Raw genomic sequence first — 57,671 nt, 5'->3', positions numbered from 1 at the left:
CTCCGTAGAACAGGCATCGTCTGATTATTTAAACAACGATTTTCGTTTTTCTGATCATGAATAAAATCCGCATCAATAAATATCTTTCCGAAGTGGGCTACTGTTCCAGAAGAGCAGCAGATAAACTTTTGGAAGAGGGAAAAATAACCGTCAACGGAAAAGTTCCTGAAATGGGAACCAAAGTTTCTGCCGAAGATGAAATTCTGGTGGACGGAAAATCAATTACAAAACCGGAAGAAGAAGAGCATGTTTACATTGCCTTTAACAAACCTGTGGGAATCGTTTGCACTACCGATACTCATCGGGAAAAAGATAATATCATCGATTTTATAGGATATCCCAAAAGAATTTTTCCGATTGGCCGATTGGATAAACCCAGCGAAGGGTTGATTCTCCTGACCTCAGACGGCGATATTGTAAACAAAATTCTTCGCTCCCGGAACAATCATGGAAAAGAATATCTGGTGCGGGTGGATCAACCGATTACACGTGAATTTTTACAGAAAATGCGTAACGGAATTCCGATTCTTAATACAGTGACCAAAAAATGTATCGTGGAAAAAGTGGATGCTCTGTCCTTCAGAATTGTGCTGACACAAGGACTCAACCGACAGATTCGCAGAATGTGCGAATATCTGGATTACAAGGTTTTGAAACTGAAACGCGTCAGGGTTTTAAATATTTACCTCGATATTCCTGTCGGGAAATGGCGTAATCTGACTTCGGAAGAATTGGCAGGATTGAAAGAACTTATCAAAGATTCCAGTAAAACAAGCAATTAATCCTTCAAATACATTCTCATTTTTCGTTCATATTCTGGCTTTGTTTTAATGAATTTCCAAATTTTCTTTTCGTCAGGATTTGAGATTCGGTAATAGATGATTTTATCCGCAGAATAACGGAAATAAGGATGGGTTTTCAACCAGCTTTCCGGCGCATCGGTCAGGGTATGTTTTTCCACAAGTGAGGGATTCAGTGGGCTTATAGAAGCCAGTTTTTCCGCTAAGCTGCGGTCGATATCAAACACTTCAAACACTTGGTTTTTATCCACAAAACCACCGAGTTTTTTTCTGAAGCCGATAAAACTTCCGGCTGCTTTTCCGTCGAAACCAAATTCCAAAAGTTGCTGATAGGTGAGTTCATTAATATCGGTTTTAGAAAAATTGGTGGCCGATGCTTTTGGAGAAATTTTGGGTGTCGCAACGGCAGTATTGTTCAAAGATTCGGTATTAAGAACGATAAAGGGTTTTAATTCTTCAAATTTTTCCGGGGAGATCACAAAACATTTCTGAATGTCCTCCAAGGTGCTGAATTTCCCTTTCAAATTTCTGTTTTTATAGTTGATAATCACAGCAGCTTGTTTTTCTGAAAATCCTAATGCTTTCCAGCCTTCCGCATCCAATTCGTTAGGATCGAAAATGGTGTGGCTTTTAGCGGATTCCTGTTTTATAATCCGTGTTTTCTCTGTAGCATTTTCAGGCTGATATTCAGGAAGAAGCAAATAAGGTGCGAGTGCTTTATACTGTTCATCGCCGATTACAAAACATTCTCTGAATTTTTCTTTGCTTATAAAACTTCCGCCCAGATAATTTTTATATTTCAGAATGGCTGCCGCCTGTTTCTCGCTGAAACCTACGTTTTCCCATTGCTGTTGTGTGTATTGATCCGGATTAAATTTTTCACTGATATTGATTTTGCTTTTGGCAGAAACAGGACTGTAAAATGGACGGTTTTGAGAATAGTTTGGGGAAGAAGCAGTTTCGGGAAGCAGAATGTAAGATTCCAGTTCAGCATATTTTTCATCCGAAACAGCGTAACATTTTTTAAACTGTTCTTTAGATACGAAAGTACCTCCTACCATATTTTTATATTTGAGAATAGTAGCCGTCTGTTTTTCTGAGAAACCCAATACCTGCCATTGTTCGGCATTCAGATCATTGGGATTGAACTTTGTGTACATTTGGGTTTTATCTGCTGAATTTTCAGGAAAATAAACCCCACTTTCCGGAATTTCCGGAGAAGGTTCCGGAGTTTTGGAAAGGAAAATAACCGCGCTTGCTGTCAAAACAGCCAGAATGATGAACCATAACTTACTTTTCAAGTCCATCAGAGGCAAAGTATTTTTCATTATGCATTATTTTCAAACAAAACTAATTGGTTCTCAAGAAAATAACATCAGGAAAAATCCCTTTTTTTATTCGGAAATATTTTATTATATTGGCGGTTCGGCTAAAGAATCTTTCAGTTTTTGCAGTTCGGCCTTCAGGAATTCCAGCCGGTCAATCATAGAAACAGTTTCCGATATCCTGCTGTTGGTGGTGAGCGAAATTCGGGCTCCATCTAAAGTATAGCCTTTTTCTTTCACCAAATGGTAAATAATTTTGAGATTTTTGATGTCTTCAGGAGTGAAATACCGGTTTCCTTTTTTATTCTTCTTCGGCCGCAAAATAGGAAATTCCTGCTCCCAATAGCGGATCAGAGAAGTATTTACGTCGAAAGCTTTGGCCACTTCACCAATAGAATAATATAATTTATCCGGCAGATTAATCTTCATACTGATGATTTTCAGCAAATGTAGGAAAAAATCAGAACTGGAAAAAATGGTACAATACCGCGGCTTACCGTGGTTTTTTGAAACAGTGAAGGCATAAACTTTTGTTCACCTTTTAAAAAAGTAGTAATTTTAATGCCTAAAATAACAGTTTGCAACAGAGTATTATGCATGCATAGTATATTTGTTTACCTTTACAAAAATCTAAACATACGTTAACACATGAAAATATTAGTTTGTATCAGTAGTGTTCCGGATACTACTTCCAAGATCAATTTTACAGCAGATCAATCTGCTTTCGATAAAAACGGTATTCAGTGGGTCATTAATCCATTGGATGAATTTGCTTTAACCAAAGCGATAAAATTACAGGCTACGGGTGCTACGGTTACCGTGCTGAATGTTGGCGGTCCTGAAACAGAACCCGTTATCAGAAAAGCGCTTGCCATTGGAGCCAATGATGCGGTTAGAATTAACACCGAACCCAAAGACAGTTATTCCGCAGCAAAAGAAATCGCGGAAGCAGCGCGCTCCGGAGGATATGATTTAATCCTTTGCGGAAAAGAAAGCATTGATTATAATGGCGGCGCAGTTCCGGGAATGGTAGCTCAGTTGTTAGACTGGCCTTTCGTGAATGCCACTGTAGGATTGGAAATTGATGGTTCCGAAGCGAAAGCAGTTCGGGAAATTGAAGGCGGAAAGGAAACCATTTCTGTCAAACTTCCTGCGGTAATTGCCGGACAGAAAGGATTGGTGGACGAAAAAGAACTAATTATCCCCAACATGAGAGGAATTATGACGGCCAGAACCAAACCACTCAATGTCATGGAAGCTGCTTCTATAGAAGTAAAAGTAGAACCTGTAACATTTGAAAGTGTTCCGACAAGAGCTGCTGTGAAAATGGTAGCGCCGGATCAACTGGACGAGTTGGTAAGATTGCTTCACGAAGAGGCAAAAGTGATCTAATTTTTCATTTTCAATTTTAAATTTACAAAAATGGCAGTATTCGTATACGCAGAAAATATTAACGGAATTTATAAAAAAGCAGCTTTTGAAGCGGTTTCTTATGCCAAAGCTATCGCCGACCAAAAAGGGGAAACGGTAACTGCGGTTTCTTTCAACCCTACAGATTCTTCAGAGCTTCTGTATAAATATGGCGCATCGCAGGTAATTCATGTAAAAGATGAAGGTCTTAAAAACTTCAGTGCGAAAGCTGTAGCAACTGCAATGGGAGAAGTGGCAGAAGGGAACATTATCATATTTCCTCATACTACAGATGCTTCTTCGGTAGCACCAATGTTGGCCGTAATGAAAGATTATGCTTTAATTACCAATGCCGTGGAAGCACCGGAAAGCACGTCGCCTTTTCAGGTGAAAAGAAGGGCTTTTTCAGGAAAAGGTTTCATGCATGCAAAAGCTAATGGAGAAAAAGTGATTGTCACGGTTTCGCAAAACGCTTTTGGAGCAAAGGAAAATCCGGTTTCTGGAACTGAAGAAATTAAAAATCTTTCGATAGCGAATGAAGATACCAAAGTGTTGTCTCATGAACAGTCTTCAGGAAAACTGGATTTGAAAGAAGCAGAAATCGTAGTCTCAGCAGGACGCGGAATGAAAGGCCCTGAAAACTGGGGAATGGTAGAAGAACTGGCAGAGGTTTTAGGCGCTGCGACAGCGTGTTCCAAACCGGTTTCAGACATTGGATGGCGTCCACACAGTGAACACGTGGGGCAAACCGGAAAAGCCATCGCTCCGAATCTGTACATTGCTATCGGGATTTCCGGAGCTATTCAGCATTTGGCCGGAGTGAATTCCTCCAAAACAATTGTAGTCATCAATAATGATGCAGAAGCACCCTTCTTTAAATCTGCTGATTACGGAGTGGTGGGAGATGCATTTCAAATTGTTCCGGAACTGACAAAAAAAATAAAAGCACTGAAGGGATAATTTTTAGTTATTCCGATTCAAAAGCCCGATTTTCGGGCTTTTTGTTTTCCTCAGAAATTATTTTCAATTTCGATTTACAAATATTAAATTTACTATATATTTGCCATTATGGATTATAAAGAACTCGTTATACGCGGAATTTCCTATAGTCAGACGCAGTCAGGAGCTTATGCCCTGCTGCTGGAACATGAAGAGACGAATGTGAAACTCCCCGTTGTTATTGGTAATTTCGAAGCACAATCTATTTCATTAGGACTGGAGAAAGACATTCATCCGCCGCGGCCGCTTACCCATGATCTTTTTACTCAGTTTATTACGGCCACTCATTACTCTATAGTTTCAGTGATTATTTACCAAATTATAGACGGCGTTTTCTTTTCTAATATCAATTTTCTGCATCAGGAAACCGGCGAAACGATGGTGATGGATGCCCGCACATCTGATGCTGTAGCAATGGCGGTGCGTTTTGATGCTCCTATTTATACGACTTCAGATGTGCTGAATGAAGCAGGTATTTTTCTCGAAATTGAAGAAAAAACGATAGAAGACGAAAATCTGGAACAGGAAATTTCAGAAGACAGCTTACAAGCGATGTCACTGGAAGATCTTCAAAAACTTCTGGAAGATGCCGTGAAAGAAGAAGATTTTGATACCGCAATGGAAATTCAGCAGGAAATCAAAAAAAGAAACAAAAAAATAGACTGAAAAGTACCTTATAACCTGAATAGCAAAACACCATGAATTTAAAATTACGACTTACCGTCCTAAGCTTCCTTCAGTTCTTTGTGTGGGGAGCGTGGCTCATTACCATAGGAGTTTATTGGTTTGGGAATAAACAGTGGAGTGGAGCCGAATTTGGAGCAGTATTCTCCACATTAGGTATAGCTTCCATCGTCATGCCGGCCTTGACGGGTATTATTGCCGATCGATGGGTGAATGCTGAAAAACTTTACGGTATTCTCCATATTCTGTATGGTGTTGTGCTGTTTTATCTTCCCCAAGTTACGGATCCCGGACAGTTCTTCTGGGTGATGTTGCTGGCCATGGTTTTCTATATGCCTACAATATCGCTTTCCAATTCCATTGCATATTATATTCTGAAAAATAATAATTATGATGTAGTAAAAGACTTTCCTCCCATTCGTGTTTGGGGGACTTTGGGATTTATTGCAGCGATGTGGGTTACCAACCTGACAGGAAATAAAGCTTCTGAAAATCAGTTTTATATTGCTGCTATTTTTGCTGTATTGCTGGGATTGTATGCGTTTACTTTGCCGAAATGCCCACCGCAGAATACGATTCCAAAGAACGCTACAATTTCCGAAAAACTTGGGCTCAATGCGTTTGCGTTATTCAAGGAATATAAAATGGCCGTGTTTTTTCTTTTTTCAATGTTTCTGGGAGCGGCATTGCAACTTACCAATATGTATGGTGACACTTTTCTTTCAGATTTTGAAAAAAATCCGCAGTATGAAGACAGTTTCGTCGTCCGGTATTCTACAATTATTATGTCTATCTCTCAGATTTCCGAAACCCTGTTCATTCTGGCCATACCCTTCTTTTTGAAACGTTTTGGTATTAAAAAAGTGATGCTTATTTCGATGGCAGCTTGGGTGATGCGTTTTACCTTTTTCGCTTATGGCACTCCCGAAGGATTGGGGCTTGTTCTCATTATTCTTTCGTGTATCGTATATGGAATGGCTTTCGATTTTTTCAATATTTCAGGATCGCTGTTTGTAGAAACCACCACGGACTATAAAATCAGATCTTCAGCTCAGGGATTATTTATGATGATGACCAACGGATTCGGTGCCGTGATCGGAAGTTTAGGGAGCGGCTGGATTATTTCAAAATATTTTGAGGATGCTGCCGGAGATAAAATGTGGCATGAGATCTGGCTGGTGTTTGCGTTGTATGCTCTCGTCGTTACTGTATTATTTGCAATCATGTTTAAACATAAACATCATCCTGAAGAAGTAGCAGAAGTGAGACACTAAATTATCGGAATTTCATCAAATAATATAAGCTGCAATCCTATCCGGAACGCAGCTTTTTGTTTATTTTTGCTAATAAACCTCAGTTGACATCTTCATTAAAATGATTACATTTGCATAGATCCCTATAATTATTTCACGTGAAAGTATCCCGCCTTGCCGCCAATTTGATTGGTTCAGAAATCATAAAAATAGGAAATGAAGTCAACGAGTTGAAAGCAAAAGGTGCAGAAATTGCCAACCTTACCATCGGTGACCTCAATTCAGAATTATATCCCATTCCTGAGCTTTTGAAAAAAGGCATTCAGGAATCGTATCAAAACAATCTTACCAATTATCCTCCTGCCAACGGACTCCTAAGCTTGCGGAAAGCCGTCTCGGAAGATTTGAAAAACCGTTGGAATCTCGATTATTCTGAAAACGAAATTTTGGTTTCAGGAGGCTCAAGGCCTTTAATTTATGCGGCTTACCGTACGATTGTGGATGAGGGCGACAAAGTAGTTTATCCCGTGCCTTCCTGGAACAATAATCATTATACCTATCTTACTTCCGGTGAAAAAATAGAAGTGGAAACTTCTGTAGATCATAATTTCCTGCCCACAGCTGCCGAACTGAAGCCTCATTTGGAAGGTGCCGTTTTGTTGGCATTATGCTCGCCGCTGAATCCGACCGGAACTATGTTTTCACAACAGCAACTTTCTGAAATCTGTGAACTCGTGTTGGAAGAAAACAGAAGACGTTCTCCGGAGGAAAAACCGCTGTACATTTTATACGATCAGATTTATGCAATGCTGACTTTTGATCAGGAACATTTCAATCCGGTTTCTCTGTTTCCGGAGCTGAGAGAATATACGGTTTTTATCGATGGAATTTCAAAATGCTTCGCCGCAACAGGGGTTCGCGTTGGATGGAGTTTTGGGCCGCCGGAAATTATACATCACATGAAATCACTTCTGGGACACGTCGGTGCCTGGGCTCCCAAGCCGGAGCAGGAATCGGTCGCTCAGTTTTTAAATAAAAGTCAGGAAGTGGATCTTTTCGTGAACGATTTTAAACAGAAAATAAAAGAAAGCTTGCAGACCCTTCACCTCGGAATTCAGGAAATGAAATCCAAGGGCTATAAAACCGAAAGTATACAACCAATGGGTGCTTTATATCTCACGATCGCTTTGAATTATATCGGAGCTGTGAAACCCGACGGACAGCAAATCAGCAATTCCTCAGATCTGGTTTTTTATCTGATTCAGGAAGCCGGAGTGGCTCTGGTTCCCTTTTCCGCTTTTGGAAACTCAGAAAATATGGCCTGGTTCAGGGCTTCTGCGGGTGGTCTCAGCAAGAGTGAAATACAGGATCTTTTCCCAAGATTAGAAAAAGCACTTTCCCAACTCGTATAAAATCTTCATTGATGATGAAAATTATTGCCGTCATTCCGGCCCGTTACGAAGCTTCCAGATTTCCGGGAAAACTGATGCAAAAGTTAGGGGAGAAAACCGTGATTTCCACAACCTACGAAAATGTAGTAAAAACGGGGCTTTTCAGTGATGTTTTTGTAGCTACAGATTCTGAAATTATTTTTAACGAAATCCAAAGCAACGGTGGAAAAGCAGTGATGACAGGCCAACATGAAACCGGCAGCGACAGAATCGCCGAAGCGGTGGAAAATATAAACTGCGACATTGTAGTAAATGTTCAAGGTGATGAACCTTTTCTTAAAACCGAACCATTGAAACAATTGATGGAGGTTTTTCAGCAAGATCTCAACAAAAAAATATCTTTGGCTTCTTTAAAAATAAAATTGCAGAATCAGGAAGATATTGAAAATCCGAATCATGTAAAAGTAATCACCGATCTCAATGGTTTTGCTCTTTATTTCAGCCGTTCCGTGATTCCGTATCATCGGGAAAAATCCATAGATGCAGAATATTTCCGTCATATCGGCGTTTATGCTTTCAGAAAGGAAGCACTTTTGAAATTTTCCCGGTTGCCGATGAGTCCTTTGGAGAAGCTGGAAAAAATAGAATGTATCCGATATCTGGAGAATGGCATGAAAATCAAAATGATAGAAACCGATTTTGTAGGTGTGGGTATTGATGTGCCGGAAGATCTGGAGAAAGCCCGGGCGATTCTGAATCAAAAATAAACTGCCCATTACTTCAAGAAAAATTAAATTTACCAAAGTTTAAAAACCATTTATGAAAAAAATACTCAGCATATTCATCCTCTTCATCTCATTGGGTTTCCAAGCGCAAACCGGCAAAGAAATTATTGAAAAAAACATTGAACTTTCCGGAGGGATTACCAACTGGAAACTCCTGAATACCGTCACCATCCACGGGAAAGTGATCCTCGGAATTAATGATGAATATCCGATCAAAATTTATCAGGCAAGGCCTAACCTTACCAAAACCGTGATGGTGGTTAATAAAAAAGAAACACCGATTGCCGGATATGACGGAAAAAGAGGATATGGAATGCACTACGCCAGCAACACGCTTCAGGAATATTCCGACTATATTGCTGAAAGTTTCGATAACGATTTTATTGATTTTGAAAATAAAGGTTTTGTCGCCAGTTATCTGGGAAAAGAAAAAGTCGGCAATTCACAGTGTCATAAAGTAGAACTGGTGAAGAATGTGAATAAGAATATTTATTATTTTGATACCCAGACGTATATGTTGATCAAGGAGGAGAAAAAAGACGAGACGTTGCTGTATACAGATTATAAAAAAGTGGGAAATCTTCTTTTTCCGTTTCGGATAGAAAGTTCAAATCCCGCAAAAGACAGTGAATTTGTGATAATGGTGAACAAAATAGAAACCAACAGAGCGCTTCCTGAAAATACATTTAAATTTAAATAAAATGAAAAAAGTACTGATATTTTTCCTTTCTGCTTTTGCTTTTTTACAAAGTTGTGGACAGAAAAGCGACCAGTCTAAAGCCAAAACAAAACAACTTATGGGAACAACAATTTATGATTACACAGTAGAAAGCCTGGACGGCGGCAAAATAAATTTCGCGGATTTCAAAGGCAAGAAAATTCTCATCGTCAATACGGCTTCCGAATGTGGTTTCACTTCACAGTACGAAGATCTCGAAAAATTACACCAGCAGTATCAAGACCAATTGGTCATTGTAGGTTTTCCGGCAAATAATTTTGGAGGACAGGAACCGGGAAGCAATGAAGAAATCGCAGCGTTCTGCCAGAAAAACTATGGCGTAACGTTTCCGATGGCAGCCAAAGTTTCCGTGAAAGGAGATGATACAGCTGATATTTTTAAATTTCTTACAGAAAAAGAACTGAATGGTGTCAAGAATACGTCTATTCTCTGGAATTTTACCAAGTTCTTATTAGATGAAAACGGAACGTTGATCGACAGTTTTGTAAGCACAACAAAACCGACTGATGAAGCGATAACGAAACATTTGGAGTAATTATAGAAAGGATTTTAATTGTGGACCAGCGAAAGAGCGAAGCTGCAAATGTTAAAAATTCCGGATCTATTTTTAAAACTTTAATTAATATTCAGTCTTCTGAAATTCGTAGCCAGAAACCGTGTGTAGCGCACGGATATGCTGAATGCCGTTGCTCAGGATGATTTCCTTCGCTCCTATTACAGAATTGTAACGGGCCACCTGCTCAAACGTTTTTTCATTCAGCGCAATATGAGGTGCCTTGCATTCTATTAAAATATGCGGTACGGTTTTTTGAGTAATTAAAAGGTCAATTCTTTTGGTAAGGCCGTTCAGAATCAGCTTTTTTTCCGAGATTAATGCCGAGGCGGAATAGCCTTCAGTGGTCATAAAATAATGAATCCAGTGCTGCCGTACCCACTCTTCAGGCGTCAGTAGAAGGTATGATTTCCGGGTGAGGTCATAGATAAATAACTTATCTTTGTCTTTTCTGAAATGAAAATTAAATTGTTCCCGGAAATTCAGTTTTGGCAGTTGCACGTACGATGAAAGATTTAGAATTATTGCTCAAAAATATTAAAAATAAGGAACTTCTCCCGATTTATTTTTTCCACGGAGAGGAACCCTATTTTATGGATGTTGCCGTAAAATGTCTGGAAAATGAAGTGTTGGAGGAAGATGAAAAAGCATTCGGGCAAACCATTGTTTACGGAAAAGATACTACGATGGCTGAAGTGATCGCTTCTGCGCAGCAGTTTCCGATGTTTGGAAATATCAACCTGATTATCGTAAAAGAAGCGCAGGATCTGAAATGGAATGAGGAAGATGTGAAAGTGCTCGAACATTACATCGAAAATCCTGTTCCTACTACAGTGTTGGTTTTTGCCCACAAGCATAAAAAACTGGACAGCCGGAAGAAAGTGTCGAAAATTCTGGATAAGAAGAGATTCCTTTTTCACAGCGAACCTGTGAAAGACTGGAGTCTGGCACAATGGATCAGCGGCGAATGCAAATCAAAAAATATAAAAACTGATCCTGAAATTCCCGTGTTGCTGGCTGAATATCTTGGAAACGATCTTTCCAGAATTGCCAATGAACTCCAGAAACTGAAAATTATTCTGAAAGACGGCGAAGTGCTAAACCACCAACTGGTGGAAACCCACATCGGTATCAGTAAAGATTTCAATGTTTTTGAATTGCAGAAAGCTCTGGGACAAAGAAATGCTGCAAAAGCGATGCACATTGCCCATTACATCGGCAAAAATCCGAAAAGCAACCCTTTTGTAATGATGATCGGAAATCTGTATAATTATTTTTCAAATCTGATTATTTATCACACCATGCCGGGACAAAACTCCTCAGTTATCGCCGGAGCAATGGGAGTTAATCCTTATTTTATAAAAGATTACGCCGAAGCAGCGCGAAACTATCCGCTGAAGCGCGCCACAAGAGTGATTTCTATTCTCCGCGAGATTGATCTGAAAAGTAAAGGACTGGGCGCAAACCAAACCGAAGACAGCGAACTGCTGAAAGAATTGGTATATAAAATCCTGAATGTAGATCAAGTGAAAGTGAAAGCGTGAGGATTGTTTTTATCAGAACTTTACTCAGCTGATTTTTCTTTTTCCTATTTCAAAAATTCTATATTTGTATAAAATTATTTCATGCTCGTAATAGGTATTGCAGGTGGCACCGGAAGCGGAAAAACTACGGTAGTAAATAAAATTCTTCAGCAGTTGAATACGGAAGGCGTCAATGTGCTTTCTCAGGATAATTATTATCATGACAATCAGCATCTTTCGTTGCAGGAAAGGGAAGTGCTGAATTATGACCATCCCAAATCCATCGATTTTGAACTCTTGATGAAGCATGTACGAATGCTGAAAAACGGAGAAAGTATCGAGCAGCCGGTGTACAGTTTTGTTACCCATTCCCGAACGGGTGATCATGTGATGGTAGAACCCCGGAACGTACTGATGGTAGAAGGAATTCTTGTACTCACTCACGCCGAACTTTTGAAGGAATATGACCTAAAAGTCTTCGTCCATGCCGACAGCGACGAACGGCTGATCCGGAGAATCAGAAGAGATACCCAGGAAAGGGGAAGAGATTTGAGTGAAGTGTTGCACCGCTACCAAACTACTTTGAAACCCATGCATCAGGAATTTATAGAACCTTCAAAAAACCATGCAGACCTGATTGTTCCCAATATGCGTCACAACAATGTGGCCATCGATTTCCTGACAACCGTCATCAATAATTCACTAAAAAAATCACCACATGAAAAATTTAATCAAGGATATTAAACCGGTGTCGCCAACGGTGAGATGGCTCAGAAAATATGTCATCAACAAATATGGAATAACCATCGTTGCATTTCTCGTGTGGATGACGCTTTTTGATCAGACTTCTTTTCTGGTCATCAATGGCATGAATCAGGAAATCAGCAAATACGAAGAGCAACTGGACTATTACAAAACTGAATATCAGAAAAATGACAGTTACTATAAAAAGCTGATGAACAATAAGGATGAAAAAGAAAAATTTGCGAGGGAAAATTATTTTATGAAAAAATATGATGAAGAAATTTTCATCCTTGTGGTGGACAGCAGTCGTTTGAAACCACGAAAGTAACTGAATCTGACAGAGTAAATTGCAATATTATGTTAAAAGAAACTTCAGTACAGGATTGGGAAAACCTGGTGAAAAAGCAACTGAAAACAGAAGATATCAATGCAGTTCTTTCTAGGCAAAATCTGGAAGGAATTGAAGTGAAACCCTATTACGGCGAACCTTCATACGTTTTGAAAAACCTTCCCAAAGTGGAAGAAAATACCCATCTCGTTGCGCTTTATCATGAAGAATATGAAGAAGAAGTGCGGGCTTTCCTGCTCAATCAAAATGTGGAAGGCCTGGAAGACAAAACCATTTTCATTAACAACAAAGACCTTGCAGAACACATTAGCCCTGAAGAAACAGACGAATATTTTTCGCTGATTGATGTTTTTGATGAAGACGCAGGATCGCTGGATGAACAATTGGCAAAAGAAATGCTGGCGAAAGATTTCCGCAGAAACCTCTGTATAGATGTGGCTCTTCATCAGAACGCTGGCGCCTCTATTGTTCAGCAACTGGGAATTGCTTTAGCCAAAACAAAAGAACTGACGGAAATTTTCGGTAAAGATATTCTCAGTAAAATTCTTTTTCGAGTGGCTGTAGGCGGGAATTATTTCTTTGAAATAGCTAAAATACGGGCGTTGAAACTTATTTTTCATGAGTTTTCCAAAGAATTTGATACCCAGCTCATTCCGTATATTTTTGCTGAAACCACTTTGCGGAATAAATCAAAACTGGATGAGGAAAACAACCTGATCCGCTCCACTCTGGAATTATCCGCAGCCATGATCGGTGGCGCCGATGCCGTCTTCAGCAATGATTATAAACTGGAAAACCAAACGTTGCTTTCGGAAGAAATTTCTTTCAAACAACAGATTGTCCTCGCTTATGAAAGCATTATCAATGTGTTTGACGATGCTGCCAACGGAAGTTATTTTGTAGAGGATATCACCCGACAGTTTGCAGAAAAATCATGGAAATATTTTCTTGAAATTGAGGAAAAGGGAGGCTATCTCACCATGCTGAAATCCGGGGAAATTCAGAAACACATTTTTCAACACGCGGTTGCTGAACAAAACTGGGTGGAAGAGGGAAAAATAAAACTGACGGGAATCAATCTGTATCCGCAACGTGAAAAAACCAAATCTGTTGAAGAAATGTATTCCGGCAATACAATAAAGCCTGTTCGCCTGGCAGAAATGTTTGAATGAAAAAAGAGTTTAACAAAGATATTCATGCTTTTATCAATGCAAATCTGAAAACGGATTTGCATTCTTTGTTATTGAAAAAATCACCGTTTCCGGAAGTTTCCATGCAGGAAATCGTACAGCAGATTAAGGGAAGAAAGGTTGCGGAAAAGAAATTTCCGTTCTTTTTAAAAGAAGGAATCGTTTTTCCGCCCGGACTTAATATGGAACAGTCGTCATCGCAATCCACCGCCATCTACAAAGCGAAAAATCTCCACGGAAAAACCTTTCTTGATCTCACTTCCGGTTTTGGAATTGACGCTTTTTTCATGTCAGAAAATTTTGAAGAAGTAACGTTGGTCGAAGAAAATTCTGAACTTTTAAAAATTGTGCAGCACAATTGGGAAGTATTGGGGAAATCAGCCACTTTTATTTCAAAAAACGCACTGGATTTTTTACAGGAAAATACGCAAATATATGATGTGGTTTATCTGGATCCCGCCCGCAGAGATGCACAGAGAAATAAGGTTTTTCTTCTGGAAGATCTGTCGCCAAATCTCTTGGAAATTCAGGATATTCTACGGAAATCAGCTCGGGAAATCATCATCAAACTATCTCCGTTGATTGATGTATCGTATCTCCTTTCTGTGTTGAAAGAGGTGTACCGTATTGAAATCATCGCCGTTAAAAACGAAGTGAAAGAAGTGGTGGTATATATTCATCCGGACAGTAAACCTGAGAAGGTGAGTTGTTCCTGTGTGAATCTCGAAACAGAAGAACCGGTTTTTGAATTTGACTGGAATCAGGAAAGTGAAGCTCAGGCAGCATATTCTGTTCCGCTTTCATTTTTATATCTTCCCAATAATACCGTTTTGAAATCCGGTGCTTTTCATCTGATTGCGGAACCGTTCGGATTGAAAAAACTGCATCCCAACACCCATCTTTATACTTCTGACAGACCAATAAATGATTTTCCCGGAAGAGTCTTGGAAGTAGAGACTGTAGACGCGAGAGCCATTAAAAAGAAGGAACAGTTTAATATTATTTCTAAAAACCATCCGCTAAAACCGGAGGAAATCAGGAAAAAATTTCAGCTGAAAGACGGCGGTTTCCGTTATCTTATTTTTACCCGGTCGCTGCAAGGGAAACATATTTTAAAATCAAAATAAAAGTTTTGTGCAACCCCGCAATATTTCTTATTTTTGGGGAATTTTAGAGACCAAGTCTTCTTGAAACATTAGAAATAAAGATTATGAAAAAATTAGGATTAGGAATAGCCATCGCAACTTTGGCCATCAGTTGTAAGAAAGTAACAGAAGGAGGTAACCAGGGTGTCCTGAGAATGCAGGGCGGAATAGACCGTTACGACAATACAGAAACGCGCGGAACAGCAACGCCGGAAGAAGTGGCAATGCCTGCAACGACAGACTCTGTAGCCGGTGCAACTGCAGTAGAAATGAGGCCGGATTCACTGAAGCAGACTCCTTAAAACTTATTTTTTTGAGAATATTCATGATCAAATAATACCATTTTGCCTTGCTTATGCAGGGCATTTTTTTTATTTTTACCGGAACAGTAAATGAGTACTGATCCAATTTCTAATCAAATTAATATTTATAAAAATGCAGGAAACTTTGAATTACATTCAGGAGAACAAACAACGATATATTGATGAGCTTTTTGAATTGCTGAAAATCGCTTCCATCAGTGCAGATCCAGCCTACAAAAACGAAGTGCTGAAGTGTGCAGAAATGTGCGCTCAACACCTGAAAAACGCCGGAGCAGATGCGGTGGAAGTCTGCCAGACCAAAGGTTATCCTATTGTGTACGGCGAGAAAATACTGGACAAAAATCTGCCCACTGTTCTCGTGTACGGACATTACGATGTGCAACCGCCGGATCCGCTGGAATTGTGGAAAAAACCGCCATTCGAACCTTATATCGAGAAAACGGAAATTCATCCTGACGGTGCGATATTTGCCCGCGGATCGGCCGATGACAAAGGCCAGTTCTTCATGCATATCAAAGCTTTTGAAGCCATGATGAAAACCAATACGCTGCCGTGCAACGTGAAATTTATTATTGAAGGCGAAGAGGAAGTAGGCTCGGTAAGTCTGGGCGATTTTGTGAATGAAAACAAAGAAAAACTGTCCTGCGATTGTATTCTCATTTCAGATACCGGTTTATATTCTAAGGATCAGCCAACCGTAACTACCGGTTTGCGCGGCCTCAGTTATATGGAAGTGGAAGTGGAAGGCCCGGGAAGAGATCTGCATTCCGGCCTGTACGGTGGCGCGGTTCCGAATCCGATTCATGTGCTGTCCAGAATGATTGCACAGTTGATTGATGAAAACGGACGCATTGCCATCGATGGTTTTTACGATAATGTTTTAGAACTTTCTGCCGAAGAAAGAGCGGAAATGGCCAAACTGAAAGACGATCAGGAAGAATTTAAAAAATCTATCAGCCTGAAAGGAGTGGAAGGAGAAGAAGGATTTACAACGTTGGAAAGAACCTCCATTCGCCCGACACTCGACTGCAACGGAATTTGGGGTGGTTACACCGGCGAAGGAGCCAAAACCGTGATTCCATCCAAAGCATTTGCTAAAATATCCATGAGATTGGTGCCTTATCAAACTCCGGACGAAATTACCGAAAAGTTCACGAAATATTTCGAGAAAATAGCACCCGATAATGTAAAAATAAAAGTAACACCGCACCATGGCGGAATGCCGTACGTATTGCCGAGCGATACCAAAGAATTCGTAGCGGCTAAAAAAGCGATGGAAACCGCCTTCGGAAAGGAAGTGCTGCCATACAGAAGCGGTGGAAGCATTCCTATCACCGCCATGTTCGAGCAGGTGTTGGGAGCCAAATCTGTACTGATGGGCTTCGGATTGGATTCTGATGCCATCCACTCCCCGAATGAACATTACGGGCTTTTCAATTTCTACAAAGGAATAGAAAGCATCCCGTTATTTTTTGAGAATTATGCGAAGATGTAAATATCATCAATATAGAGTCCCGGTTTAAGTCCGGGTTTTTTGTAAGAGATTCATAATATTTTATAAAAATTTTTCTTGCAGAAATAGAAAGGATCTGCTATCTTTACCGCATCATTTAAAAATTTAAATATTATGAAAAACAACTTACTTTTTTGTATGGCATTAGCTTGTTGCTCTTCTTTTGTACAAGCACAATTGTTAGAATCTGACAATTATGAATCATATACCTTGGGATCTATTGCAACTGCTACAAATGGAACTACTGTAGGTCAAGGCGGAATGTATTTGTATAACGGCGCAGCAACTGATTATCAGATTGTAGCTGGGGATGCAACTCATGGTAAGTATCTGCAGGTTATAACGGGCTCTGATGGAACAGCTGCTTCAAGCCGTTACGTGTTCAAAACCGATAATATAGATACTGGATGGGCAAACAGGACAGCTGGTAATAATATTATTAAAGGATCTTTTGATTTATACACTGGAACATCAACTAATAAGCATAATTCGGGAATGTCTATCTTTGGAGCGACTGCAGGTATAGTTGGGATCAGGTATAATTCTCAGACAAAAACAATAACAGGATTGGCTAATATACTTCCAACGGGTGGAACTGCAGATTTTTATATAATAACAGGTTTAACACCAGATACTTTTCCTGCAAATACATGGATAAAACTTGGATTTAGCTATAATAAAACTACAGGAGCAATTACTTATAGTATAAATGGAGTTAGTCAAACGTTAACAGTTACTGGTGCAGGCCCTGTATCGGGATTGGATCCTGAGGAACTTGATGTATATAGTAATCCTACTCGCTTAAATGCTACTGATCCCGTTAATGTAGGACCTACAACATTTGGTATAGACAACTATAGAGTAGAGGCTTCGGACAACTCAACGCTAGCGACGACTGATGTAATTGTTAAGAATACTGAAAGTCTTATTGCTATTGGACCTAATCCAACTGTAGATTATTTAAATATTCTCACTGCTCAAAAGATCAATAAAGTAGAAGTTCATGATTTGGGAGGTAGAAAAATGAATGTATTTGTTGAAGGTAATAGAATTAACGTAGAAAGATTATCTGCTGGATCGTACCTAATTACTATTCATACTAATAAAGGAATAACCTCTGAAATATTTATTAAGAAATAATCTCATTTAAAAGGAAACTTTTGAAACCGCCTCACACCGAGGCGGTTTTTTTATGGCCTGTTTTTAAACATTGACACTTACCAAGCAAATATACTTTTCTATAATTCCGATCATATTCACCTGAAAATGAGCCAAAAAAAATCTGCCTGTTGTTTTCAGGCAGAGGTAAAATAAATAATCCCAATCAGGAGGAATGTCCTTTTTTCAATTCGTCCCGGATTTCCATCAGTAGAACATCTGTAGAAGAAGGCGGAGCGGGGGTGGCTGCTTCTTCCGGTGCGGTTCGGGTGAGTCTGTTGGCTCCTTTAATCAGCCAGAACAACACCATTGCAATACACAGAAATGAAATCGTTGCAGACAGAAAACTCCCGTATTTCACACCGTTCCAGCTAAGGTCTGCGATTTTGTCTGCATTTACGGCACTCAAAGCAGGATTCAGAAGGAGAGGTGTAATCACATCTTCTACAAGCGATGTCACAATCTGCCCGAAAGCTGCACCAATAATTACCCCCACAGCGAGGTCCATCACATTGCCCTTGAAGGCAAACTGTTTAAATTCCTGAATAATTCCCATAATAAAATATTTAATTTATGATGGAATAAAAGTAAATAAAATATCAGAGAAAATTATAAAATAATAACCCGGATTGCAGTCCGGGTTATCTCATTATATAATGTCTAACATAAATCGTCGGTTATTTCTTTCCGAATAATCCGCCACCCATTCCTGGCATATTCGGCATTCCTTTGCCCATCATCTGCATGAGCTGTTTTCCTTGTGGGCCCTGCATTACTTTCATCATTTTTCCCATTTGGTCAAACTGTTTCATCAGCTGGTTTACATCTTCTATCTTTCTTCCGGCACCTCTGGCGATTCTGTTTTTGCGCTGGGTATTGATAATGGAAGGTTTACGGCGTTCCTCGGGAGTCATAGAATGGATGATGGCTTCGATATGTTTAAAAGAATCATCGCTGATTTCCACATCTTTTATCGCTTTTCCTACACCTGGAATCATGCCCATCAAATCTTTCATATTTCCCATTTTTTTGATCTGATGAATCTGCTTCAGAAAATCATCGAACCCGAATTCATTTTTGGCAATTTTCCTGTGAAGTTTTTTAGCTTCTTCTTCATCAAACTGTTCCTGAGCTCTTTCTACGAGGGAAACAACGTCACCCATTCCCAAAATTCTATCGGCCATCCTTTCGGGATAGAAAAGATCCAGTGCCTCCATTTTTTCGCCGGTAGAAATGAATTTAATCGGTTTTTCCACCACGGAACGAATCGTTAAAGCCGCTCCACCACGAGTATCTCCATCTAATTTGGTAAGGACCACACCATCGAAATTCAAAGCTTCGTTAAAAGCTTTTGCTGTATTCACTGCATCCTGGCCGGTCATGGAATCGACTACAAAAAGGGTTTCGTGAGGTTTGATGAAATAATGCACCGATTTGATTTCGTTCATCATTTGCTCATCAATCGCCAAACGGCCGGCGGTATCCACGATCACAACGTCGTGATGGTTGTCTTTTGCGAATTTTACGGCATTTTCTGCAATCAGAGAAGGATTTACCGAACCTTCTTCGGTATACACAGGTACATTAATCTGTCCGCCTAATACTTTTAGCTGTTCAATAGCTGCAGGACGATAAACGTCGCATGCTACCAATAAGGGTTTTTTACTTCTTTTCTGTTTTAAATAATTGGCCAGTTTTCCGGAAAAAGTTGTTTTACCCGATCCCTGAAGCCCAGCAATTAAAATAACGGTTGGTTTCCCGGAAAGGTTGATGCCTTCCTGAGTTCCGCCCATCAGCTCGGCCAGTTCATCGTGAACGATCTTGGTCATCAATTGACCCGGAGTCAGGCTGGTGAGTACATTTTGCCCTAAAGCTTTGTCCTGAACTCTTTTCGTCAGATCTTTCGCAACTTTATAATTAACGTCGGCATCTACGAGTGCGCGGCGAATTTCTTTGACGGTTTCCGCTACGTTGATCTCCGTGATCTTTCCGCGTCCTGCAATATTCTGTAAAGCCTTGTCTAATTTATCCTGTAAACTGTTGAACATATTGTTGTTTTAATATAAGTAAAGGTGTGCAAAAATAAGGATTTTATGTAATTATTAAAAATTGTATTTTGCAGCATGGATTTTACAGCAATTTTAGGGGTGATTTTCCTACTGATTTTGGCAAATATTGGTGTTTTTTTCATTTTCAGAAAGGTATGGATGAACACTCCGAATGCGGGCATGAAGTTTCTATTTGTTAATATTCTGAAAGATATTGCCTGGCTCATTATAAGTTTGCAATGGCTGGAGAAAACAACGCAACATTTTCTGTTTTTAATTTTTACTTTTTTAACAGCATCTTTTATTCTTTATTATAAGGTGATTCGTCTGTTGAATGAAAGATAATCCTGACTGATAAAAATCAATTTTGTGCTGCATATAAAATTAAATAAAAGAACTATATTTGCACACCGATAAAATTAAATCATGATTCAGAGAATTTACTCTTTATTTTTTGTGTTTTTATTTGTGGTATTCAGTTCTTCAGCCTTCGCAGCGAGCAGTACTGATGCGGCATCAGACGAAAAGGAATTCAATGCAGTTGAGATGATTATGCACCACATTGGTGATGCTAACGAATGGCATCTTTTCACATTGAATGAGGGCACTCCTGATGAAAAGCATGTTTCTATTCCTTTGCCGGTGATTGTTAAAGATCCCTCAGGATGGCATTTCTTCATGTCGAGTGATGTTGCACACGGGGAAATTGTGAACGGATATACTATAGATCACGGTATTATCAAAAATACCGAAGGTTTACATAAAGCTTCTTTATTCAATCTTATCGGAGGAAATCATACTTCCGACAATTCCTTTTTTGATTTTTCTATTACGAAAAATGTATTTTCGATGTTTCTGTCAGTAATTTTCATGCTGTTTATTTTTATCAGTATGGCCAAAAATTACAGAACGAATGCAGTTCCGAAAGGTGCAGGAAAACTGCTGGAGCCTTTGGTGCTTTTTATCAGAGACGAAGTGGCGATCCCGAATATCGGAGCCAAATACCAGAAATATCTTCCTTATTTGCTTACTGTATTTTTCTTTGTATGGCTGAACAACCTTTTCGGTCTGATTCCTTTCTTTCCGGGAAGTGCGAACCTTACAGGAAACATTGCAGTAACGGCAGCGTTGGCTATTATTACTTTAATCATCACTTTGTTCAGCGCGAACAAAAGTTTCTGGAAGCATATTTTCATGCCGCCGGTTCCTGCTGCGCTTTACCCTATTATGGTGCCCATTGAAATTATTGGAATTTTCACCAAGCCTTTTGCGCTGATGATGCGTCTCTTTGCCAACGTAACGGCGGGACACATTATGATTCTGGCCATTATTTCCCTGATCTTCATTTTCAAAAATGCAGCATTAGGATTGGCAGCAGTTCCTTTGGCTTTGTTTGTATTTCTTCTGGAACTTTTGGTAGCAGCACTTCAGGCATTTATTTTCACAGTACTTTCCGCATTGTATATCGGAATGGCAGTGGAAGATCATGATCACGATCATGCACATAATGACCACGACAGTGCAGGAAAAGATACCATTGTCGCTTAATTAAAATTTAAAAAATATAACAACCTAAATATTTTTATTATGGATTTAACAACTGGAGCAGGACTAATTTATGTAGGAATCGGTTTAGCAGTATTAGGGGTAGGCCTTGGTATTGGTAAAATCGGTGGACACGCTATGGATGCTATCGCAAGACAGCCGGAACAAGCTGGTAAGATTCAGGCAGCGATGTTGATCGCAGCAGGTCTTATCGAAGGTGCTGGCCTTATCGCGATTATCTTTGGTGCCTTCATCAAGTAATCTGCACAACAAATAATCTTGGCAGCGAGCGGTTGGCTGCTGCTAAGGTTTTTATCTTCCATAATTTTTAGAACAAACAATTAATAAAGTTTATATACTATGATAATCGAACCGGGAATAGGCCTTTTGTTTTGGATGACGCTCACGTTTTTGATCCTTCTTTTCCTACTGACCAAATTTGCTTGGAAACCCATCATGAAAGCGGTTAATGACAGAGAAGTTTCTATCGTAGACGCGCTCAATCAGGCAAAACTGGCTAAGATAGAAATGGAGCAGCTGAAATCTGACAACGAAAGAATCATTCGTGAAGCGAAAGCGGAAAGAGATTCAATCCTGAAAGAAGCCAGAGAAATCAAGGACAGAATTGTAGGTGAAGCGAAAGATATTGCAAAATTGGAAGGCGACAAACTCATTGAACAGGCGAGACAATCCATTCAGGCTGAGAAATCTGCTGCAATGGCTGATATCAAGACTCAGATTGGTGCCCTTTCTGTGAATATCGCGGAAAACATCCTGAAACAAAAACTGAACAGCAACGAAGCTCAGGATACACTGGTAGAGAATTATTTGAACAACGTTAACCTGAACTAATTATCATGCTGACATCCAAAGTAGCGAAAAGATACGCACAGGGTTTGCTGGATTTCACTCAGGAAAGTGGCAACACGGCATCTGTTTTTTCAGAAATGAAAGATGTGGTGAAAATCATGAAGGAAAGTAAAGAACTGAATGCTTTCTTTGCAACTCCTTTCATCGATTCCAAAAAGAAAATGGCTGCAGCGTCGGAGATATTCAAAGGTTTCTCAAAGGTTACTCAAAACCTAATCACCCTTGTCATCAGACAGGGAAGAGAAAAGGAAATGAGAAATATTGCGCAGGAATTCATCAATAAAGTGGAAGATAAACAAGGCATTCAGAGAATCACTCTTACTTCTGCTTCAGAATTGTCTCAGAACAATATTACAGAAATCCTGAAATCATCGGGTCTGGTAAAGGAAGGAAGCAATTTCGACCTGCATACCATCATCAATCCTGACATCTTAGGAGGATATATTTTAAGAGTTGGCGATCAGCAAATCGATGCATCGGTAAAGTCTAAACTCAACCGAATAAGAAAAGATTTTCAATTAAATTAAGAAAAAAGAACCAAAATGGCAGAAATAAATCCGGCAGAAGTATCAGCGATACTGAAGCAACAGTTAGCAAATTTTGATACCCATTCTAACGTAGAAGAAGTAGGAACAGTACTTCAAATCGGTGATGGGATCGCCCGTGTTTACGGTTTGGAAAATGTACAGTACGGTGAACTCGTAAGATTCCAGGGCGGAATTGAAGGTATCGTACTGAACCTGGAAGAAGACAACGTTGGAGTTGCGCTTTTGGGAGAATCCAAAAAGGTAAAGGAAGGAGATACTGTAAACAGAACCAACACCATTTCCTCTATTAAAGTAGGCGAAGGAATGCTGGGAAGAGTAGTAGATACCCTCGGAAACCCTATCGACGGTAAAGGCCCAATTACGGGAGATCTTTATGATATGCCGATCGAAAGAAAAGCACCGGGAGTAATTTTCAGACAGCCGGTAAATGAGCCGCTTCAAACAGGTATCGTAGCGATTGATTCCATGATTCCGGTAGGAAGAGGACAAAGAGAGCTGATTATTGGTGACCGCCAAACCGGTAAAACCACCGTGGCTATTGATACGATTCTGAATCAGAAAGAATTTTATGACGCAGGACAGCCGGTATATTGTATCTATGTTGCTGTAGGCCAAAAAGGTTCTACAGTAGCACAGATTGTAAAAACTTTAGAAGATAAAGGAGCGATGGCTTATACTGTTATTGTAGCTGCAAATGCTTCCGACCCGACTCCAATGCAGGTGTATGCACCTATGGCAGGAGCTTCTATCGGAGAATATTTCCGTGATACAGGAAGGCCAGCCTTGATTATTTATGATGATCTTTCTAAACAAGCGGTTGCTTATCGTGAACTTTCCTTGCTTTTGAGAAGGCCACCTGGCCGTGAAGCCTATCCGGGAGACGTGTTCTATCTTCACTCCAGATTATTGGAAAGAGCAGCGAAAGTGATTGCTGATGACAATATCGCAAAGCAGATGAACGACCTTCCTGAAGCCCTGAAACCAATGGTGAAAGGAGGCGGATCGCTTACTGCACTTCCGATTATTGAAACTCAGGCGGGTGACGTATCTGCTTATATTCCTACCAACGTAATTTCTATTACCGACGGACAGATTTTCCTGGAGTCAGATCTTTTTAACTCCGGTGTTCGCCCGGCGATCAACGTGGGAATCTCTGTTTCCAGAGTAGGTGGAAATGCTCAGATCAAATCCATGAAGAAGGTTTCCGGAACATTAAAATTAGACCAGGCTCAATACAAAGAATTGGAAGCTTTTGCTAAATTCGGTTCAGACTTAGATGCTTCTACACAAGCAGTTATTTCTAAGGGAGAAAAGAACGTGGAAATTCTGAAGCAGCCTGTGAACTCTCCGCTTCCTGTTGAAAATCAAGTAGCAATGGTATATGCGGGAACAGAAAATCTTCTGAAAGATGTTCCTGTAAGAAAAGTGAAAGAATTCATGAAAGAATATGTGGATTTCCTGAAATCTAAACACCCGGAAACCATGGCTGCCATCAAAGCCGGAAAAATAGATAACAGCATTACTGAAGTATTGAAGAGTGCTGCTGCTGATATTTCAGTAAAGTACAATTAATATAAAAATCAATCAGGATACGGCTTCATGAGTTGTATCCTGAATATTAACCCTTAGACTTTGAACCTTATTCAATGGCAAATTTAAAGGAAATACGCGGACGAATTACCTCCATCAGTTCTACGATGCAGATTACCAGTGCGATGAAGATGGTAGCAGCAGCGAAACTTAAAAAAGCACAGGATGCTATCGTAATGCTGAGGCCTTATTCTGAAAAACTGACAGAGCTCATCGAAAATGTTAGCGCAAATGCAGATCCGGAACAGGTAGCTACGTATACGGTGCAGAGAGAGGTGAAGAACGTTCTGTATATCGTGATTACGTCCAACAGAGGATTGGCCGGCGCATTCAATTCTTCTGTAGTGAAGGAACTCAATCTGCAACTGAAGAAGACTACACAGAGTTACGAAATACTCACCGTCGGAAAGAAAGTGTATGATGCAGTTTGGAAAAACACAAAAGTGTACGATAACCAAAGTGCAATTTTTGATCACCTAAGTTTCGATAAAGTTGCCGGATTTACTGCACAAGTAATGAAGGACTACACGGAAGGAAAATTTGATCAGGTTTTTGTAATCTACAATAAATTCATCAATGCCGCAACACAACAGGTGATTACCGAACAGGTGTTGCCAATTGCGATGCCGGAAGTTACTTCAACTGCTGCTGTTGATTATATTTTTGAACCAAGTGCAAAAGAAATTCTGGAAAATCTGATTCCAAAATCCATAAAAACACAGGTTTACAAAGCGGTGCTCGACAGTGTAGCTGCTGAACACGGCGCCAGAATGACAGCGATGCATAAAGCGACCGACAATGCCGGTGCACTGAAAAATGACCTGGTGATCACGTACAACAAAGCTCGTCAGGCAGCGATTACCAATGAAATTCTTGAGATTGTTTCCGGTGCAGAAGCACTGAAAGGAAATTAAAAAAAATCTCCAATCATCACTGAAGCACCTCATACGTGGGGTGCTTTTTTTATTTTATCACCTATGCATTGGCTTCACCTTCTGCATCATGTTGCAAAAAAATAAATCTATATATTTGCATAATATTGTTATTCAATTTTTAAATGGACTCGGATATAGTCAAGCTTTTATTAGCATTATTCTTAGTATTACTTAATGGCTTTTTCGTAGCAGCCGAATTCTCAATTGTTAAAGTACGGTACTCCCAGATTCAGCTGAAAGCAGCTGAAGGAAATGCTATGGCAAAACAGACGGAATTTATTATCAAACGTCTGGACGAATATCTTTCTGCAACACAACTCGGTATTACGCTGGCTTCTCTTGCTCTTGGTTGGGTTGGGGAAAGTGCCATGCATCACATCATTGGGAACATATTTATTTATTTCAATATTGCATTAGATCCAGCTACGATCACTACTATATCGCTGATTCTAAGCTTTTTACTGATTACTATAATGCATATTGTATTGGGTGAATTGATTCCCAAGTCGATCGCCATCAGGAAATCTGAAGCTACAGCCATGGCGATTGCAGTTCCATTAAGAGTTTTCTATACAGTGTTCAAACCTTTTATCTGGTCTATGAATCAGATGTCGAACGCATTTTTGAGACTAATGAAAATTCACCCGGCTTCCGAACATGAAATTCATTCAACAGAAGAGCTGCAATTGTTGGTAAAACAATCAGCAGATTCAGGTGAAATTCAGGAAGAAAATTATGAAATCATTAAAAATGCTTTTGATTTTACGGATCATTCTGCCAAGCAGATTATGGTGCCGAGACAAAACATTTTGTCAATCGATATTGAAGATCCGATAGAAGAAATCATCAATCAAATCATGGACAGCGGATATTCCAGAATTCCGGTTTTTGAAGATTCTATTGATAATATTATCGGGATTTTTTACACCAAAGAAATCATTCGGGAATATGTAAAAAGAAAAGGGGATATCACCCATGACGACCTTCGGAAATTGATGAGGGAAGCCTTTTTCGTGGTAGGGAGCAAGAAAATTTCCGATTTGATGAAAACTTTTCAGCTCAAAAAACAGCATCTTGCCATTGTGATTGATGAGTTCGGAGGAACGGAAGGAATCATTACGCTGGAAGATATTCTGGAAGAATTAGTGGGCGAAATTCAGGATGAGGAAGATGATGAAGAAAAAGTAGTGGATAAAGTAGGGGAAAATGTTTTCTGGGTTCAGGCGACACAACCTCTGGACGAGATCAATGAATTTTTGCCTCATACTTTCCCGCTTTCAGAAGAAGGAGAATTTAATACGCTGGCCGGATACATTCTGCATGAATTGGAAGATATTCCGGAAGAAAACCAGGAATTCCACATGAACGGTTACCAGTTTAAAATCCTCAAGATGAATAATAAAAGTGTGGAATTGGTGGAACTTGTGTTTAAGGAACCTGATATTATCAGCGAACTGAGCGAGGAAATGGGAGAAGTCTAATTCTTTGTAAGGAAATTAAAACATGAAAATGAACAGAATTTTTAACTCCGACAATTACGAAAACCCAAAAAGAAAATACGATGAAGAAGTACTGGTGATGGAAGATGAAGACCAGGGCCACAAACTGGTGCTTTGGAATGATGATGTAAATACCTTCGATTTCGTCATTGCTTCACTATTAGAAATTTGCAAGCATACACTGGAACAGGCAGAGCAATGTACTATTCTGGTGCATTATAAAGGAAAATGCACGGTGAAAACAGGCAGTCTCGAACTTCTGGAGCCCATGCACAAAAAACTTATTTCCCGCGGACTAACCAGTGAAATAGTATCTTAAACTCCGGGAATTCCGGAGTTTCTTATTTAAAGAAAGTTTCTTTCCGATTGACAAAATTCATCGCAAAATAATTGAATAACAGAAAATAAATCCCGACTTTTGGGCATCTGAATCTGAAGCCTGATGCTTCAATCAAATTGTATCTATGGAAAATATTCACGATTGCGTTATCGTCGGTTCCGGGCCTTCCGGATTTACGGCCGCTATTTATGCTGCACGTGCAGATCTGAAACCTCAATTATACACCGGACTCGAACCCGGCGGACAGCTGACCACCACGACCGAAGTGGACAATTTTCCGGGTTATCCGAATGGTGTTACAGGTCCCGAAATGATGATGGATCTTCAAAAACAGGCAGAGCGTTTTGATACGAAAGTACATTATGAAGTGATTACCAAAGCGATATTTTCCAACGAAAGAGGCGGTATTCACCAACTCTGGGCCGGAGAAAAAGAAATTCTCGCCAAAACTGTGATTATTTCTACAGGAGCTACTGCCAAATATTTAGGTTTGGATGATGAAAAAAAATATGCTGGTGGAGGAGTATCTGCCTGTGCTACCTGCGATGGATTTTTCTATAAAGGAAAAGAAGTAATTGTAGTCGGAGGTGGCGATACCGCTGCAGAAGAAGCAACCTACCTCGCTAAACTCTGTTCGAAAGTGACGATGCTGGTTCGGAAAAATGAATTCCGCGCTTCCAAAGCGATGATCCACCGTGTAGAAAATACGCCCAATATTGAAGTGAAATTTCATCATGAACTCATCGGAATTGAAGGTGAAAATAATTTGGTTGAAAGAGCAGTAGTTATTAATAATCAGACGAAAGCAACGTCTAAGATTTCTGTACATGGAATTTTTATCGCCATCGGACATCAGCCAAATACGGATATTTTCAAAGATCAGATTACTACAGATCAGAACGGATATATCGTTACTGAAAAAGGTTCTACCCGTACGAATTTTCCCGGCGTTTTTGCGGCGGGTGATGTTCAGGATGCTATTTACAGACAAGCGGTTACAGCTGCGGGAAGCGGTTGTATGGCAGCCATGGATGCAGAAAAATATCTTGGAGAATTGGAATAATATTCTCTCTGAATTAAAAATAAATACGCTGTCGGTTAAATTACCGGCAGCTTTTCTTTTATATTAGATTTTATCCGTCAGATCCCACACATTCGGGTTGTAATTATCCCAGATTTTCCAGTTTCCATCAGCATCTTTTTTCAGAAAATAATTTTGCTGGTTCATGGTGTGATAGTGATGGGGCTCCTCGTTTCCATCAATAAAATTGAGGTTCCAGAATTCACTGGTAGCAATCACAACTGAACGGCTGGTTTTGTTCTTAATTTCAAGATTAAAAACTTCATAGTTGGATTCGGGCAAGGAACTGATGACATATTCCTGCTCTTTCAATTTGTGAAGGTAACGGTCTATTCTGGTATGATAAGGAGCTCCTGAGATGACGAATTCTTTCAGTGGATCAAGATTAATTTCCGGAAGTTTCTGCAGAAATTCAAATTCGCAGCGTGCACATCCCAAAATAATATTTTCAAAATAAATACGGTCTTCATGAACCAAGGTTTCCGGGATATGAATCGGAGTTTCAGGATTTTTATTTTTTTGAATAAATTCATTGAAATCCTGATAGCCTAAAAAAATACTGAGTTTATCCAGTGTTTTAAGAAAACGAAGGTCATTGGAAGCTGTTTCGGAGTTTTGCCCTTCGAAAAACCTTTTCAGTGTCATCCCGGAAATGGTGTTTCCGAGTTCGAATTTCTTTTCGCCCTGCAGCAGCGAGCTCTTCATTAGACTTTCACTGACAAGGGTTGCCAATGTATTATAATGGCTGCTTTTCCATTGATCCGTGTAACCCAGTATTGAGTTAGCGACCTGTGGACTGTTTTTTATTTCGGTTTTTAATTTTTCTAGGGTTATCAGCATTTCAAATAGTGCATTTTAAACAAAATTATCAAATATATTGCTACAAGACTAATAAAATGTAGAATTATTGTGTCAATTCAAGGAAAACGGGACAATGATCGGAATGTTTCACTTCCGGAAGCATCAATGCTCTGCTGATGCGGGTTTTTAAAGATGAGGATACAAAATGATAGTCCAGCCGCCAACCTTTGTTGCGCGCTCTGGAATTCTGCCGGTAACTCCACCATGAAAATTGCTGGAATTCTGGATTCAAATATCGGAAACTGTCGGTAAGATCGCATTCTTCTATGAAACGGGAAAGCCATTCGCGCTCAACGGGAAGGAAACCGGAAGTATTTTTAAGGCCAATAGGATTGTGAATATCAATAGGTTGGTGACAAATATTAAAATCGCCTGAAATAATAAGATTGGGAATTTCCTTTTGAAGGGTTTTTACATAATGGAGGAAATCATAACAAAATTCCAGCTTGAAACCCAGCCTTTCAATATTGGAAGCGGAAGGAACATAAACAGATATGACGGAGAAATCCTCAAAATCAGCGCGGAGAATTCTGCCTTCGTTGTCATATTGTTCGATACCACAACCGTAATGAATGCTTTTGGGTGGTATTTTAGAGGCAATTCCAACACCGCTGTATCCTTTTCTTACGGCAGAATGCCAGAAACTGTGATAGCCTAGCTGCTCAAAACTTTCGATATCAATCTGGTCGTTTCCGGCTTTGCTTTCCTGAATGCAGATGATGTCTGGTGAAGCCGCATTCAGCCAGCCTAAAAAGTCTTTGGTAAAAGCCGCCCGAATGCCGTTGACATTGTAACTTATTATTTTCATTTTGATTTTTCTTCCAGCTTTTTTCTTAAGGATCTAATTTCTTCTTTCAATGAATCTTTAATAGTAAGGTTAATAATCTTGGTATTGACTAGGATTGAAATCTCTAATTTGTAAATGTATTGCTTTATTCATAAATTTGAATTGTTTATTCATTATAAGGGTCTATTATGTCTAGAACAGTTTTTTTAATTCTGTGTGTTATTCCTGTTCTTGTATTTTCCCAAAATGCAATTGAAAAATGCAATATACAGAAATCCTATTTTGAGGATCTGTATCGTGTGGATGCAGAGGATGTAAAATATCTGGCCAGAAACTCAGAGAAACCCAATACGGTTTTGGTCAGTTTTGCAAGATGGTGCGCTCCGTGCTTGCACCATCTCCCGGCGCATATGGCATTAGAAAAGCATTTTGATGTAGATTTTTATATTCTATTAGTAGATAAAGAAAATGATCGCAGGACTCTTTTAGCTAAAGATTACGTATGGAAAGATTATCCCAACGCCAAAATACTGATCATTAAGGATTATGAAAAACGCGGCAGAGGAAAAAAATACAATGAATTCCTGAAGGGGATTACGCCACCCCAGTTTGAAGTTATTGATAGCATGTCGAAATTTTTTGTTTTAAATACCAAAGGAGAGGTACAGATGGTAACATCATACAAAGATAATCCTGAAGGAGCGGATTGGAAAGATCACCGGCCACTGATGAGAAAACACATTATGCCTCTACTGACACCGAAAGAAAAATCGGAATAATTGAAATTACTCACGAAAGCCTTTCCGAAACGGAAGGTTTTTTTGTTTTTTTATATATTTGAGCTGAATAATTGCTAATCTTTAATGTTAAATGTAAATATGGAAGATAAGATCAGTTCAGGAAATAACCACCTAAAACACATTTCAAATTTAATAGGATTTTTAAATGTTGCGTGTTACGTCATCGTTGGCCTCGCCCATTTTATCAATATTGAATGGTTGGCTTGGATTTCCCTTCCTTTACTGTTGTATGGATTATTTTTATTTTTTAAGAATTTCTCACAACTAAAAAATAATCCGGCTACAAGATTATCCACGGTATTTATAGCACCATTCTTTTACATTTTTTTCATTGTATATGCGGGTTTCGTGTTATTTTAAATTACCATTCTTAGAAATAAAACAAATATGTCCACAAAAATAAAATTACACTATTTTGCTCTTCCCGCAATATTGATTACGAGTATTATGTATGTTCTGGTTATCTTTCTCAATATCAATAATATAAAGGAAAGCATCGTTTTGAAAGATGATTTAAAATTGTATTTATCATTGGGCGGTGGTATTATTTTCGCCGGTCTTTTAGCGATAAATATTGCAGCTGTATTATATTTATTGATTCGCCTTTACATGAAAACCCTTAAAAAGAACCCTCAATAAATATTAAATCCTAACTGTTTTTTGATAAAACCTTCCCGAAAAACGGAAGGTTTTTTTGATTATTAAACTGCATTTAAACGTGCTTTTTATTCTCATTATCTTTCCACTTGATTTTAAATTAATATTTTTACACTTTTCAATAAAACAGTATGAAGATTAAATACAGCTTGTTAGCCATCACGGCTTCTTTGATGATGAATGCTCAAAACGTAATGACCCCGGAAAAATTATGGAAACTAAACCGATTAAGTGTCGCAGCGACGGCGCCTGACCAGGCTTCTCTGTTCTATAAAATCAGCAAAACCGATTTGAAAACTGAAAAATCGGACAGCAAAAATTATTTTCTTAACCTGAAAAATAATACCGCTGTAGAGGTTGATCTTGGTAAAAAATCGCTGATTCAGTGGGATAAAAACGGATTGTATGCAAAAGAAGGCGAGAAAATTTATATTTCCTCCGATTCAGGCAAAACATGGACTGAGTTTTATACGATTGGCAAAGCTGATCTCATAAAAATTTCTCCGGACGGCAAAAAAATAGCGTTCAGCAAGGAAGTTCAGGTAGAAACTGTATACGGAAAAGATAAATATAAAGATACTCCAAAATCTACTGCGCAAATTTATACAGATCTCAATCACCGGCATTGGGACACATGGAATGAAGGGAAATACAATCATTTGTTTGTCGTGAATACAGCTCAGCCTTCATCCGCTGCCATTGATTTATTGGAAGGAAAATCGTGGGATTCTCCACAGAAACCTTTTGGCGGCGCGGAAGATTTTACTTGGAGCCCGGATTCGGAGCAACTTCTGTATGTAGTAAAACCTTTCAGCGGAAAAGAATATGTAACCACTACCAATACGGATATTTTTGCATATCATCTGACTTCAGGTACTGTAAAAAATCTTACCGAAGAAAATAAAGGGTATGATAATCACCCGATTTTCAGTCCGGACGGTAAATATCTGATGTACACTTCCATGAAAAGAGACGGATACGAAGCAGATAAAAATGATATTAAAATAATCGAGTGGAAAACCGGCACAAAAACCAACCTTACTGAAAATTGGGACGAAAGTGTTACCGGAAGTTTAAAGTGGGGAAACAATTCCAAAGAAATCTATTTCAGTGCTGCGTATCGGGGAACCAAACAACTTTTTTCATTAGATCCTAAAACTAAGAAAATATCGCAACTGACTCGTGGTGATTTTGATGTGAATGAATTGCTTCTTCAGAATAAATCTGAAATAATCGTCACCCGAACAGATTATAATCATAATGCTGACCTTTTTGCTGTCAACATCAAAAACGGCAAAATGAAACAGATAACAGAGGTTAATAAAGAAAATTACGCTTCCATAACACCTTCCCGTTCAGAATTAAAAATGGTGAAAACCACCGATGGAAAAGAAATGGGCGTATGGTTTGTGTATCCGCCAAATTTTGACCCAAATAAAAAATATCCAACGTTGCTGTATTGTCAGGGTGGGCCGCAATCCGCATTGACACAGTTTTTCAGCACAAGATGGAATCTTGCGTTGATGGCAGCACAAGGATACATCGTGGTAGCTCCCAACAGAAGAGGAATGCCGGGTTGGGGAACGCAATGGAATGAGCAGATTTCCGGTGATTGGGGCGGACAGGCCATTCAGGATTATTTGTCAGCAGCAGATTTTGCCAAGACTTTACCTTTTGTGGACGGCGACAGAATGGGCGCTGTAGGAGCCAGCTACGGTGGATACAGTGTTTATATGTTGGCAGGAATGCACGAAAACCGTTTCAAAACTTTTATTTCCCATAACGGGCTGTTCGATATGAAATCATGGTACGGAACTACCGAAGAATTATTTTTTGCCAATTGGGACATCGGCGCACCTTGGGATCAGCCAACACCACGAGCATATACAGATTTTAATCCGAGCAATTTCACCGACAAATGGAATACACCCATCATGATTATTCAGGGCGGTTTGGATTTCCGGGTTCCGTATGAACAGGGAAATCAGGCGTTCCAGACTGCGAGATTGAAAGGCTTGAAATCCAAATTCCTTTATTATCCGAACGAAAACCATTGGGTTTTAAATCCTCATAACGCACTGGTTTGGCAAAGAGAATTTTTTGATTGGCTGAAGGAAACTTTGTAACAACCCTGTACTAAATGAATATATTTTTTCTCAAAATTAGTTGCATAATATTATTTTGTTGGAGCGCAATCTGTCTTGCTCAAAGCTATTCATTTGATTATGAAATAACTTCTATGAGAGAACAAATCAAATCACCTACTGACCGTTCATGGTTTTTTGGAGATTCAGTGCCTTCAAAAAGATATATCAATTCTAAAGTTCCAGGTATATCTCTTTCCATCTATAAAGTATATGGAAAAGAGGGTCATGAAGCACTGCTCTACGATGATAACCGTAAAATATTACATTATTTTGAAGTGAAGCAAGGCAGAAATGAAAAGCATCCGGATTTGCATTATCTCCGCTCGAATAGATTTAAGTACCCAAAAAAAGTTGGTGCTTTCGACGGCAAAGTTCATGTAAGAAAAATTAAGCATAATGTTTATGAAATCATTGCGGAAGTCACAGATAATAAATATAAACTGTATCTAAATATAGAAGAAAGTGATGATGATCTTACTCATGATTTATTGTCTTTTGATGGGGCAAGTAATCTTACCAAAAAAATGATCAGCAGTTTGAAAGTAAATTTAGATCCGGAAAAGAATTACTTTTTTAAAGAATATGTAAAGCAATATGTTCCGGGTTCCACTTTTCATGTGGTAAATGAGGCAGTGAAAACAGAGTTTACAGTAACATTGCCGGACACAAAAAGAACCCGTAAGCTAATGTCGAAATTTAAAGATTGAAGCATGAAAAATGTTTTATTGATATTCCTCATGTACCCTTGGATACTTTTCTCGCAAGGATATTCTTTCAATTATAAGTGTACAGAATTTGAAACACAGTTAAAAGGTCCTTACAAAGGAAATAAAAGAACTAATTATATTTACATAAACAGCAGAGATTCTACTATCCAGGCTTATGATTATAAATTTAGCTATGGCAAAAATCTCTTTATCTACGATACAGAGCATAATGTTTTTTGGAATTTTGATCGTAATAATTTGAATAAACCACTCTCGTTGATCAATTTCTCCACAATTAAAGAATACGAAGATGAATTCATTGTAAAAGATGTAATTGTTGAGAAAATAGATAATTTATCTTACAACGTATCATTATATAGCAAGAAAGGAAAGAAAAAACCACGTGTAAGGCTAAAAATAGATCTCGTAGCAAGTAAAATTCCAATACAGAAGTTCAGGTTTATGGATTTAAGCATGAATATACATTTATATTTTTATGATGCGTTGATGAAAGAAATTCCTTCACAGTTTTATCAATTAAAGTCGGTAATAACGGAAATGAATGGAGTGGTAATGCTTAACGAATTTAATTGCAAGGAAGAAGATATTTTTTTTGATGTTTCTCCGTTCTTGAAGTAGCACTTGACTTTCCCTTTTTATAGCCGTATCTTTGCAAATTCAAATTTTAATATAAAATCCGTAAATTTTATCAATGAAAACATCTCATTTCAATTTCGATTTGCCGGAACACCTTCTGGCTGAACATCCTGCCGAACATCGGGACGATGCAAGACTCATGGTGCTACACCGCGATACTCAAACCATAGAACATAAACTTTTTAAAGATGTAGTAGATTATTTCGACGAGAAAGACCTGTTTATTTTTAATAATACCAAAGTTTTCCCTGCCAGACTTTATGGAAATAAGGAAAAAACCGGCGCAAAAATTGAGGTTTTTTTACTAAGAGAACTGGACAAAGAAACGCGCGTTTGGGATGTATTAGTAGATCCTGCAAGAAAAATAAGAATTGGAAATAAGCTTTTCTTCACTCCGGATGAATCTCTGGTTGCAGAAGTAATAGATAATACAACTTCGCGGGGAAGAACGTTGAGATTTCTGTATGACGGGAGTTATGAAGAATTTCGCGCCAAATTGAAAGAGCTTGGAGAAACTCCGCTTCCAAAATATTTGAAAAGAGAAGTGGAACCCGAAGATGCTGAACGTTATCAAACCATCTATGCTAAACACGAAGGTGCGGTAGCAGCGCCCACTGCAGGTCTCCATTTCTCTAAACATCTGATGAAAAGGATGGAAATTAAAGGAATTGATTTTGCCGAAATTACGCTGCACGTTGGTTTAGGAACCTTCAATCCTATCGAAGTGGAAGATTTAAGCAAACATAAAATGGAGTCTGAAGAAGCCATCATCGATCAGAAAAATGCTGACATTATCAATAAAGCAGTAGAAGAAGGTCGCAGAGTTTGCGCAGTAGGAACCACCACGATGCGGGCGATCGAAACGTCAGTTTCTTCAAACAGAAAAATCGGGCCTTATCACGGATGGACTAATAAATTTATTTTCCCGCCTCATGATTTTGGAGTTGCCAACGCAATGATTACCAATTTCCATACACCGAAATCAACACTCCTTATGATGGTAGCGGCTTTTGCCGGGAAAGATTTTTTGATGCACGCTTATGAAGAAGCCATTAAAAACGAATACAAATTTTACTCTTTCGGCGATGCAATGCTGATTCTGTAAAAAACTGAGCAAAGAATAATTTTCCGAAACGAAATTATTCTTTGCTCTTCTTGATTTTAAAATGAAAGATATCAGAACTTTATCATTGGACGAACTCAAAGCTTATTTTGAAACTTTGGGAGAGAAACCTTTTCGCGCAAAGCAGATCTACGACTGGCTTTGGAGCAAGAATCTGCATTCGATTGATGAAATGACGAATATCTCAAAAGATCTGAGAGATCAGCTTTCCAAAGATTTTACCATCAATCCAGTTTCTGTAGATCAATTGCAGAAATCTTCAGACGGAACCATCAAAAATGGAGTGAAACTTCATGACGGTTTGCTGGTGGAATCTGTTTTGATACCGACGGAAACCCGCAGCACAGCGTGCGTTTCTTCTCAGGTTGGTTGTTCTCTGAACTGTGAATTTTGTGCTACGGCAAAACTCAAAAGAATGCGGAATCTGGAGGTTGCGGAAATTGTAGATCAGGTAGCATTAATTGACAGACAAAGTAAATTATATTTCAATCGTCCGCTTTCAAATATCGTATTCATGGGAATGGGCGAGCCGATGATGAATTATAAAAATGTCGTAGAAGCCATCAGAAAAATCACAGAACCTGAAGGTTTGGGAATGTCACCACGTAGAATTACTGTTTCTACCTCCGGAATTCCTAAAATGATTAAAATGCTGGCCGATGAAGAACTGAAGGTGAAACTTGCGGTATCTCTTCACTCCGCAATAGAGGAAACCAGAAACGATATTATGCCTTTTTCTTCAAAATTTCCTTTAACCGAGATTATGGAATCGCTGCAATATTGGTATTCCAAAACCGGATCACAAATTACTTTTGAATATTGTGTCTGGGGCGGAATTAATGACAAGGATGAAGACATAAGAGCACTTATTAAATATTGTAGAAAAGTACCGTCAAAGGTGAACCTGATTCAATATAATCCAATCGGAGAAGGAAAATTTGATCACCGCAGTATCAAAGCAGAAGAAAAATATGTCCGGGAATTGGAAAAAGCAGGAATCAATGTATTGATTCGGAGAAGCAGGGGCGGAGATATTGATGCAGCGTGCGGTCAATTGGCCAATAAAAATGGGGCGTAATGTTCTATCATAAGGGAAAAACCCGAACCGAACAACATAATCTTGGTATCGCTTCCCTGCTCGGATTCGTTGCCGGATTGGTGAATGTGGTAGGATTTTTATCCGTTCAGAAACTCACTACGAATGTGACAGGACATTTTGCTTTTTTCGTAGGCGCCGCTTTTGAGCAAAAATTTCAAACTGCTTTTCATATCGCACTGTATGTGTTTTTCTTTTTTCTGGGTGCTTTTTTTTCCAATCTTATGGTGGAAATCTATTCTAGGGTCAGAGAAAATCTTATTTATGTTTTTCCAACGATTGCCGAAGCCGTCATCTTGCTCGTCATCGCATTCAGCAGTGATTATTTAATGTCTGTAAATCCGGATATTATTGCTTTTTCGCTTCTTTTTTCAATGGGCATGCAAAACGCTTTAGTCACTCGAATTTCCAATGCAGTGGTGCGCACAACACACCTTACCGGACTTTTTACCGATATGGGAATTGAATTCTCACAGCTTTTTTTCTACAAAAACCGGCGTCATAAATCCAGGCTTCTCAAATCCATCCGGCTTCGGCTTACCATTATCTGGATGTTTTTTGCCGGTGGAATTGTCGGTGGACTTTTGTATGGTTCTTTCGGTATGAAATCGCTTCTCCTCGGAAGTGTACTTTTATTATTGGGATTACTCTATGATTTTATGAAAATCCGACTTTTACTTTTAAAAAGAAAATCGTGAGAGCAAAAATTATATTGTTGTTTCTTTTCTTTCTGTCTTTTCATATTCAGGCACAACGAATTGATTGGATGAAAATCAGAAAGTATCGGGTAGCTGTACTTTCGGACAGCTTAAAGGAAAATTCTGGTTTAAGTTTATCAAATGGAAAATTATGTACCATCAACGACAGCGGAAATTCTTCAGAAATTTTTAAATTAAATCCTGAAAACGGCGAAATTATCGGGAAAATAAACACGGGACTTCAGAATAAGGATTGGGAAGCAATCACTACAGACGAAAATTATTTTTATATCGGAGATTTCGGGAATAATAACGGGAACAGACGGGACCTGAAAATTTATCGCATTCGGAAAGACAATGTTCAGGATATCCGCGAGATTCCGTTTCAATATCCTCAACAAAAGGAATTTTTGAAAAAGCCACATCAAAACAATTGGGATGCCGAAAGTTTGATCTATAAAAATGGATTTTTACACCTTTTTACAAAGGAATGGCAATCGTATCAAACAACACATTATCGTTTAAATCCCGAAAAGCAGGAAGAAATTCAAAATGCTGAGAAACTGGAAACTTATAACCTGGGGTATCTGGCAACTGACGCCTCTTATTTTAAAGATCACCTTTATATTATTGGATACACAAAGAAAATGGAAGTGTATCTTACTGTATTTCAGGAAGATGATGCCGGATTTTTTTTTAGTCAAAAGCCGCAAAAATATTATCTTGGCCATGCGCTTTCCTTAGGTCAGATTGAAGGAATTGAAGTGGATGAAAATAATATTTATATTTCAGGGGAGTCCTTGCAAACTCCGATAGGAAGGCAAAAGCAGCACTTTTATATTATTCCTAAACCCTAAATAAAAAACGAGTAAATAAAAACGGGTTTTTATCAAAATTTAAATTCTGAATATTAATTCAGAATTTTAAAAGTTTCTTCAAAATTTTCAGAAGAAATTTTCATGAGATAACTTCCTTTAGTTGCATTAAATGGCAAGATGTTGTTGCCTTTTTGAAGAATTATCTCTCTTTTGTTTACCAATCTTCCGGCAATCGAATAAATCTCTACTGTAAATTTTTGGTTTAGTTTACCGTTATATTCCAATTGAATCTGGTGATTTTTCACTGGATTCAGCACTTTAATGATAAAATTATTTAAATGATAATCTGAAACGGACAAAGTTCCATAAGTGAAATGATGCGTTTCCGTCATAGAACCTACCGTAACTTTAGCTTTCCAATTTCCATCCTGATTGAAAGTGGAAGCAGGCAAACTCCAAAACCAATAGGATGCGGAATAAAAAGCATTCATATTGAAACTTGTTGTGTAGGCAATTGTTTGATCCGGGCGGATCAGCTGAATATTAACCGGAGTTCCAATGGCAATATCTGATAGATAAGCATAGATAAAAACGGTTTCGCCGGAATTAAATGAATTTTTAAAATACGTACTTTCCTGTACGCCACATCCGTTATTGAAACTCACCTCTTGGCTATGAGTTGAAAGAGCATTGATTTTCGGATTGTTGTAGTTTTTTTGAACTTGCCACCAAGATTGCGCTCCTGAGCTGGAACTATTGCAAGATCCATGATAAGGATCCACCAATTGGTTACTGCTGTTATATACTTCAAAATGTAAATGCGGACCAGTAGAATTTCCGGAACTTCCCACAATTCCGAGATATTCTCCTGCAGCTACAGTTTGACCAATGTTTTTTGTCGTTAAAGAATTGTTTTTAAATGGCCGTACCATGCCACACTGCCATCGTCATGTTGAACATACACCGCATTCCAGTTGCTAGTGTTGAAATTGCAATTTCTATCATAATTTCCGTTACTTTTTCCTATAATAATTCCCGGAGCAGCAGCTATAACCTCAGCTTGGTTATGATCCATTTGATACCATCCGAAAGGCCACGTGAAAATATCAATTCCTGCATGATTATATCCCGAGTTGGTGTCGTAAGTCCGGTTTCCGCAATTGTAATCCAAAAGCTGATTAGGATAATTGGGATTATGATCTACATAATTTGAAATACTCCAAACTTCATTATAAGGTGCAGTAGCGCTTTTTTTAATAGGCCAAATAAATAATGAACTTGGCAACGAACTTTTAGCTGTAAGTTTTCCTTCAAGTTGTAGTGTTTGCTTGTTCGTTTTCAACATTTTTTGTACAGAAACTCTTTCATCATTCGATAAACATTCTGTAGATTTGAATTGAAATTCCCCACCTCCTGTTTGTGCCATCATAAAATAAGAAGCATAACACAGGATCATAGCTAACATTGCAGTTTTCATAATAATAGTTTTTAATGAATCAAATATAGAAAATTTCTAAAAGCGTCGGGAATAAAATAAATAATTGAATTATATTTGCTGGCAGCGAACAACTAATCATCGACAAATACAACAATTTGTGGCGAACATTGTAGAAGAAATCAAGAAACCCATTGCCGACGAAATGAAACTTTTTGAAGAAAAGTTTTACCAGTCAATGCAGAGTAATGTTCCGCTTTTGGATAGGGTAACCCGTTTTATTGTAACCACGAAAGGAAAACAAATGCGCCCGATGTTTGTATTTCTCTGTGCGAAACTGGTGGGAAATGTAAATGAAAAAACATTTCGTGGTGCTTCCATGATCGAGCTGATTCATACCGCAACTCTGGTGCATGATGATGTTGTGGATGAAAGTTTTAAACGACGGAATTTCTTCTCCATCAATGCTTTATGGAAAAATAAAATTGCGGTTTTGGTAGGAGATTATTTACTTTCCAAATCCGTTTTGCTTTCTACTGATAATAAAGATTTTGATTTGTTGGCAGTTATTTCCCGTACAATCCGGGAAATGTCTGAAGGAGAATTGCTTCAGCTGGAAAAAGCCCGGAAGCTGGATATTACCGAAGAGGTGTATTACGAAATTATCCGTCAGAAAACAGCAACTTTAATTGCGGCGTGCTGCGAAGTAGGCGTACTTTCCAATAATGCAGATGAAATTTTAGCCAAAAAAATGCAGGATTTCGGAACTTTCACGGGAATGGCTTTTCAGATAAAAGATGATTTGTTTGATTATCTGAGTTCCAATGTCATCGGAAAACCTGTAGGAATTGACATCAAAGAAAAAAAAATGACGCTTCCGCTCATTCATGCTTTATCCATCGCTAATGAATCCGACCGAAAGTATTATTTCAATATCATTAAAAGGCACAACCACAATTCCAAAAAAGTGAAAGAACTGATCGGGTATGTGAAAGAATCCGGAGGTTTAGATTATGCTATCACTGTGATGAAAGATTTTCAGGACAAAGCTAAAAATCTTCTGAACGATTTCCCGGAATCTGAAGCTAAAAAATCATTGATGTTGATGCTCGATTACGTTATTGAACGGAAATTCTAATCTTACGCTGTCTCGCTGCTTTCAATTTTCTCCTTCATCAACTTGATGAAATATGAAGGCTTGATCTTAAATTTTCGCTGGAAGTTATCCGAGAAATTTTCTGCACTGTTGAATCCTGTGATCTGGGAAAGTTCCTTCACATCTTTTTTCAGGTAAGTCCAGTCTGTTTTCAGAAGGTGTAGGATATAATCCAATCTCAGGTCATTAATGTAAGTACTGAATTTTTTTCCTTTATACGCATTAATAATCCTCGAAAGATACGTGGAATTAGTCCCGAACATTTCACTAAGTTGTTTCTGGGAGACCTGATTGTCCAGAAAACCGAAGTCTGCTTCGAATTCTTCCAGTTGGGTCAGTACATTTTCCACAACCTGCGGATTGATACCCGGAATTTTGCTGTAATAACTAAGTGGAGAAAAGTTTTCGAGCTGTTGTTCACTGATCAAATGAGGGTCGCTGTTTTTTTCTTTTTGAGGAGTTGCCGTTGTATATTCAGTGGTATCTTCACTTACCGAAGAAGGAGCTTCAGGCAAAATCATTGAACTTGAAGGGCTTGGTTCGAGGTTTTTTTCAGAGATCAATTCATTAAACCTTTTTCTATACGTAATCTGAATATGATAAATCCGATATAAAGAAAGTCCAACGATGACCAATATTCCTGCAAACAGGATATAAATAATGGTATCCCGGGTTTTCAGGGAACTTTCAATTTTTTCTTTTTCTTCTATCAGTTTCTTCGTATCGTACTGTTTATGAAGTGTGGAAGAGAGATATTTATAATTTTTTTCATAAGATTTATCGAGTTGCATCAGTTTATTAATATACTCCAATTGCAAATCCCTGTTTTTTACCGAATCATTATACTTAATCAGAAGTTCATATGCTTCCCGAAATTGAGGTTCGAGATTATTTGATTTATTGTATTCCTTGTCTATGGTCTCAAAATATTTCACAGCAATATGCGGTTTTCCCAAATTCCAATAGGATTTCCCCAGATAAAATATTTCTGTGATATGATCCCATTGGTCTTTGTACAACCTTAATGCATGTGTTAATTTTTTTATTGCGGTGTTATAGTCCTTTCTGTAAAAAGCATCAGTGCCTTGCAACGAAATAAAATAAGGAAAAAATTGCTCCAGATTGTTTTGTTGCACATAAGCAAAAGCTTCGTTTAGTAAAGGTTTGTTTTCTTGATGACGGCCCAGTCTTGAATTGGTATCAATGAGGCTCATCATCGAATACATGTAATAAGTTTGGTAATCTTTTCCTAAAGTAGAGTTGTTCAGGTTTTTTTTAAAAAAATCAATACATTCTCTCAATTCAGCGTTGGCATCTTCATATAAGCCGAGGTAAACTTTATTCTGGGAGATCAGATATTTACTTTTATAGATAATATAATCACTTTCAATCTCTTCCGCATAATTGTGAGAAATGAGAATATCCGCCAAAGCTTTTTCATACTTGACATTAGTCATAAAAACAATACCTCGGTTAAGATAAGCATTGGCGAGAAGCCTTTTATCATTGGAACTCTTTCCAATAACAAGCGCGCTGTCAGCATATTTTAAGTTTTCAGGAGATTTTGAAAAAGCAGTAGCATATCTATAAGCGAATAAAAGTGCTTCTGGATTTTTTTCCGCCTTGGCTTTTGCAATGTAAATCCGGATCATTTTCCAGATCTCAGCATCATTGTCATGGGATTGATCTATTTTTTTTTCAATTTGTTCGTAGGTCAATTCTTTAGAATAATTATTTTGACCGTATAAAAGATAACAGGGGAGTGCTAACAGCAGGGATAAGATTAATTTCCTGAAAATCATTTATTTAAGTTCTTTATTTTTATTTTTTACCGGTTTCTGAACACAGCTTTTGCGAATTTACGCCTATTTTTTCTAAAAAACCTTCCCCCAAATTGCTAATTTCCCTGTTATTTTTTATAAACCACCGGTGCGAATATTTGATTGGTATAGCCAAATGCTCCTACATTTGCCTCAGTAATAACAACAGAATTTAAACCAACTAAAAATAATTATTATGAAAAAACTTATTATAACAGCATGTGTACTTACCTTATTAGGAACTGTATCTTGTAGAACGCATGACGATATGATTAGCCCTGAGGATACTGCAAATCTGGAAGTAATGGAAAACTCAGCAATGGCTCGGGATTCTGCACAAGGTAGAGATTTAAGTATTTTACCAGGCGATCCACTTCCTCCACCAAGAAAATAAATTAATATTATTAAATAAATTTTTTTTCATCATTTGTGTTTTTTTTCTTCCGCTGTTGTGAAACACCGGAAGATTCTTTTTTATACCAAAAGTACAATTTTCATATCTTTGCTGAATATAATCATTCAAAATGCAGACTACCTATATAGATACACAGCAGATTTCCTTCGAAGATTTTAAAAAATCCGTGCTTCAGGATTATCGATTGGGACGCATTTCCCGAGAGATGTCCCTGCTAGGAAGAAGGGAAGTGTTGACCGGAAAAGCTAAATTCGGAATTTTCGGAGACGGAAAGGAACTTCCGCAATTGGCGATGGCCAAAGTATTCCGGGATGGTGATTGGCGTTCAGGATATTACCGAGACCAGACTTTTGCATTGGCAGTAAACGTTTTAACCATAGAAAGTTTTTATGCACAACTGTATGCAGATACAGATATAACCCGTGAACCAGCTTCAGCAGGAAGACAAATGAACGGGCATTTTGCTTCCAGAACATTGAATGAAGACGGGAGTTGGAAAGATTTAACAAAACTTAAAAATATTTCTTCTGATATTTCCCCAACCGGTGGACAAATGCCAAGGTTGCTTGGCCTGGCTCAGGCTTCTAAAGTTTTCAAACAGATAAAATTTGATGGTTCCGAAAAATTTTCCAACAACGGAAACGAAGTTGCTTTTGGAACTATTGGCGATGCCTCTACTGCTGAAGGCCACTTTTGGGAAACCCTGAACGCAGCGTGCGCATTACAGGTTCCCATGATTGTCTCCATTTGGGACGATGGCTATGGAATTTCTGTTCCTACTCATAATCAGCGCGCTAAAGCTGATATTTCAGAAATGCTCTCCGGTTTTCAGAGAAAAGAAGGAGAAAATCAAGGTTGCGAAATTATCCAGGTAAAAGCCTGGGATTATCCTGCCTTATTAGATGCCTATGCAAAAGCGGAACATTTTGCGAGAACAGAAAGTATTCCGGTAGTAGTTCATGTTGTGGAAGTGACGCAGCCTCAAGGACATTCCACTTCCGGATCACACGAACGGTATAAAAATGAAGAAAGGCTCACCTGGGAAAGTGAATACGATGGTTTGCTTAAATTCCGTGAATGGATTCTGAGCTATTCTGTAGAAATAGAAGGTCAGGAAGAAATTTTGGCCACTTTAGAGGAATTAAATGCGATAGATGCTGAAGCAAAGAAGACAGTAAAAGAGGGTCAGAAAAAAGCCTGGGAAGATTATCAAAGACCAATTGTTGCACTAAAAGATCAAATATTGCCTTTGGTAGAAAAACTTACCTATGAAAACAATGAAATTTCTGCTGAAGTAATCAAGTTTAAAGCATTGATTTCTGTTGCGAAAAGAGATATTTTCCATCTTGCCAGAAAGGCTTTACTGTTAACCCGTGGTTCAGTTTCTGCTGAAAGAACTCAGCTTCAAAAGAAGTATGATGAACTCTTCGCTGTTGAAAAAGACAATTATTCCTCTCATTTATATTCGCAATCCCAGTGGAAAGCTACCCATGTAAAAGAAGTAAAACCAGTCTTTAGTGAAAGTTCTGAAGAAGTGGACGGCAGAGTGGTAGTGCGTAATAATTTTGATAAAATTTTTGAAAAATATCCTGAAACCCTGATCTTTGGTGAGGATACAGGAAATATTGGCGATGTGAACCAAGGCTTGGAAGGAATGCAGGAAAAATACGGAGAAATGCGGATTGCAGATACCGGAATTCGTGAAGCCACCATTCTTGGGCAAGGAATCGGAATGGCAATGCGAGGATTAAGGCCTATTGCTGAAATTCAGTATTTGGATTATATTCTTTATTGTTTACAGGGTATGAGTGATGATCTTGCTACCGTACAATATCGCACCCGTGGCGGACAAAAAGCGCCGCTCATTATCCGAACCCGAGGACATCGTCTGGAAGGAATTTGGCATTCAGGGTCGCCGATGGCAGGAATTATAAATCTCTCAAAAGGAATTAATATTCTGGTTCCAAGAAATCTTACAAAAGCTGCCGGTTTTTACAATACGATGTTGCAGAGCGACGAACCAGCACTCATTGTAGAATGCCTGAACGGATATCGTTTGAAGGAAAAACAACCGGATAATTTGGGAGAATTTACCGTTCCTGTAGGGAAAATTGAAACTACGAAAGAAGGAAAGGATGTTACTTTGCTAACGTATGGTTCCACCTGGAGATTGGTGATGGAAGCAGCTTCGGAATTAGAAAAACTCGGAATTTCTGCAGAGGTTATTGATGTTCAGTCACTTATTCCTTTTGATTTAACTCATGAAATTTCAGAAAGTGTGAAGAAGACCAATCGTCTTGTGGTCATTGATGAAGATGTGGAAGGCGGAACCTCGGCATTTATCCTGCAGCAGATTCTGGAAAAGCAAAAAGGATTCCGATATCTGGATAGCGATCCGCTTACGCTTACGGCAGAAAATCACCGGCCGCCTTATGCAAGCGATGGCGATTATTTCAGTAAACCGTCTGTGGATGATATGGTGGAAAAAATTTACGGACTGTTCACCGAAATTAATCCGAAGAAATTTCCCGCTCTATAGAATTACTAAAACTGCTGACTTTCGGCAGTTTTTTTATGAATCTCATTTCTTCAGGAAACTCCAGAAGTTTTGCATCCTTTTCTCTATTTTCAGGAGATTATTTTTTACGAGTGCCTCTACAAATAGGGAAGGGTTTTCGTACGGAATGTCAATATTCTCGAACGTCATTTTTCTGTGAGCGTAGCCTTTCATAAACTCTTCATTCGTATGCCAGGGTTCAATGTCATTTTTCCTCATCCAGGTGACAAACTCCGAATTGCTTTTTACGTTCACACTTTTTCTTCGTTTCAACAAAGTGTATTTCATGATAACTTAACTTTTTTATCCGAATTGCAGGGTATGCATTACAGATCTGTTTTTACATTTGTGTTATTTATGATTCCAAATGAATGAATTTACATTATGAAATCAGGAATCTCATTAATAATTAAATTTATCTTTCTAAAAGAATTATTCTTAATAATTAATACGAAATTGTATTGCAAATCTATATATTTTTTTTGAATATAAAAAAATCAACTATGTTGTTCACGTTGTATTAACATATTGCTAATAGAGTCTGGTTTTTACATTTGATGATTTGTTAATTTTCACTAAGATTTATTTTTGTAATTTTGTTTAAATTTTAGGAAAATGAACTACGATATTATTGTTGTCGGGAGTGGTCCCGGAGGATATGTTACTGCAATCAGAGCTTCACAGTTAGGATTCAAAACTGCCATTGTTGAAAAAGAAAATTTAGGAGGAATCTGTTTGAACTGGGGTTGCATCCCTACGAAAGCCTTGCTGAAATCTGCTCATGTATTTCATTATCTGAATCATGCAGAAGATTACGGACTGAACAAAGTGGAAAATCCCGGATTTGATTTTTCTAAAGTCATCCAGAGAAGCCGAGGTGTAGCGTCAAAAATGAGTGGCGGAATCCAGTTTCTGATGAAGAAAAACAAGATTGATGTCATTATGGGAAGTGCCAAAGTGAAGCCCGGAAAAAAGATTGAAGTTAAAGATGCAGAAGGAAAAACTTCCGAATATGCAGCTCAACATATTATCATTGCAACCGGAGCCCGTTCCAGAGAATTGCCCAACCTTCCACAGGATGGAAAAAAGGTGATCGGTTATCGCCAGGCTTTAGCACTTCCGGAACAGCCAAAATCCATGATTGTAGTAGGATCCGGTGCGATAGGAATTGAATTTGCTGATTTTTATAATACGATGGGAACTAAGGTAACGGTGGTAGAATTTATGCCGAATATCGTGCCTGTAGAAGATGAGGAAATCTCAAAACATCTTGAAAAATCTTTGAAAAAATCAGGAATTGAGATCATGACCAATGCGTCTGTGGAAAGTGTGGATACCTCCGGAAACGGCGTGAAAGCTACCGTAAAAACTTCAGGCGGCGAGATCACTTTAGAAGCAGATATTTTACTTTCAGCAGTGGGAATTTCTGCAAATATTGAAAATATCGGCTTGGAAGATGTGGGGATTCAGACTGATAAGGGAAAAGTTTTGGTAAATGATTGGTATGAAACTTCAGTGCCGGGTTATTATGCCATCGGAGATATCATTCCTACTCAGGCGTTGGCACACGTTGCTTCTGCAGAAGGAATTACCTGTGTGGAAAAAATTAAAGGAATTCACATCGAAAAAATTGATTACGGAAATATTCCAGGATGTACCTACTGTCACCCGGAAGTTGCTTCAGTAGGGCTTACCGAGAAGCAGGCAAAAGATCAGGGTTTTGAAATAAAAGTTGGAAAGTTCCCGCTTTCTGCATCCGGAAAAGCTACCGCTAACGGAAATACGGACGGATTTATTAAAGTGATTTTTGACGCCAAATATGGCGAATGGCTTGGTTGTCACATGATTGGCGAAGGTGTTACAGATCTGATCGCCGAAGCTGTCGTCGCCAGAAAACTGGAAACAACAGGACATGAAATCATCAAATCAATTCACCCGCATCCTACAGTTTCGGAAGCCATCATGGAAGCCGTAGCCGCAGCTTATGGCGAAGTGATTCACATTTAATTTTCATCAAAATTTGACAGTAAAAAGACCGTTTCATCGTAATTGAAACGGTCTTTCTTTTATGATGTTTTTTTGGATTTATTTGTTGATGAGTTTCTCAATCAGCCTATTCTGAGATTCAATAAGCTGGGTAATGTTTTGTTGGTTTTTTAGGATATTTTCAATTAACTCGGGAGATTGCATATTTGTTATGTGACAATATTGTTGAATACCAAAACTAGAATCCTTAAATTCATTATTGGAAAAAATAATGTTTTGACTATCATTAAGTAAATCATTAATATCTACTTCCAGTTCTTTAGCGATCTTGTTCAAAAGCAAAGAATTAGGAATGCTTTTATCAGATTCAATATTAGAAATAGTTCCTTGCGTTACATCTAATCTTATTGCGAGATCTTCTTGTGACCATCCTTTTATCTCACGATGTCTCCTCACTTTATGACCAATACTCATTTATTAAAATTTTAATCAAAAATAATAAAATTGTAATGACATTGGTAGGAAACTTATTCTAATTTCGGAGAAAATTAATTGTAACTAAAAAACTTATTAACGTATGAAACTCAAATTGTTAAGCTTTCTGCTTATTCTTTTGGTGCTGGCAGCCTGCAGAAACGATCACTTACAGGATTTGCATTATCAGGAAGAAGGAGCAAAAAGTGAGTTGGTATCACGAATCATTTCTTTGAATGAAAGTGTGCACAAGCAAAAATTACTTCCTCAGCTGAAAGCAGCCAAAGAAAATATCAAAAAAACAATGCCGAAAAACATATTTGGCAAAATGGTGAGTTTCGGGGACAGTATTAGTATTGATACCGAGCAGGTAATCTACATTGAAAACGGACCGAATTATCATACCTATACTTTCGCGATAGAAAGAACTAATCCTTCTCCAAATGATCCTATGGAGAATTTGCTGCTTACCCCACTTCCCGACGGAACGTATAAAGAATTTATTGTTACCTATAATTTAACCCAGCAAGAAAAGAATAACATTAGAAATGGAATATATTCCTATGCTAATAATTCAACTGTTAGTGAACTTGCTTCTGGCACTTTTAACGGAAACAATCAGCTTGCAAGAATGAGTTGTGGCTGGACGACCGAGACAATTTGGGTTTCCTGCAGCCAACATCAACACGATCAATCTAATTGGCAAGATTGGGGCAGCTGTATTGCTGAAATCCCTCCCAGTGTTTATACAATTACTAAATATAGCTGTTTAGAAGAGGAAGATGAAACCATAGCTCCCTCTGATCCACCTGGAAGCGGAGGCGGGGGTGGAGGCGGAAGTCTCGATCCACCATGTGAAACTTGTCCACCACACACTCCTGTAGAATGTATAGAAATTCCAACCGAGCCTACACAACCTTCCACGGGAATAGGTGATGATGGAGGATGTATCATAGGAATTCCTACACTTCCGAATTTGCCTCCTCTGGACCGCAGGACACCGTGTGAGAAAACGAAACAAATGTTGCAAGATCCGACAGTACAGGAAAGGCTTGAAGCCCTGAAAGAAAAATCAATGAAAACAAATGATGAAGCTGGCGAAATTGGTTTTGCAGTAGATGCGAATGGCAACCCAACAAATATAGTACAAGGTGGAGCTCATCACATAAAGCTCCAGAGTTTGTTGCCCGGAAATACCGGTTATTATCATAATCATACTCCAGAGGGAATTAAGATGCTGTCTCCACCAGATATTAGTGCCTTATTTACTACGATTGTATCTTCTCCTGCCAGTACTCCTATTACAACTCCTTTTGAAGGGTTTGTAGCAAAAGAAGCATGTGCTTGTGTTGGAGGTTTCAGGTATTTTAATTATCTGATTCGGTTTAATGGTACATTGCAATATGCAGGGACTATTTCTCAGAAAAACTATGATTTCGACAGATTAGAAAAAGATTATCAAAAAAAGGCGAGAGCTTTAGAGGGAAATGCAAATTATGTGGATAATATCGGCCAGAATCTTAACCATAAAGGAGTCGAAAAACTTTTATTCAGTACCTTTGGTTTGATGGATATAGCTCCAGCTAATATGATCGTACATAGAATTGACGAAAATGGTAACGTAGATAACATTACCTTAGATGCCAACGGCAACCCAATAGCAACATCATGTCCTTAAAATACAAATTAATAATTAATTATGAAAACATTATACACGCCGTTTTTTATATTAGGACTCTTATTGAGCTTCCTTTCATGCAGAGCGCAAACTTTACCTATTAATACTGACATAGATGAAATTCCACAAGGTGCTTATTTAAAAGATTTGAATAATGAACTAACTCCTTATATTGGTACATATAAAACTGCTTATCAGGGTAAAGAAATAACACTTTACATTACAAAACAAGAAAATAAATTAGAAAAAAGCACAAAAAAAACGTATTATATGGATGCTTTAATTATAAAATATATTGTAAAGAATATTAGTACTGGAATAATTTTACAAGATACCTATAATCTCAGTCTTCCTCATATTGAATTGTATAGCTATTGGACATTACCATATAAAAACTCTGTTGTCTTCTTGTATAGTGGTACTAATTGTCGTGTTGGTTGGGGTGATATAATTTTAAAGAAACTTAATCCAACTCAAATTTCTTGGGATTACAAGCCCAACAGTAGAGTTCTAAGAGATGGTGATTGTCCGGGTAATCCTGACCTTACAGTTTATTTACCAGTAACCAAAGATTTGATTTTTACTAAACAATAAATTTAAACCGCCAACTTCGGCGGTTTTTAGTTTAATGGTAAGGAAAGAATTGTTATTTCCCCGGCAAACAAAAACTGAATTTTGAGCCTTTGCCTAATTCGCTTTGTACTTTTATTGTGCCTTCACTTCTTTGAATAATTTGGGATGAAATGTATAAACCAAGCCCCATTCCTTCAAAAGTATTGCTGGAGTCTCCGTTCACCCGATAAAATTGTTCAAATATTTTTTCGAGTTTGTTATCGGGAATACCAATACCGAAATCTTCCACGGAAAAACACGCGTTTCCTTCCTCATCAGTATGGCTGTAAATCACTATTTTTTCTTTGTTTGGTGAATATTTGATGGCATTGGAAATGAAATTCTGCATTACTTGTTGGATGCGTTCCCGGTCGCCTTCCACGAGTCCTGTGGAACCGAGTTTTGAAATAATTTTGTGATTCCCATTGGATATTTTTGCTTCTTCAGCTACTTCTGAAACCAAGTCATCAAAATCGAATACAGTTTTATTGAGAGGCAATTGTCCATTTTGGATCTTCGTAACATCCAGAAGATCAGTAATTAACTGATTCAGTCTGTTGATTTGAATTCCCATTTTGCCTGCATATTCTGCTCCTTTTTCATACCCTTCCTGTTTCAGCATTCGTTCCAATGCTTGTGCGTAGAGTTTGATGCTGGTAAGCGGAGTTTTCAGTTCGTGGCTTGTGATGGCAAGAAAATCATCTTTTTGTTTTAGAAAAGTTTTAAATTCATGAATGTCTGTAGTAGAGCCGATCCATTTTGAAATTTTACCATCATCAGATTTGATGGGAATGCCTCGATGCAGATACCAATGATAGGTTCCTGGATTATCTTTCTTTTCCAGTCGGTATTCTACTTCGTGCAACTCGCCGGTTTCCATATTTCTTTTCCAGGTTTCTTCTAAATTTTTGAGATCGTCTTTATGCACAATCTCTTTCCAGTTTTTTATATGAATTTCATCTTTTGGCAGGCCAGACAATTCATACCATCGTTCATTGAAATAATCTACCTCGCCATCAGGTTTTGCTGTCCATACAATCTGGGGGATGGTATCTGCCAAATTCTTAAAACGGAGTTCACTTTCCTGTAGTTTTCTTTTGAGTTGTATTTCCTCAGTTATGTCGTAACCTACTGAAACAATAGTGTTTTCGCTTTCCCCTAAATCTATAGGTGTGAAAATGTAATTCATATACCGAGGTTTCTCAAAATGGGGGAGTTTTACTTCAATTTCTTTGATCTGAATTTGCCTTCCGGTTTCATATGCCTGTTTCAAATAACCGATTATAAAATGATTTTCAAGTTCCGGATATGCTTCTATCAATGTTTTACCAATTCGTCGGTTATTTTTCCCCCATAATTCAGAAACTCCGCGATTGCTCATTTCAATTGTGAATTCTGGTCCTCTCAAAACGCTCATTGCCAAAGGGAAAGCCGCAATAAATTGTCGCAACCGTTCTTCATTTTTTTCAATTAATTTTTTTGCATTAATTTGTTCTGTCACATCCAGACTCATATTCAGAACCCCGAAAATTTCTCCGTTGCTGTCGTATATTGGTTTGAAACTGAGATTCATATAAACGGCCTGAAATTCATCACCTTGCGGTATCATTATTTTGGCTGCATCTTCTTTATAAATTTTTCCGGTGCGGTACACATTTTTCAGAATCTCAGCAAAAGGTTGTGCAAAAAGTTCCGGCAGCGCTTCCCGAAGCGGTAACCCGGTCAAATCGTGTTTTTCTTTCCAGTATTCTTTTGCTTTTTCGTTGATAATGTCGATAATAAGCTCTTTTCCTTTAAAGAAAATCGTGGGAATTTCTGCTTCCATAATAAGGTTACGGAAACGCGCTTCTATTTTTTCATTTTCTTGTTTTGCCAGAACTTGTTTTGTAACATCATTTGCAATGGTAATAATTCCGGTAATTTCACCCATTGTATTTTTCAACGGAGAATAGGTGAAATCATAATACGAGGTCAGTTCTGCACCGTTTTTTATGAGGGTCATTCTCTTCTCATGACCCGTATGGATCACGCCGTTTTCATATACGTTCAGCAAAATTTTCCTGAATTTCGGACTGTTAAAAAGAGGCTGGACTTCATAAATTGGACGACCGATCACTTCTGCATTCACGCCCATATATTTCAACATTAAACTGTTGGAGGCTTCTACAATCATGTCTTTTCCCTTCAGTACAGCGAGTGCTACGGGAGCTTGTCCGAAAAGTTCGATAAGCGTTTCCGGTTTGAGTTGGTTGTTTTCCAGAAAATTTTTCATATTTGCGAAAATAACAGAATTGGATTTACAAATTGTTATACCTTTTCCATGTTTCTGTTCTAGATTCAATAAAAAAAGGCTTTCCTTCAGAAAACCTCTTTTAATATTTTTTATTTATTGTTGATAAGCGGCTATGGCCTTATTGATCAGTTCCACCTGCTGATGCAGTGATGTGCTTCCCGGATTGGATTTCAGGGTTTGCATTTTTCGGGAAAGCCCGTCTTTCAGCATATTCAGAATCATCATTCTGGCTTGTGGATTTTCGCCTAATTGTCGCTTGGCCTGAATCAGAATTTTGGTGACGCTTTCAGTTGCTTTGGTATTGTCTGAATCCATAATCCAATGAAAGCCTTCTTCGGCTGTTGCACCAAGTTGCGGATCCTGAAATTTAATAAAAGGATAAAAAGCGACCGTGCTTCCGATGGCGTGCATTTGTTTTTCAATTTTATTTTGAACGATCGCAGGAAGTAAAGTGGCGATCACTTCTTCCGATGCTTTCTCGAGATCAACCTGCGCTGCAAAATCCTTGATTTTTGCGGGATCCAAGGAAATAATTCCTGCCAATGAAGTCGCTTTCACCGCACTGGAAGGCGTGTTGAATTTCTTTTCATACAACGCCAAATATTTTTGATTGCCAGTTTTACGAAGTGCAGCAATAGCTGCGGATTGCACCAGCGTTTTGGGATCAGATTCAGCCAGTTTTTCAACTTCCGATAATGTTGCTTTGGCATGACTGGCTTTTGAAAGATCCAAAACATTCAGTGCTTTCATTCGGATCCGGAAGTTTTTATCTTTCAATGCAGCAGCTAAAGTTTTCGCTGCAGCATCATGATCCGGCGTTTTTTCCGCCCCTTCTAAAGCGCGATAACGACTTAAGAAATTTTCAGAACCGTTGTATTGCAATAAATATTGCTCCGGAGTTTTATTTTCAGAAATTTCCGCCAAAAGAATTCCATCAGCATTTAGATTAATGAGATCTGCATTTTTGGAAACAGGAAATCTAAAATCATTTTTGGAACGTGCATTAATCCAAACATTTTTTCTGACAGCTTTTCCATTTTCAAAAATATCAATAGCCAACGGAAACTGAAAATATTCTGATTGAGTTTGATTAACAGAAACCGTAAGTTCTTTTTTGACAGGATCAAAACTCGATGTAAAGCTGAGTTTCGGATGTCCGCTCCCGAAAAACCATTGGTTGAAAAACCAATTCAGGTCTTTTCCAGTGATTTTTTCCAGCGAAAGACGAAATTGATGCGCTTCTCCGGTACCGTATTCATTCGTTTTTAAATAATGATTCATCCCTTCCCAAAAGGCTTCATCGCCCACATAATGCCGAAGCATATGAAGAATTGCGCCGCCTTTATTGTAGGAAACCGCATCGAACATATCTTCACGGGCATGATAATTAAAACGGATCAGATCTTTTGAAATATTCGCCGGATCCATCAGATAACCCTGTATCGCGATCATGAGTCCGTAATCTGCGAAATCTCTTCCATATTTATGTTCGTTCCACAAATATTCCGAATAATTCGCAAAAGATTCGTTCATAGAAAGTTGACTCCAGCTTTCCGTGGTAACTAAATCGCCAAACCAGTGATGAAACAGTTCATGCGTGATAACATCTTCCCATCGGTTTTCATCGATCAAATCTTCTGGTTTCTGTTGTGCTGCATCCGAATGAAGGACGGCTGTCGTATTTTCCATCGCACCGCTTACGTAATCGCGGGCTGTTATTTGAGCATATTTGTTCCAGGGATAATCGTATTTAAGTTTTTTCGAAAAGAATTCCATCATTTCCGGCGTGTTCCCGAAAATTTGTCTGGCAAAAGGTTCATATTCTTTTTCCACATAATAATCGACAGGGATATTTCTCCATTTGTCTTTTACAATAGCATAATCGCCAACGCCCATGAAGAAAAGATACGGTGCGTGTTTTTTGTCCATTACCCAATAATCAGTTCTTAATCCACCGGATTCCTTCACTGAAGATTTCAGATAACCGTTGGAAAGCGTGACGTATTTGTCGGGTACCGTCATATAAATTTCCTGTGTGGTTTTCATATTGGGTTTATCGATAGTAGGAAACCATACCGAACTGGATTCCGTTTCTCCCTGAGTCCAGATTTGTGTCGGTTTATCGGGATCTTTTCCCTGAGCATTAATGAAATACAGGCCTTTGGCATCTGTAATGGCGGCACTTCCTTTTTGTTTCACTTCGTTTGGGCGTGCTGTATATTTGATGAATACAGTATATTCCTGATTTTTCTGATAGGTTTTATCGAGATTAATATGTAGAATATCGTTCTGATAACTGTACTTCAGTGGAGATCGTGATCCATTTTTGTCTACAGCTACTTCATGGATCAGCATTGCTTTCGCATTTAGAACCAACGAATCTGAAGGATAAAAATAAGGTGTTGCTGAAATCCAGGCTTCGCCAATCATTTGTTCCTTTTCGTAATCGAATTTCACCTTCAGTTTGGTATGTTTCAGTTCAGTAGTTTGGGTATGAGTCGCTCTGTAAACAGGTTCTCTTCCGGAAGTTTCGGTTTGCGCGGAAAAGGTTCCTGAACAGAGTATTGCACTAAAGAGAAAGGTGTTTAGAAAAATTTTCTTCATAAGTTACTGTTAATATTGTGGTTTGTGGAGCCGACTATTTAGTTCAATTATTCTTTAGTGAAAAGGATTTCCATACCTCCTTGAAGAAGTTTCATGGTTTTTTTATCTGAATCAAAATCGAGTTGTATTCCGGCAGTGTCGAAGGTAAAAGTGTTTTCAGACTTTGCTTGCAACGGAAATTCTCCCTGTCCTGTTGCCTGCGCGAAAATTTGTCCATTTTTCTCTCTTACTTCAATTTTGATGGGAAACTGTGTTGAGGAATAGGTTCCGGCATATTTCTGTAAGGTCGCAGGATCCACATTTGCAGCTGTAAAATTAGGGATTTCAATATTCTTACAGGTGGCAAGACTCATCGCTGCGATGGTAATTTGATTGTTGTCAAAAGCAGTTCCGTTAGAAAGCATGACGTAGCCGGTTTTCAGTTCAGGAAAATAATAAAGTGCTGAGGTAAAAGCATCAATTCCGCCATTGTGCCCGAATCCGGAAGTATTGTAAAACGGAACCCTGAAAATCCCGAATCCATAATTATCTGTCATTGTGATCATCTGCGACAGGCTTTTTTCGGAAATAATTTTATGGTTAAATAAATCCTGGATGAATTTTAAAAGATCTGCGCTCGTCGAAATCATCGCACCTGCAGCAGCGGGAATAGAAAGATCTGTTTCCTCGGATTTCATGAGCGGAGTTTCCAGAGTGTAGGAAAAAGCTTCCATTTTCTGTAGATTAATTTTCCCTCCGTAATAGGTGTTTTTTAATCCTAAAGGTTTGGTGATTTTTTGCTCGAGAATTTCTGCGTAAGATTTTTTGTACACTTTTTCCAGAATATAGCCCAGCAAAATATAGCCTGAATTGCTGTAGCTGAATTTGGTGCCAGGTTCGAAATCGGTGCCGCTGCTCTTTATTTTAGCAACCATTTCCTGATTCGTCATCGCATTTTGGTTCCAGCTCAGATAATCGGGCAAATCCGTAATGTTGTAAATTCCGCTCCGGTGATTCAGCAACTGCTCAATGGTGATTTTTTCTGCGTTTTTTATTTCAGGATAAAATAGGGAAAGCCGATCGCTGAGGTTTAATTTATTTTCTTCAACAGCTTTCATCACCAAAGTTGCAGTGAAGGTTTTGGTAATAGAACCGATTCTGAATCGCGTATCTGTGGTGTTTTTCTTTTGATTTTCTGCATCTGCAAAACCGACGGCACGCTCATAAACCATTTTGCCGTTTTGAGTAATGGCCATACTTCCCATGAACTTCTGATGTTGCTCCAGAACATTCATGAATTCGTTCATTTTTTCCTGATTAAAATTCTGGCTGAATGCCATTGAAAGAGCCAAGCAACTGAACAGGAATAACAATTTTTTCATGCCAAATATTTATTAAATGGGTAGCAATAGTGAAGGATATGTTACAAGAATGGTGATTTTGACCCATTACACTGCTACCGGAGCTTTTATCCCCGGATGTGGGTCATAATTTTCCAGAGTGAAATCTTCATATTTAAAGTCAAAAATATTTTTGATTTCAGGATTCAGTTTCATTACGGGTAAGGCTTTTGGCGTTCTGGAAAGTTGTTTTTTCACTTGCTCTAGATGATTGTTATAAATATGAACATCGCCAAAACTGTGGATATAATCTCCCACTTCCAGTTCGCAAACCTGCGCTACCATCATCAGCAGAAGGGCATAACTTGCAATATTAAACGGTACTCCCAGAAAAACATCGGCACTTCTTTGGTACAGCTGAAGCGAAAGTTTTCCCTCGGCAACATAAAACTGGAACATCGCATGACAGGGCGCCAAAGCCATGTTTGGAACTTCGGCGACATTCCATGCGGAAACGATCAATCGGCGGGAATCCGGATTTTCTTTAATCTGAGTGATGACTTCCGAAATTTGATCGATTACATTTCCGTCTGCACCTTTCCAGCTTCGCCATTGCGCACCGTACACAGGA

Annotated in this window: 58 protein-coding genes (2 of these 58 running past the window's edge); 42 read left to right on the top strand and 16 right to left on the bottom strand. The window is 38.5% G+C overall.

Annotated elements, in window-relative coordinates; genetic code table 11:
• Both truB and rluF read left to right on the top strand, forming a co-directional pair.
• Positions 1-64: the end of a tRNA pseudouridine(55) synthase TruB gene (gene truB / locus DQ356_RS09540; protein WP_114304254.1), read on the top strand. Its footprint begins 641 nt before the window's first position; the window shows 64 of its 705 coding nt (coding positions 642-705); its start codon lies beyond the left edge, outside the window; the stop codon is at positions 62-64.
• Complete coding sequence (rluF, locus tag DQ356_RS09535) at positions 57-782, top strand: 23S rRNA pseudouridine(2604) synthase RluF (RefSeq protein ID WP_114304253.1); 726 nt, start codon at positions 57-59, stop codon at positions 780-782. Before truB ends, rluF begins: the two co-directional genes overlap by 8 nt.
• Here rluF and DQ356_RS09530 read toward each other — a convergent pair.
• Positions 779-2,128, bottom strand: coding sequence for a helix-hairpin-helix domain-containing protein (locus DQ356_RS09530; RefSeq protein ID WP_228420707.1), 1,350 nt, complete (start codon positions 2,126-2,128; stop codon positions 779-781). The genes rluF and DQ356_RS09530 overlap by 4 nt on opposite strands.
• 84 nt (positions 2,129-2,212) lie before the next feature.
• Positions 2,213-2,554, bottom strand: coding sequence for a MerR family transcriptional regulator (locus tag DQ356_RS09525; protein ID WP_114304252.1), 342 nt, complete (start codon positions 2,552-2,554; stop codon positions 2,213-2,215).
• 219 nt (positions 2,555-2,773) lie between these two features.
• Here DQ356_RS09525 and DQ356_RS09520 point away from each other — a divergent pair, with 219 nt between their 5' ends.
• From DQ356_RS09520 to DQ356_RS09485, 8 genes are all read left to right on the top strand, one after another.
• The gene (locus tag DQ356_RS09520) at positions 2,774-3,517 is read left to right on the top strand and encodes an electron transfer flavoprotein subunit beta/FixA family protein (RefSeq protein ID WP_114304251.1); all 744 of its coding nucleotides are present in this window, start codon (positions 2,774-2,776) and stop codon (positions 3,515-3,517) included.
• A gap of 30 nt (positions 3,518-3,547) precedes the next feature.
• Complete coding sequence (locus DQ356_RS09515; protein WP_114304250.1) at positions 3,548-4,495, top strand: electron transfer flavoprotein subunit alpha/FixB family protein; 948 nt, start codon at positions 3,548-3,550, stop codon at positions 4,493-4,495.
• Positions 4,496-4,603: 108 nt separating this feature from the next.
• Positions 4,604-5,200: a bifunctional nuclease family protein gene (locus DQ356_RS09510; RefSeq protein ID WP_114304249.1), complete on the top strand. Its 597-nt coding sequence runs from the start codon at positions 4,604-4,606 to the stop codon at positions 5,198-5,200.
• A 32-nt stretch (positions 5,201-5,232) separates the two neighbouring features.
• A complete protein-coding gene (locus DQ356_RS09505; protein WP_114304248.1) occupies positions 5,233-6,492 on the top strand; it encodes a nucleoside permease in 1,260 nt (419 codons plus the stop codon).
• Between the two features lie 137 nt (positions 6,493-6,629).
• Complete coding sequence (locus DQ356_RS09500; protein WP_114304247.1) at positions 6,630-7,883, top strand: pyridoxal phosphate-dependent aminotransferase; 1,254 nt, start codon at positions 6,630-6,632, stop codon at positions 7,881-7,883.
• A gap of 14 nt (positions 7,884-7,897) precedes the next feature.
• Positions 7,898-8,629, top strand: a complete 732-nt coding sequence (gene kdsB / locus DQ356_RS09495; protein ID WP_185123780.1) for a 3-deoxy-manno-octulosonate cytidylyltransferase — start codon at positions 7,898-7,900, stop codon at positions 8,627-8,629.
• Between the two features lie 52 nt (positions 8,630-8,681).
• Complete coding sequence (locus DQ356_RS09490) at positions 8,682-9,347, top strand: LolA-like protein (protein WP_114304245.1); 666 nt, start codon at positions 8,682-8,684, stop codon at positions 9,345-9,347.
• 1 nt (position 9,348) lies between these two features.
• Positions 9,349-9,921: a glutathione peroxidase gene (locus tag DQ356_RS09485; RefSeq protein WP_114304244.1), complete on the top strand. Its 573-nt coding sequence runs from the start codon at positions 9,349-9,351 to the stop codon at positions 9,919-9,921.
• A gap of 84 nt (positions 9,922-10,005) precedes the next feature.
• Here DQ356_RS09485 and DQ356_RS09480 read toward each other — a convergent pair whose 3' ends face one another.
• Positions 10,006-10,440, bottom strand: a complete 435-nt coding sequence (locus tag DQ356_RS09480; RefSeq protein WP_114304243.1) for a type I restriction enzyme HsdR N-terminal domain-containing protein — start codon at positions 10,438-10,440, stop codon at positions 10,006-10,008.
• Positions 10,441-10,445: 5 nt separating this feature from the next.
• On the opposite strand from DQ356_RS09480, the gene holA reads away from it, so the two are divergent.
• The 8 genes from holA to DQ356_RS09440 all read left to right on the top strand — a co-directional run bounded on the left by holA (position 10,446) and on the right by DQ356_RS09440 (position 17,866).
• Positions 10,446-11,483, top strand: coding sequence for a DNA polymerase III subunit delta (gene holA, locus DQ356_RS09475; RefSeq protein ID WP_114304242.1), 1,038 nt, complete (start codon positions 10,446-10,448; stop codon positions 11,481-11,483).
• 81 nt (positions 11,484-11,564) lie between these two features.
• Positions 11,565-12,206 (top strand): uridine kinase, encoded by a 642-nt coding sequence (udk, locus tag DQ356_RS09470; RefSeq protein WP_114304241.1) that lies wholly within the window; start codon positions 11,565-11,567, stop codon positions 12,204-12,206.
• Complete coding sequence (locus DQ356_RS09465; RefSeq protein WP_114304240.1) at positions 12,181-12,534, top strand: FtsB family cell division protein; 354 nt, start codon at positions 12,181-12,183, stop codon at positions 12,532-12,534. The genes udk and DQ356_RS09465 overlap by 26 nt, the downstream gene beginning before the upstream one ends.
• A gap of 29 nt (positions 12,535-12,563) precedes the next feature.
• Positions 12,564-13,727 (top strand): methylmalonyl-CoA mutase family protein, encoded by a 1,164-nt coding sequence (locus DQ356_RS09460; protein WP_114304239.1) that lies wholly within the window; start codon positions 12,564-12,566, stop codon positions 13,725-13,727.
• A complete protein-coding gene (locus DQ356_RS09455; RefSeq protein ID WP_114304238.1) occupies positions 13,724-14,872 on the top strand; it encodes a class I SAM-dependent methyltransferase in 1,149 nt (382 codons plus the stop codon). Before DQ356_RS09460 ends, DQ356_RS09455 begins: the two co-directional genes overlap by 4 nt.
• Before the next feature lie 83 nt (positions 14,873-14,955).
• On the top strand, positions 14,956-15,192 hold the full coding sequence (locus tag DQ356_RS09450; protein WP_114304237.1) for a hypothetical protein: 237 nt from the start codon (positions 14,956-14,958) through the stop codon (positions 15,190-15,192).
• Positions 15,193-15,325: 133 nt separating this feature from the next.
• Positions 15,326-16,708, top strand: a complete 1,383-nt coding sequence (locus DQ356_RS09445) for a dipeptidase (RefSeq protein WP_114304236.1) — start codon at positions 15,326-15,328, stop codon at positions 16,706-16,708.
• 132 nt (positions 16,709-16,840) lie between these two features.
• The gene (locus DQ356_RS09440) at positions 16,841-17,866 is read left to right on the top strand and encodes a T9SS type A sorting domain-containing protein (protein ID WP_114304235.1); all 1,026 of its coding nucleotides are present in this window, start codon (positions 16,841-16,843) and stop codon (positions 17,864-17,866) included.
• Positions 17,867-18,050: 184 nt separating this feature from the next.
• Here the strand turns inward: DQ356_RS09440 and mscL are convergent, their stop codons facing one another.
• Together mscL and ffh are read right to left on the bottom strand one after the other, a co-directional pair.
• A complete protein-coding gene (gene mscL, locus DQ356_RS09435; RefSeq protein ID WP_114304234.1) occupies positions 18,051-18,440 on the bottom strand; it encodes a large conductance mechanosensitive channel protein MscL in 390 nt (129 codons plus the stop codon).
• 121 nt (positions 18,441-18,561) lie between these two features.
• Positions 18,562-19,932, bottom strand: coding sequence for a signal recognition particle protein (ffh, locus tag DQ356_RS09430; RefSeq protein WP_114304233.1), 1,371 nt, complete (start codon positions 19,930-19,932; stop codon positions 18,562-18,564).
• Between the two features lie 75 nt (positions 19,933-20,007).
• On the opposite strand from ffh, the gene DQ356_RS09425 reads away from it, so the two are divergent.
• From DQ356_RS09425 to trxB, 10 genes are all read left to right on the top strand, one after another.
• A complete protein-coding gene (locus DQ356_RS09425; RefSeq protein ID WP_114304232.1) occupies positions 20,008-20,277 on the top strand; it encodes a hypothetical protein in 270 nt (89 codons plus the stop codon).
• Positions 20,278-20,358: 81 nt separating this feature from the next.
• On the top strand, positions 20,359-21,480 hold the full coding sequence (atpB, locus tag DQ356_RS09420) for a F0F1 ATP synthase subunit A (RefSeq protein ID WP_114304231.1): 1,122 nt from the start codon (positions 20,359-20,361) through the stop codon (positions 21,478-21,480).
• Positions 21,481-21,519: 39 nt separating this feature from the next.
• The gene (locus DQ356_RS09415; RefSeq protein ID WP_114304230.1) at positions 21,520-21,738 is read left to right on the top strand and encodes an ATP synthase F0 subunit C; all 219 of its coding nucleotides are present in this window, start codon (positions 21,520-21,522) and stop codon (positions 21,736-21,738) included.
• 99 nt (positions 21,739-21,837) lie between these two features.
• The gene (locus DQ356_RS09410; protein WP_114304229.1) at positions 21,838-22,329 is read left to right on the top strand and encodes a F0F1 ATP synthase subunit B; all 492 of its coding nucleotides are present in this window, start codon (positions 21,838-21,840) and stop codon (positions 22,327-22,329) included.
• A gap of 5 nt (positions 22,330-22,334) precedes the next feature.
• Positions 22,335-22,874 carry an ATP synthase F1 subunit delta gene (gene atpH, locus DQ356_RS09405; RefSeq protein ID WP_114304228.1) on the top strand — a complete coding sequence of 180 codons (540 nt, stop codon included), beginning with the start codon at positions 22,335-22,337 and terminating at the stop codon, positions 22,872-22,874.
• Positions 22,875-22,889: 15 nt separating this feature from the next.
• Positions 22,890-24,467 carry a F0F1 ATP synthase subunit alpha gene (gene atpA / locus DQ356_RS09400; RefSeq protein ID WP_114304227.1) on the top strand — a complete coding sequence of 526 codons (1,578 nt, stop codon included), beginning with the start codon at positions 22,890-22,892 and terminating at the stop codon, positions 24,465-24,467.
• Positions 24,468-24,541: 74 nt separating this feature from the next.
• Complete coding sequence (gene atpG / locus DQ356_RS09395; RefSeq protein WP_114304226.1) at positions 24,542-25,399, top strand: ATP synthase F1 subunit gamma; 858 nt, start codon at positions 24,542-24,544, stop codon at positions 25,397-25,399.
• Positions 25,400-25,542: 143 nt separating this feature from the next.
• Positions 25,543-26,901, top strand: coding sequence for a hemolysin family protein (locus DQ356_RS09390; protein WP_114304225.1), 1,359 nt, complete (start codon positions 25,543-25,545; stop codon positions 26,899-26,901).
• 97 nt (positions 26,902-26,998) lie between these two features.
• The gene (locus tag DQ356_RS09385) at positions 26,999-27,238 is read left to right on the top strand and encodes an ATP-dependent Clp protease adaptor ClpS (protein ID WP_394337261.1); all 240 of its coding nucleotides are present in this window, start codon (positions 26,999-27,001) and stop codon (positions 27,236-27,238) included.
• Positions 27,239-27,383: 145 nt separating this feature from the next.
• A complete protein-coding gene (trxB, locus tag DQ356_RS09380; RefSeq protein WP_114304223.1) occupies positions 27,384-28,322 on the top strand; it encodes a thioredoxin-disulfide reductase in 939 nt (312 codons plus the stop codon).
• A 63-nt stretch (positions 28,323-28,385) separates the two neighbouring features.
• On the opposite strand, the gene DQ356_RS09375 is transcribed toward trxB, so the two are convergent.
• Together DQ356_RS09375 and DQ356_RS09370 are read right to left on the bottom strand one after the other, a co-directional pair.
• Complete coding sequence (locus DQ356_RS09375) at positions 28,386-29,180, bottom strand: hypothetical protein (protein ID WP_114304222.1); 795 nt, start codon at positions 29,178-29,180, stop codon at positions 28,386-28,388.
• A 64-nt stretch (positions 29,181-29,244) separates the two neighbouring features.
• Complete coding sequence (locus tag DQ356_RS09370) at positions 29,245-30,009, bottom strand: exodeoxyribonuclease III (protein WP_114304221.1); 765 nt, start codon at positions 30,007-30,009, stop codon at positions 29,245-29,247.
• Between the two features lie 167 nt (positions 30,010-30,176).
• Here DQ356_RS09370 and DQ356_RS09365 point away from each other — a divergent pair, with 167 nt between their 5' ends.
• From DQ356_RS09365 to DQ356_RS09320, 8 genes are all read left to right on the top strand, one after another.
• Positions 30,177-30,767 (top strand): hypothetical protein, encoded by a 591-nt coding sequence (locus DQ356_RS09365; protein ID WP_114304220.1) that lies wholly within the window; start codon positions 30,177-30,179, stop codon positions 30,765-30,767.
• An 809-nt stretch (positions 30,768-31,576) separates the two neighbouring features.
• Positions 31,577-33,571 carry a S9 family peptidase gene (locus DQ356_RS09350; protein ID WP_114304217.1) on the top strand — a complete coding sequence of 665 codons (1,995 nt, stop codon included), beginning with the start codon at positions 31,577-31,579 and terminating at the stop codon, positions 33,569-33,571.
• A gap of 113 nt (positions 33,572-33,684) precedes the next feature.
• Positions 33,685-34,299 (top strand): hypothetical protein, encoded by a 615-nt coding sequence (locus DQ356_RS09345; protein WP_114304216.1) that lies wholly within the window; start codon positions 33,685-33,687, stop codon positions 34,297-34,299.
• Positions 34,300-34,302: 3 nt separating this feature from the next.
• Positions 34,303-34,938: a hypothetical protein gene (locus tag DQ356_RS09340; protein ID WP_114304215.1), complete on the top strand. Its 636-nt coding sequence runs from the start codon at positions 34,303-34,305 to the stop codon at positions 34,936-34,938.
• Between the two features lie 73 nt (positions 34,939-35,011).
• A complete protein-coding gene (gene queA / locus DQ356_RS09335) occupies positions 35,012-36,061 on the top strand; it encodes a tRNA preQ1(34) S-adenosylmethionine ribosyltransferase-isomerase QueA (protein WP_114304214.1) in 1,050 nt (349 codons plus the stop codon).
• 61 nt (positions 36,062-36,122) lie between these two features.
• Positions 36,123-37,157 (top strand): 23S rRNA (adenine(2503)-C(2))-methyltransferase RlmN, encoded by a 1,035-nt coding sequence (gene rlmN / locus DQ356_RS09330; RefSeq protein WP_114304213.1) that lies wholly within the window; start codon positions 36,123-36,125, stop codon positions 37,155-37,157.
• Positions 37,157-37,873, top strand: a complete 717-nt coding sequence (locus DQ356_RS09325) for a YoaK family protein (RefSeq protein WP_114304212.1) — start codon at positions 37,157-37,159, stop codon at positions 37,871-37,873. Before rlmN ends, DQ356_RS09325 begins: the two co-directional genes overlap by 1 nt.
• A gap of 68 nt (positions 37,874-37,941) precedes the next feature.
• The gene (locus DQ356_RS09320) at positions 37,942-38,730 is read left to right on the top strand and encodes a hypothetical protein (protein ID WP_228420706.1); all 789 of its coding nucleotides are present in this window, start codon (positions 37,942-37,944) and stop codon (positions 38,728-38,730) included.
• A gap of 53 nt (positions 38,731-38,783) precedes the next feature.
• On the opposite strand, the gene DQ356_RS09315 is transcribed toward DQ356_RS09320, so the two are convergent.
• A complete protein-coding gene (locus DQ356_RS09315; RefSeq protein WP_114304210.1) occupies positions 38,784-39,623 on the bottom strand; it encodes a peptidoglycan DD-metalloendopeptidase family protein in 840 nt (279 codons plus the stop codon).
• Positions 39,593-40,168: a M23 family metallopeptidase gene (locus tag DQ356_RS11190; protein ID WP_126723276.1), complete on the bottom strand. Its 576-nt coding sequence runs from the start codon at positions 40,166-40,168 to the stop codon at positions 39,593-39,595. Before DQ356_RS11190 ends, DQ356_RS09315 begins: the two co-directional genes overlap by 31 nt.
• Before the next feature lie 118 nt (positions 40,169-40,286).
• On the opposite strand from DQ356_RS11190, the gene DQ356_RS09310 reads away from it, so the two are divergent.
• Complete coding sequence (locus DQ356_RS09310; protein WP_114304209.1) at positions 40,287-41,264, top strand: polyprenyl synthetase family protein; 978 nt, start codon at positions 40,287-40,289, stop codon at positions 41,262-41,264.
• Positions 41,265-41,266: 2 nt separating this feature from the next.
• Here DQ356_RS09310 and DQ356_RS09305 read toward each other — a convergent pair whose 3' ends face one another.
• Positions 41,267-43,000, bottom strand: coding sequence for a helix-turn-helix domain-containing protein (locus DQ356_RS09305; protein ID WP_166413093.1), 1,734 nt, complete (start codon positions 42,998-43,000; stop codon positions 41,267-41,269).
• Positions 43,001-43,298: 298 nt separating this feature from the next.
• Here DQ356_RS09305 and DQ356_RS11185 point away from each other — a divergent pair, with 298 nt between their 5' ends.
• Together DQ356_RS11185 and DQ356_RS09300 are read left to right on the top strand one after the other, a co-directional pair.
• Positions 43,299-43,496: a hypothetical protein gene (locus DQ356_RS11185; protein ID WP_126723274.1), complete on the top strand. Its 198-nt coding sequence runs from the start codon at positions 43,299-43,301 to the stop codon at positions 43,494-43,496.
• Positions 43,497-43,626: 130 nt separating this feature from the next.
• Positions 43,627-46,056: an alpha-ketoacid dehydrogenase subunit alpha/beta gene (locus DQ356_RS09300; protein WP_114304207.1), complete on the top strand. Its 2,430-nt coding sequence runs from the start codon at positions 43,627-43,629 to the stop codon at positions 46,054-46,056.
• 42 nt (positions 46,057-46,098) lie between these two features.
• Here the strand turns inward: DQ356_RS09300 and DQ356_RS09295 are convergent, their stop codons facing one another.
• Positions 46,099-46,362, bottom strand: coding sequence for a hypothetical protein (locus tag DQ356_RS09295; RefSeq protein WP_114304206.1), 264 nt, complete (start codon positions 46,360-46,362; stop codon positions 46,099-46,101).
• Positions 46,363-46,689: 327 nt separating this feature from the next.
• On the opposite strand from DQ356_RS09295, the gene lpdA reads away from it, so the two are divergent.
• Entirely contained in the window at positions 46,690-48,081 is a 1,392-nt protein-coding gene (gene lpdA, locus DQ356_RS09290; protein ID WP_114304205.1) for a dihydrolipoyl dehydrogenase, read from the top strand.
• A 78-nt stretch (positions 48,082-48,159) separates the two neighbouring features.
• Here the strand turns inward: lpdA and DQ356_RS09285 are convergent, their stop codons facing one another.
• Positions 48,160-48,534 carry a helix-turn-helix domain-containing protein gene (locus tag DQ356_RS09285; RefSeq protein ID WP_114304204.1) on the bottom strand — a complete coding sequence of 125 codons (375 nt, stop codon included), beginning with the start codon at positions 48,532-48,534 and terminating at the stop codon, positions 48,160-48,162.
• A gap of 103 nt (positions 48,535-48,637) precedes the next feature.
• On the opposite strand from DQ356_RS09285, the gene DQ356_RS09280 reads away from it, so the two are divergent.
• Together DQ356_RS09280 and DQ356_RS09275 are read left to right on the top strand one after the other, a co-directional pair.
• Positions 48,638-50,212 (top strand): hypothetical protein, encoded by a 1,575-nt coding sequence (locus DQ356_RS09280; protein WP_114304203.1) that lies wholly within the window; start codon positions 48,638-48,640, stop codon positions 50,210-50,212.
• A gap of 21 nt (positions 50,213-50,233) precedes the next feature.
• On the top strand, positions 50,234-50,806 hold the full coding sequence (locus DQ356_RS09275) for a DUF6705 family protein (RefSeq protein ID WP_126723272.1): 573 nt from the start codon (positions 50,234-50,236) through the stop codon (positions 50,804-50,806).
• A 52-nt stretch (positions 50,807-50,858) separates the two neighbouring features.
• On the opposite strand, the gene DQ356_RS09270 is transcribed toward DQ356_RS09275, so the two are convergent.
• The 4 genes from DQ356_RS09270 to DQ356_RS09255 form a co-directional block, all read right to left on the bottom strand.
• A complete protein-coding gene (locus DQ356_RS09270; protein WP_114304201.1) occupies positions 50,859-53,096 on the bottom strand; it encodes a PAS domain-containing protein in 2,238 nt (745 codons plus the stop codon).
• A gap of 114 nt (positions 53,097-53,210) precedes the next feature.
• A complete protein-coding gene (locus tag DQ356_RS09265) occupies positions 53,211-55,721 on the bottom strand; it encodes a M1 family metallopeptidase (RefSeq protein ID WP_114304200.1) in 2,511 nt (836 codons plus the stop codon).
• A gap of 47 nt (positions 55,722-55,768) precedes the next feature.
• Positions 55,769-57,082: a serine hydrolase domain-containing protein gene (locus DQ356_RS09260; RefSeq protein ID WP_114304199.1), complete on the bottom strand. Its 1,314-nt coding sequence runs from the start codon at positions 57,080-57,082 to the stop codon at positions 55,769-55,771.
• A 66-nt stretch (positions 57,083-57,148) separates the two neighbouring features.
• A protein-coding gene (locus DQ356_RS09255) for a thymidylate synthase (RefSeq protein WP_114304198.1) crosses the window boundary here: on the bottom strand, positions 57,149-57,671 show its 3' portion. It continues 272 nt past the right edge of the window; the window shows 523 of its 795 coding nt (coding positions 273-795); the start codon falls outside the window, past its right edge; its stop codon occupies positions 57,149-57,151.

This window comes from Chryseobacterium lacus, from assembly GCF_003336205.1.
Lineage (GTDB): Bacteria > Bacteroidota > Bacteroidia > Flavobacteriales > Weeksellaceae > Chryseobacterium_A > Chryseobacterium_A lacus.
The sequence above is the reverse complement of the archived record's forward strand: the minus strand, read 5'-3'. Positions and strand labels throughout refer to the sequence as shown.

Excerpts from the sequence above, each read along its gene's own strand:
- DQ356_RS09265 (WP_114304200.1), bottom strand. The coding sequence starts at position 55,721 with ATGAAGAAAATTTTTCTAAACACCTTTCTCTTTAGTGCAATACTCTGT.
- DQ356_RS09505 (WP_114304248.1), top strand. The coding sequence starts at position 5,233 with ATGAATTTAAAATTACGACTTACCGTCCTAAGCTTCCTTCAGTTCTTT.
- DQ356_RS09365 (WP_114304220.1), top strand. The coding sequence starts at position 30,177 with ATGTCTAGAACAGTTTTTTTAATTCTGTGTGTTATTCCTGTTCTTGTA.
- DQ356_RS09465 (WP_114304240.1), top strand. The coding sequence starts at position 12,181 with ATGAAAAATTTAATCAAGGATATTAAACCGGTGTCGCCAACGGTGAGA.
- atpB (WP_114304231.1), top strand. The coding sequence starts at position 20,359 with ATGATTCAGAGAATTTACTCTTTATTTTTTGTGTTTTTATTTGTGGTA.
- DQ356_RS09455 (WP_114304238.1), top strand. The coding sequence starts at position 13,724 with ATGAAAAAAGAGTTTAACAAAGATATTCATGCTTTTATCAATGCAAAT.
- DQ356_RS09285 (WP_114304204.1), bottom strand. The coding sequence starts at position 48,534 with ATGAGTATTGGTCATAAAGTGAGGAGACATCGTGAGATAAAAGGATGG.
- DQ356_RS09490 (WP_114304245.1), top strand. The coding sequence starts at position 8,682 with ATGAAAAAAATACTCAGCATATTCATCCTCTTCATCTCATTGGGTTTC.
- DQ356_RS09315 (WP_114304210.1), bottom strand. The coding sequence starts at position 39,623 with ATGGTACGGCCATTTAAAAACAATTCTTTAACGACAAAAAACATTGGT.
- DQ356_RS09340 (WP_114304215.1), top strand. The coding sequence starts at position 34,303 with ATGAAAAATGTTTTATTGATATTCCTCATGTACCCTTGGATACTTTTC.
- atpH (WP_114304228.1), top strand. The coding sequence starts at position 22,335 with ATGCTGACATCCAAAGTAGCGAAAAGATACGCACAGGGTTTGCTGGAT.
- DQ356_RS09415 (WP_114304230.1), top strand. The coding sequence starts at position 21,520 with ATGGATTTAACAACTGGAGCAGGACTAATTTATGTAGGAATCGGTTTA.
- atpA (WP_114304227.1), top strand. The coding sequence starts at position 22,890 with ATGGCAGAAATAAATCCGGCAGAAGTATCAGCGATACTGAAGCAACAG.
- DQ356_RS09410 (WP_114304229.1), top strand. The coding sequence starts at position 21,838 with ATGATAATCGAACCGGGAATAGGCCTTTTGTTTTGGATGACGCTCACG.
- DQ356_RS09275 (WP_126723272.1), top strand. The coding sequence starts at position 50,234 with ATGAAAACATTATACACGCCGTTTTTTATATTAGGACTCTTATTGAGC.
- DQ356_RS09345 (WP_114304216.1), top strand. The coding sequence starts at position 33,685 with ATGAGAGAACAAATCAAATCACCTACTGACCGTTCATGGTTTTTTGGA.
- DQ356_RS09280 (WP_114304203.1), top strand. The coding sequence starts at position 48,638 with ATGAAACTCAAATTGTTAAGCTTTCTGCTTATTCTTTTGGTGCTGGCA.
- DQ356_RS09295 (WP_114304206.1), bottom strand. The coding sequence starts at position 46,362 with ATGAAATACACTTTGTTGAAACGAAGAAAAAGTGTGAACGTAAAAAGC.
- atpG (WP_114304226.1), top strand. The coding sequence starts at position 24,542 with ATGGCAAATTTAAAGGAAATACGCGGACGAATTACCTCCATCAGTTCT.
- trxB (WP_114304223.1), top strand. The coding sequence starts at position 27,384 with ATGGAAAATATTCACGATTGCGTTATCGTCGGTTCCGGGCCTTCCGGA.
- DQ356_RS09440 (WP_114304235.1), top strand. The coding sequence starts at position 16,841 with ATGAAAAACAACTTACTTTTTTGTATGGCATTAGCTTGTTGCTCTTCT.
- DQ356_RS09530 (WP_228420707.1), bottom strand. The coding sequence starts at position 2,128 with ATGAAAAATACTTTGCCTCTGATGGACTTGAAAAGTAAGTTATGGTTC.
- DQ356_RS09485 (WP_114304244.1), top strand. The coding sequence starts at position 9,349 with ATGAAAAAAGTACTGATATTTTTCCTTTCTGCTTTTGCTTTTTTACAA.
- mscL (WP_114304234.1), bottom strand. The coding sequence starts at position 18,440 with ATGGGAATTATTCAGGAATTTAAACAGTTTGCCTTCAAGGGCAATGTG.
- DQ356_RS09325 (WP_114304212.1), top strand. The coding sequence starts at position 37,157 with ATGTTCTATCATAAGGGAAAAACCCGAACCGAACAACATAATCTTGGT.
- DQ356_RS09390 (WP_114304225.1), top strand. The coding sequence starts at position 25,543 with ATGGACTCGGATATAGTCAAGCTTTTATTAGCATTATTCTTAGTATTA.
- DQ356_RS09260 (WP_114304199.1), bottom strand. The coding sequence starts at position 57,082 with ATGAAAAAATTGTTATTCCTGTTCAGTTGCTTGGCTCTTTCAATGGCA.
- queA (WP_114304214.1), top strand. The coding sequence starts at position 35,012 with ATGAAAACATCTCATTTCAATTTCGATTTGCCGGAACACCTTCTGGCT.
- DQ356_RS09350 (WP_114304217.1), top strand. The coding sequence starts at position 31,577 with ATGAAGATTAAATACAGCTTGTTAGCCATCACGGCTTCTTTGATGATG.
- DQ356_RS09510 (WP_114304249.1), top strand. The coding sequence starts at position 4,604 with ATGGATTATAAAGAACTCGTTATACGCGGAATTTCCTATAGTCAGACG.
- udk (WP_114304241.1), top strand. The coding sequence starts at position 11,565 with ATGCTCGTAATAGGTATTGCAGGTGGCACCGGAAGCGGAAAAACTACG.
- DQ356_RS09425 (WP_114304232.1), top strand. The coding sequence starts at position 20,008 with ATGGATTTTACAGCAATTTTAGGGGTGATTTTCCTACTGATTTTGGCA.
- rlmN (WP_114304213.1), top strand. The coding sequence starts at position 36,123 with ATGAAAGATATCAGAACTTTATCATTGGACGAACTCAAAGCTTATTTT.
- DQ356_RS09515 (WP_114304250.1), top strand. The coding sequence starts at position 3,548 with ATGGCAGTATTCGTATACGCAGAAAATATTAACGGAATTTATAAAAAA.
- DQ356_RS09520 (WP_114304251.1), top strand. The coding sequence starts at position 2,774 with ATGAAAATATTAGTTTGTATCAGTAGTGTTCCGGATACTACTTCCAAG.
- DQ356_RS09375 (WP_114304222.1), bottom strand. The coding sequence starts at position 29,180 with ATGCTGATAACCCTAGAAAAATTAAAAACCGAAATAAAAAACAGTCCA.
- kdsB (WP_185123780.1), top strand. The coding sequence starts at position 7,898 with ATGAAAATTATTGCCGTCATTCCGGCCCGTTACGAAGCTTCCAGATTT.
- DQ356_RS09460 (WP_114304239.1), top strand. The coding sequence starts at position 12,564 with ATGTTAAAAGAAACTTCAGTACAGGATTGGGAAAACCTGGTGAAAAAG.
- holA (WP_114304242.1), top strand. The coding sequence starts at position 10,446 with ATGAAAGATTTAGAATTATTGCTCAAAAATATTAAAAATAAGGAACTT.
- DQ356_RS09320 (WP_228420706.1), top strand. The coding sequence starts at position 37,942 with ATGAAAATCAGAAAGTATCGGGTAGCTGTACTTTCGGACAGCTTAAAG.
- DQ356_RS11190 (WP_126723276.1), bottom strand. The coding sequence starts at position 40,168 with ATGAAAACTGCAATGTTAGCTATGATCCTGTGTTATGCTTCTTATTTT.
- ffh (WP_114304233.1), bottom strand. The coding sequence starts at position 19,932 with ATGTTCAACAGTTTACAGGATAAATTAGACAAGGCTTTACAGAATATT.
- DQ356_RS09300 (WP_114304207.1), top strand. The coding sequence starts at position 43,627 with ATGCAGACTACCTATATAGATACACAGCAGATTTCCTTCGAAGATTTT.
- DQ356_RS09385 (WP_394337261.1), top strand. The coding sequence starts at position 26,999 with ATGGAAGATGAAGACCAGGGCCACAAACTGGTGCTTTGGAATGATGAT.
- DQ356_RS09270 (WP_114304201.1), bottom strand. The coding sequence starts at position 53,096 with ATGAAAAATTTTCTGGAAAACAACCAACTCAAACCGGAAACGCTTATC.
- DQ356_RS09445 (WP_114304236.1), top strand. The coding sequence starts at position 15,326 with ATGCAGGAAACTTTGAATTACATTCAGGAGAACAAACAACGATATATT.
- rluF (WP_114304253.1), top strand. The coding sequence starts at position 57 with ATGAATAAAATCCGCATCAATAAATATCTTTCCGAAGTGGGCTACTGT.
- DQ356_RS09525 (WP_114304252.1), bottom strand. The coding sequence starts at position 2,554 with ATGAAGATTAATCTGCCGGATAAATTATATTATTCTATTGGTGAAGTG.
- lpdA (WP_114304205.1), top strand. The coding sequence starts at position 46,690 with ATGAACTACGATATTATTGTTGTCGGGAGTGGTCCCGGAGGATATGTT.
- DQ356_RS09370 (WP_114304221.1), bottom strand. The coding sequence starts at position 30,009 with ATGAAAATAATAAGTTACAATGTCAACGGCATTCGGGCGGCTTTTACC.
- DQ356_RS09450 (WP_114304237.1), top strand. The coding sequence starts at position 14,956 with ATGAAAAAATTAGGATTAGGAATAGCCATCGCAACTTTGGCCATCAGT.
- DQ356_RS11185 (WP_126723274.1), top strand. The coding sequence starts at position 43,299 with ATGAAAAAACTTATTATAACAGCATGTGTACTTACCTTATTAGGAACT.